Annotated in this window: 58 protein-coding genes (2 of these 58 running past the window's edge); 27 read left to right on the forward strand and 31 right to left on the reverse strand. The window is 57.7% G+C overall.

Annotation, left to right across the window (positions count from 1 at the left end; genetic code table 11):
• From IMCC20628_RS20695 to IMCC20628_RS20725, 7 genes are all read right to left on the reverse strand, one after another.
• A protein-coding gene (locus tag IMCC20628_RS20695; protein WP_343123246.1) for an ATP-binding protein crosses the window boundary here: on the reverse strand, positions 1-528 show its 5' portion. It extends 1,917 nt beyond the left edge of the window; only the first 528 of its 2,445 coding nucleotides appear in the window; its start codon is at positions 526-528; its stop codon lies off the left edge, out of view.
• A 286-nt stretch (positions 529-814) separates the two neighbouring features.
• Positions 815-2,212 carry an adenosylhomocysteinase gene (ahcY, locus tag IMCC20628_RS20700; RefSeq protein ID WP_047031773.1) on the reverse strand — a complete coding sequence of 466 codons (1,398 nt, stop codon included), beginning with the start codon at positions 2,210-2,212 and terminating at the stop codon, positions 815-817.
• A gap of 117 nt (positions 2,213-2,329) precedes the next feature.
• The gene (locus IMCC20628_RS20705) at positions 2,330-2,617 is read right to left on the reverse strand and encodes an HPr family phosphocarrier protein (protein WP_047031774.1); all 288 of its coding nucleotides are present in this window, start codon (positions 2,615-2,617) and stop codon (positions 2,330-2,332) included.
• Positions 2,614-3,015, reverse strand: a complete 402-nt coding sequence (locus IMCC20628_RS20710) for a PTS sugar transporter subunit IIA (RefSeq protein WP_047031775.1) — start codon at positions 3,013-3,015, stop codon at positions 2,614-2,616. The genes IMCC20628_RS20705 and IMCC20628_RS20710 overlap by 4 nt, the downstream gene beginning before the upstream one ends.
• Positions 3,016-3,170: 155 nt before the next feature.
• Complete coding sequence (locus IMCC20628_RS20715) at positions 3,171-3,641, reverse strand: HPr kinase/phosphatase C-terminal domain-containing protein (protein WP_047031776.1); 471 nt, start codon at positions 3,639-3,641, stop codon at positions 3,171-3,173.
• A complete protein-coding gene (locus tag IMCC20628_RS20720; RefSeq protein ID WP_245307968.1) occupies positions 3,638-5,320 on the reverse strand; it encodes a sensor histidine kinase in 1,683 nt (560 codons plus the stop codon). The genes IMCC20628_RS20715 and IMCC20628_RS20720 overlap by 4 nt, the downstream gene beginning before the upstream one ends.
• A 147-nt stretch (positions 5,321-5,467) precedes the next feature.
• Positions 5,468-6,184, reverse strand: a complete 717-nt coding sequence (locus tag IMCC20628_RS20725; protein WP_156174700.1) for a response regulator transcription factor — start codon at positions 6,182-6,184, stop codon at positions 5,468-5,470.
• A gap of 349 nt (positions 6,185-6,533) precedes the next feature.
• Between IMCC20628_RS20725 and IMCC20628_RS20730 the strand changes: the two genes are divergently transcribed.
• The 5 genes from IMCC20628_RS20730 (at position 6,534) to IMCC20628_RS20750 (ending at position 10,686) form a co-directional block, all read left to right on the forward strand.
• On the forward strand, positions 6,534-8,144 hold the full coding sequence (locus IMCC20628_RS20730) for a phosphoenolpyruvate carboxykinase (protein WP_047032833.1): 1,611 nt from the start codon (positions 6,534-6,536) through the stop codon (positions 8,142-8,144).
• 101 nt (positions 8,145-8,245) lie between these two features.
• Positions 8,246-8,923, forward strand: a complete 678-nt coding sequence (locus IMCC20628_RS20735) for a nitroreductase family protein (RefSeq protein WP_047031779.1) — start codon at positions 8,246-8,248, stop codon at positions 8,921-8,923.
• Positions 8,920-9,354 carry an alternative ribosome rescue aminoacyl-tRNA hydrolase ArfB gene (gene arfB, locus IMCC20628_RS20740; protein WP_047031780.1) on the forward strand — a complete coding sequence of 145 codons (435 nt, stop codon included), beginning with the start codon at positions 8,920-8,922 and terminating at the stop codon, positions 9,352-9,354. Before IMCC20628_RS20735 ends, arfB begins: the two co-directional genes overlap by 4 nt.
• A gap of 79 nt (positions 9,355-9,433) precedes the next feature.
• The gene (lysM, locus tag IMCC20628_RS20745) at positions 9,434-9,949 is read left to right on the forward strand and encodes a peptidoglycan-binding protein LysM (protein ID WP_047031781.1); all 516 of its coding nucleotides are present in this window, start codon (positions 9,434-9,436) and stop codon (positions 9,947-9,949) included.
• A gap of 128 nt (positions 9,950-10,077) precedes the next feature.
• On the forward strand, positions 10,078-10,686 hold the full coding sequence (locus IMCC20628_RS20750) for an alpha-ketoglutarate-dependent dioxygenase AlkB (RefSeq protein WP_047031782.1): 609 nt from the start codon (positions 10,078-10,080) through the stop codon (positions 10,684-10,686).
• On the opposite strand, the gene IMCC20628_RS24420 is transcribed toward IMCC20628_RS20750, so the two are convergent.
• The 8 genes from IMCC20628_RS24420 to hisB all read right to left on the reverse strand — a co-directional run bounded on the left by IMCC20628_RS24420 (position 10,660) and on the right by hisB (position 16,473).
• Positions 10,660-11,667 (reverse strand): phosphatase PAP2 family protein, encoded by a 1,008-nt coding sequence (locus IMCC20628_RS24420; protein WP_156174601.1) that lies wholly within the window; start codon positions 11,665-11,667, stop codon positions 10,660-10,662. The genes IMCC20628_RS20750 and IMCC20628_RS24420 overlap by 27 nt on opposite strands.
• Positions 11,668-11,789: 122 nt before the next feature.
• The gene (gene coaA, locus IMCC20628_RS20760) at positions 11,790-12,776 is read right to left on the reverse strand and encodes a type I pantothenate kinase (protein WP_047031783.1); all 987 of its coding nucleotides are present in this window, start codon (positions 12,774-12,776) and stop codon (positions 11,790-11,792) included.
• A 2-nt stretch (positions 12,777-12,778) separates the two neighbouring features.
• Entirely contained in the window at positions 12,779-13,102 is a 324-nt protein-coding gene (locus IMCC20628_RS20765) for a phosphoribosyl-ATP diphosphatase (protein WP_047031784.1), read from the reverse strand.
• A 42-nt stretch (positions 13,103-13,144) separates the two neighbouring features.
• Positions 13,145-13,921: an imidazole glycerol phosphate synthase subunit HisF gene (gene hisF / locus IMCC20628_RS20770; RefSeq protein WP_047031785.1), complete on the reverse strand. Its 777-nt coding sequence runs from the start codon at positions 13,919-13,921 to the stop codon at positions 13,145-13,147.
• Entirely contained in the window at positions 13,918-14,688 is a 771-nt protein-coding gene (gene hisA / locus IMCC20628_RS20775; protein WP_047031786.1) for a 1-(5-phosphoribosyl)-5-[(5-phosphoribosylamino)methylideneamino]imidazole-4-carboxamide isomerase, read from the reverse strand. The genes hisF and hisA overlap by 4 nt, the downstream gene beginning before the upstream one ends.
• A gap of 1 nt (position 14,689) precedes the next feature.
• Positions 14,690-15,340 (reverse strand): imidazole glycerol phosphate synthase subunit HisH, encoded by a 651-nt coding sequence (gene hisH, locus IMCC20628_RS20780; RefSeq protein ID WP_047031787.1) that lies wholly within the window; start codon positions 15,338-15,340, stop codon positions 14,690-14,692.
• Between the two features lie 5 nt (positions 15,341-15,345).
• On the reverse strand, positions 15,346-15,828 hold the full coding sequence (locus tag IMCC20628_RS20785) for a DUF2628 domain-containing protein (protein ID WP_052766576.1): 483 nt from the start codon (positions 15,826-15,828) through the stop codon (positions 15,346-15,348).
• 36 nt (positions 15,829-15,864) lie between these two features.
• Positions 15,865-16,473, reverse strand: a complete 609-nt coding sequence (gene hisB / locus IMCC20628_RS20790) for an imidazoleglycerol-phosphate dehydratase HisB (RefSeq protein ID WP_047031788.1) — start codon at positions 16,471-16,473, stop codon at positions 15,865-15,867.
• Positions 16,474-16,694: 221 nt separating this feature from the next.
• Here hisB and hslV point away from each other — a divergent pair, with 221 nt between their 5' ends.
• The 4 genes from hslV (at position 16,695) to IMCC20628_RS20810 (ending at position 20,922) form a co-directional block, all read left to right on the forward strand.
• On the forward strand, positions 16,695-17,255 hold the full coding sequence (gene hslV, locus IMCC20628_RS20795) for an ATP-dependent protease subunit HslV (protein ID WP_047031789.1): 561 nt from the start codon (positions 16,695-16,697) through the stop codon (positions 17,253-17,255).
• A gap of 116 nt (positions 17,256-17,371) precedes the next feature.
• On the forward strand, positions 17,372-18,532 hold the full coding sequence (locus tag IMCC20628_RS20800; protein ID WP_047031790.1) for a hypothetical protein: 1,161 nt from the start codon (positions 17,372-17,374) through the stop codon (positions 18,530-18,532).
• A gap of 7 nt (positions 18,533-18,539) precedes the next feature.
• Entirely contained in the window at positions 18,540-19,847 is a 1,308-nt protein-coding gene (gene hslU / locus IMCC20628_RS20805) for an ATP-dependent protease ATPase subunit HslU (protein ID WP_047031791.1), read from the forward strand.
• A 118-nt stretch (positions 19,848-19,965) separates the two neighbouring features.
• Positions 19,966-20,922, forward strand: a complete 957-nt coding sequence (locus IMCC20628_RS20810; RefSeq protein ID WP_245307969.1) for a DUF1402 family protein — start codon at positions 19,966-19,968, stop codon at positions 20,920-20,922.
• 29 nt (positions 20,923-20,951) lie between these two features.
• Here the strand turns inward: IMCC20628_RS20810 and IMCC20628_RS20815 are convergent, their stop codons facing one another.
• From IMCC20628_RS20815 to IMCC20628_RS25490, 5 genes are read right to left on the reverse strand one after another with little or no spacing between them, the layout of a single operon-like run.
• Complete coding sequence (locus IMCC20628_RS20815) at positions 20,952-21,377, reverse strand: helix-turn-helix transcriptional regulator (protein ID WP_047031792.1); 426 nt, start codon at positions 21,375-21,377, stop codon at positions 20,952-20,954.
• The gene (locus IMCC20628_RS20820) at positions 21,374-21,922 is read right to left on the reverse strand and encodes a Smr/MutS family protein (protein WP_047031793.1); all 549 of its coding nucleotides are present in this window, start codon (positions 21,920-21,922) and stop codon (positions 21,374-21,376) included. The genes IMCC20628_RS20815 and IMCC20628_RS20820 overlap by 4 nt, the downstream gene beginning before the upstream one ends.
• Positions 21,915-23,045, reverse strand: a complete 1,131-nt coding sequence (locus IMCC20628_RS20825) for an MltA domain-containing protein (protein WP_047031794.1) — start codon at positions 23,043-23,045, stop codon at positions 21,915-21,917. The genes IMCC20628_RS20820 and IMCC20628_RS20825 overlap by 8 nt, the downstream gene beginning before the upstream one ends.
• A complete protein-coding gene (locus IMCC20628_RS20830) occupies positions 23,045-23,731 on the reverse strand; it encodes a Tim44/TimA family putative adaptor protein (protein WP_047031795.1) in 687 nt (228 codons plus the stop codon). The genes IMCC20628_RS20825 and IMCC20628_RS20830 overlap by 1 nt, the downstream gene beginning before the upstream one ends.
• Positions 23,710-23,868: a hypothetical protein gene (locus tag IMCC20628_RS25490; protein WP_197078355.1), complete on the reverse strand. Its 159-nt coding sequence runs from the start codon at positions 23,866-23,868 to the stop codon at positions 23,710-23,712. Before IMCC20628_RS25490 ends, IMCC20628_RS20830 begins: the two co-directional genes overlap by 22 nt.
• Between IMCC20628_RS25490 and IMCC20628_RS20835 the strand changes: the two genes are divergently transcribed.
• The gene (locus IMCC20628_RS20835) at positions 23,867-24,424 is read left to right on the forward strand and encodes an FxsA family protein (RefSeq protein WP_047031796.1); all 558 of its coding nucleotides are present in this window, start codon (positions 23,867-23,869) and stop codon (positions 24,422-24,424) included. The genes IMCC20628_RS25490 and IMCC20628_RS20835 overlap by 2 nt on opposite strands.
• An 80-nt stretch (positions 24,425-24,504) precedes the next feature.
• Positions 24,505-25,011, forward strand: coding sequence for a protein-export chaperone SecB (secB, locus tag IMCC20628_RS20840; protein WP_082128263.1), 507 nt, complete (start codon positions 24,505-24,507; stop codon positions 25,009-25,011).
• Between the two features lie 116 nt (positions 25,012-25,127).
• Here the strand turns inward: secB and dnaQ are convergent, their stop codons facing one another.
• Genes dnaQ through IMCC20628_RS20865 form a run of 5 tightly spaced genes read right to left on the reverse strand, consistent with a single transcriptional unit; the run spans position 25,128 to position 28,722 of the window.
• Positions 25,128-25,820 carry a DNA polymerase III subunit epsilon gene (gene dnaQ, locus IMCC20628_RS20845; protein WP_047031797.1) on the reverse strand — a complete coding sequence of 231 codons (693 nt, stop codon included), beginning with the start codon at positions 25,818-25,820 and terminating at the stop codon, positions 25,128-25,130.
• A 1-nt stretch (position 25,821) separates the two neighbouring features.
• The gene (gene coaE / locus IMCC20628_RS20850; protein ID WP_047031798.1) at positions 25,822-26,421 is read right to left on the reverse strand and encodes a dephospho-CoA kinase; all 600 of its coding nucleotides are present in this window, start codon (positions 26,419-26,421) and stop codon (positions 25,822-25,824) included.
• Entirely contained in the window at positions 26,421-27,275 is an 855-nt protein-coding gene (locus IMCC20628_RS20855; RefSeq protein ID WP_047031799.1) for a shikimate dehydrogenase, read from the reverse strand. Before IMCC20628_RS20855 ends, coaE begins: the two co-directional genes overlap by 1 nt.
• The gene (locus IMCC20628_RS20860; RefSeq protein WP_047031800.1) at positions 27,268-27,861 is read right to left on the reverse strand and encodes a Maf-like protein; all 594 of its coding nucleotides are present in this window, start codon (positions 27,859-27,861) and stop codon (positions 27,268-27,270) included. Before IMCC20628_RS20860 ends, IMCC20628_RS20855 begins: the two co-directional genes overlap by 8 nt.
• Positions 27,862-27,900: 39 nt before the next feature.
• Entirely contained in the window at positions 27,901-28,722 is an 822-nt protein-coding gene (locus IMCC20628_RS20865; RefSeq protein WP_047031801.1) for a pyruvate, water dikinase regulatory protein, read from the reverse strand.
• A gap of 378 nt (positions 28,723-29,100) precedes the next feature.
• Between IMCC20628_RS20865 and hemE the strand changes: the two genes are divergently transcribed.
• The 8 genes from hemE (at position 29,101) to IMCC20628_RS20905 (ending at position 37,941) form a co-directional block, all read left to right on the forward strand.
• Positions 29,101-30,141: a uroporphyrinogen decarboxylase gene (gene hemE, locus IMCC20628_RS20870; protein WP_047031802.1), complete on the forward strand. Its 1,041-nt coding sequence runs from the start codon at positions 29,101-29,103 to the stop codon at positions 30,139-30,141.
• On the forward strand, positions 30,138-30,683 hold the full coding sequence (gene hemJ, locus IMCC20628_RS20875) for a protoporphyrinogen oxidase HemJ (protein WP_047031803.1): 546 nt from the start codon (positions 30,138-30,140) through the stop codon (positions 30,681-30,683). The genes hemE and hemJ overlap by 4 nt, the downstream gene beginning before the upstream one ends.
• A 199-nt stretch (positions 30,684-30,882) precedes the next feature.
• Positions 30,883-32,148, forward strand: coding sequence for a transcription termination factor Rho (gene rho / locus IMCC20628_RS20880; RefSeq protein WP_156174602.1), 1,266 nt, complete (start codon positions 30,883-30,885; stop codon positions 32,146-32,148).
• Positions 32,149-32,185: 37 nt separating this feature from the next.
• On the forward strand, positions 32,186-33,517 hold the full coding sequence (gene mnmE, locus IMCC20628_RS20885) for a tRNA uridine-5-carboxymethylaminomethyl(34) synthesis GTPase MnmE (RefSeq protein WP_047031804.1): 1,332 nt from the start codon (positions 32,186-32,188) through the stop codon (positions 33,515-33,517).
• Positions 33,518-33,679: 162 nt separating this feature from the next.
• A complete protein-coding gene (gene mnmG, locus IMCC20628_RS20890; RefSeq protein WP_047031805.1) occupies positions 33,680-35,551 on the forward strand; it encodes a tRNA uridine-5-carboxymethylaminomethyl(34) synthesis enzyme MnmG in 1,872 nt (623 codons plus the stop codon).
• Position 35,552: 1 nt separating this feature from the next.
• Positions 35,553-36,215 (forward strand): 16S rRNA (guanine(527)-N(7))-methyltransferase RsmG, encoded by a 663-nt coding sequence (gene rsmG / locus IMCC20628_RS20895; RefSeq protein ID WP_047031806.1) that lies wholly within the window; start codon positions 35,553-35,555, stop codon positions 36,213-36,215.
• Positions 36,215-37,009: a ParA family protein gene (locus IMCC20628_RS20900; RefSeq protein ID WP_047031807.1), complete on the forward strand. Its 795-nt coding sequence runs from the start codon at positions 36,215-36,217 to the stop codon at positions 37,007-37,009. Before rsmG ends, IMCC20628_RS20900 begins: the two co-directional genes overlap by 1 nt.
• Before the next feature lie 35 nt (positions 37,010-37,044).
• Positions 37,045-37,941 carry a ParB/RepB/Spo0J family partition protein gene (locus IMCC20628_RS20905; RefSeq protein ID WP_047031808.1) on the forward strand — a complete coding sequence of 299 codons (897 nt, stop codon included), beginning with the start codon at positions 37,045-37,047 and terminating at the stop codon, positions 37,939-37,941.
• A 21-nt stretch (positions 37,942-37,962) separates the two neighbouring features.
• Here IMCC20628_RS20905 and holA read toward each other — a convergent pair whose 3' ends face one another.
• The 3 genes from holA to leuS all read right to left on the reverse strand — a co-directional run bounded on the left by holA (position 37,963) and on the right by leuS (position 42,137).
• Entirely contained in the window at positions 37,963-38,991 is a 1,029-nt protein-coding gene (gene holA, locus IMCC20628_RS20910) for a DNA polymerase III subunit delta (protein WP_047031809.1), read from the reverse strand.
• 25 nt (positions 38,992-39,016) lie between these two features.
• The gene (locus IMCC20628_RS20915; protein ID WP_197078356.1) at positions 39,017-39,412 is read right to left on the reverse strand and encodes a hypothetical protein; all 396 of its coding nucleotides are present in this window, start codon (positions 39,410-39,412) and stop codon (positions 39,017-39,019) included.
• 94 nt (positions 39,413-39,506) lie between these two features.
• Positions 39,507-42,137, reverse strand: coding sequence for a leucine--tRNA ligase (gene leuS, locus IMCC20628_RS20920; RefSeq protein ID WP_047031811.1), 2,631 nt, complete (start codon positions 42,135-42,137; stop codon positions 39,507-39,509).
• Positions 42,138-42,344: 207 nt separating this feature from the next.
• On the opposite strand from leuS, the gene IMCC20628_RS20925 reads away from it, so the two are divergent.
• The 3 genes from IMCC20628_RS20925 (at position 42,345) to IMCC20628_RS20935 (ending at position 45,910) form a co-directional block, all read left to right on the forward strand.
• Positions 42,345-43,016, forward strand: a complete 672-nt coding sequence (locus tag IMCC20628_RS20925; RefSeq protein ID WP_047031812.1) for a YggS family pyridoxal phosphate-dependent enzyme — start codon at positions 42,345-42,347, stop codon at positions 43,014-43,016.
• Between the two features lie 144 nt (positions 43,017-43,160).
• Positions 43,161-45,071, forward strand: a complete 1,911-nt coding sequence (locus tag IMCC20628_RS20930) for a propionyl-CoA synthetase (RefSeq protein WP_047032839.1) — start codon at positions 43,161-43,163, stop codon at positions 45,069-45,071.
• Positions 45,072-45,124: 53 nt separating this feature from the next.
• A complete protein-coding gene (locus IMCC20628_RS20935) occupies positions 45,125-45,910 on the forward strand; it encodes an SDR family oxidoreductase (protein ID WP_047031813.1) in 786 nt (261 codons plus the stop codon).
• 81 nt (positions 45,911-45,991) lie between these two features.
• Here the strand turns inward: IMCC20628_RS20935 and IMCC20628_RS20940 are convergent, their stop codons facing one another.
• Complete coding sequence (locus IMCC20628_RS20940; protein WP_047031814.1) at positions 45,992-46,684, reverse strand: DUF1013 domain-containing protein; 693 nt, start codon at positions 46,682-46,684, stop codon at positions 45,992-45,994.
• A gap of 242 nt (positions 46,685-46,926) precedes the next feature.
• On the opposite strand from IMCC20628_RS20940, the gene acs reads away from it, so the two are divergent.
• Positions 46,927-48,882: an acetate--CoA ligase gene (acs, locus tag IMCC20628_RS20945; RefSeq protein ID WP_047031815.1), complete on the forward strand. Its 1,956-nt coding sequence runs from the start codon at positions 46,927-46,929 to the stop codon at positions 48,880-48,882.
• Positions 48,883-49,248: 366 nt separating this feature from the next.
• On the opposite strand, the gene IMCC20628_RS20950 is transcribed toward acs, so the two are convergent.
• Positions 49,249-49,728, reverse strand: a complete 480-nt coding sequence (locus IMCC20628_RS20950) for a thermonuclease family protein (RefSeq protein WP_047031816.1) — start codon at positions 49,726-49,728, stop codon at positions 49,249-49,251.
• 57 nt (positions 49,729-49,785) lie between these two features.
• Positions 49,786-50,037 carry a DUF1674 domain-containing protein gene (locus IMCC20628_RS20955; protein ID WP_082128370.1) on the reverse strand — a complete coding sequence of 84 codons (252 nt, stop codon included), beginning with the start codon at positions 50,035-50,037 and terminating at the stop codon, positions 49,786-49,788.
• 136 nt (positions 50,038-50,173) lie between these two features.
• Here IMCC20628_RS20955 and htpX point away from each other — a divergent pair, with 136 nt between their 5' ends.
• The 4 genes from htpX to purH all read left to right on the forward strand — a co-directional run.
• Positions 50,174-51,097: a zinc metalloprotease HtpX gene (htpX, locus tag IMCC20628_RS20960; protein WP_047032841.1), complete on the forward strand. Its 924-nt coding sequence runs from the start codon at positions 50,174-50,176 to the stop codon at positions 51,095-51,097.
• Between the two features lie 80 nt (positions 51,098-51,177).
• Positions 51,178-52,479, forward strand: a complete 1,302-nt coding sequence (locus IMCC20628_RS20965; protein ID WP_156174701.1) for an RsmB/NOP family class I SAM-dependent RNA methyltransferase — start codon at positions 51,178-51,180, stop codon at positions 52,477-52,479.
• A 144-nt stretch (positions 52,480-52,623) separates the two neighbouring features.
• Positions 52,624-54,333, forward strand: a complete 1,710-nt coding sequence (locus IMCC20628_RS20970; protein WP_156174603.1) for a heparinase II/III family protein — start codon at positions 52,624-52,626, stop codon at positions 54,331-54,333.
• 173 nt (positions 54,334-54,506) lie between these two features.
• Positions 54,507-55,979: the 5' portion of a bifunctional phosphoribosylaminoimidazolecarboxamide formyltransferase/IMP cyclohydrolase gene (gene purH, locus IMCC20628_RS20975; RefSeq protein WP_047031818.1), read on the forward strand. The gene runs 141 nt beyond the window's last position; 1,473 of the gene's 1,614 nt are visible here — the first part of the coding sequence; it begins with the start codon at positions 54,507-54,509; its stop codon lies off the right edge, out of view.

Below are 55,979 nucleotides of genomic sequence, written 5' to 3' on the forward strand. Positions count from 1 at the left end.
GGCACGACCGCCCGAAACACGGCCCTGGGCCTCGATGACGTGGCCCCGGATTGTTTCCACGACGATATCAAACCGTTCGGCCTGAGCGCGCAATCTGTCGAGTGCCTCGTCAATGGTGGCGGCGGATCTGGGCTCAAGCCAACGGCCAAACGCCAGGAAATCGCCGGGCTTCTGCGGCGCGCCTGTCTCGGCTGGCAGGTTTCCAAGTACTTCGGCAGGCAGTCCGACTCCGTCCCAGACCACAATCTGGCGATCGCGGTCGACGATCAGCGCCTGATGGCGTGACAGCTTGGCGTTGGCGTCGGCCAGGGACGCGCGCAATCTGACATTTTCAAAGTCGATCTTGCCGCGTTCGCGGATCAGCCAGATGGCCGAAATCATTGCCGCCGAGATGGCGCCAATCACCATCGCGAAATTGACCACTTCGAGGGAGGAAACAGACAGCCCGCCGGGGGTCTGCTCGCCAATCTGGGCAAATGCGGTACCTGGTGAAGCGAACAGGGAACTCAGAAGCGCCGTGCCGGTCAAGAACCGGCTCCGATACCTGTCGAGAATGCTGGCCACAGTTCCGCGTAAGCCAAAAAGCCGATCGCGCTGAAGTGAATCCGGTTTCACCGGCATGCCGCAGTCCCCTCATCGCATGTTTGACAAGACATTGCCTATCCGCTTTTCGCGCCGCCACAACGCAAAACGAATCAATGTTCAAAACATACCTGCTTCGCGAATCACGGTGAAGGGGACGAAGCGGAAAAAGAAAACGCACCCCTGTTGTCAAGGATGCGTTTTCAATATCTTGTGGGTACTGCGTTAAAAATTAGTACCTGTAGTGTTCCGGCTTGAACGGGCCTTCAACCGGCACGCCAATATAATCGGCCTGTTCGGTTTTCAGCTGGGTCAATTTGGCGCCAATCTTGTCGAGATGCAGACGCGCGACCTTTTCGTCGAGATGCTTGGGCAGCACATAGACTTCGTTCTGATATTCGTTGCCCTTGGTCCAAAGTTCGATCTGCGCCAGCACCTGGTTGGTGAACGAGGCCGACATGACGAAGCTCGGGTGACCGGTGGCATTGCCGAGATTGAGCAAGCGACCCTGGCTCAGAAGAATCATGCGATTGCCCGAAGGCATTTCGATCATGTCCACCTGGTCCTTGATGTTGGTCCATTTGTGGTTCTTCAGCGCTGCGACCTGGATCTCATTGTCAAAGTGGCCGATGTTGCCGACAATGGCCATGTCCTTCATCTCGCGCATATGCTCGAGCCGGATCACGTCCTTGTTGCCGGTCGTGGTGACGAAGATATCGGCAGACTTGACCACGTCTTCCAGAAGAACAACTTCGAAGCCGTCCATTGCGGCCTGCAATGCGCAGATCGGGTCAACTTCTGTGACTTTCACCCGTGCACCAGCGCCGCGAAGCGAAGCCGCCGAACCCTTGCCTACATCGCCGTAACCGCAGACGACGGCAACTTTGCCGGCCATCATGGTGTCGGTGGCGCGGCGGATACCGTCAACCAGGCTTTCCTTGCAGCCGTACTTGTTGTCGAACTTCGACTTGGTGACCGAATCATTGACGTTGAAGGCAGGGAAAGGCAACTGGCCCTTCTTCTGCAGATCATAAAGACGGTGCACGCCGGTGGTGGTTTCCTCGGATACACCCTTGATGGCGTCACGTACCTTGGTGAACCAACCGGGGCTGGCTTTCATGCGCTTCTTGATCTGGGCGAAAATTGCTTCTTCTTCTTCCGAGCTCGCAACGTCGAGCAGGTTGGTCTCGCCTGCTTCAACCCGTGCGCCCAGCAGGACGTAGAGCGTGGCGTCGCCGCCGTCGTCGAGGATCATGTTGGCGCCCTCGGGGAACAGGAACGAGCGATCAAGGTAATCCCAATGCTCGACAAGGGTCTGTCCCTTGACGGCAAACACCGGAACGCCGCTGGCCGCGATGGCTGCTGCAGCATGATCCTGAGTCGAATAGATGTTGCACGATGCCCAACGGACATCGGCTCCCAAAGCCACCAATGTTTCAATCAGCACGGCGGTCTGGATGGTCATGTGCAAGGAGCCGACGATGCGTGCGCCTTTCAAAGGCTGCTGTGCGCCATATTCTTCGCGCAGAGACATCAGGCCGGGCATTTCCGTTTCGGCGATATCAAGCTCCTTGCGGCCGAATCCGGCTAGCTCGATATTGGCGACGACATAATCATGGGTTTCGGACATAGAGTTTTCCAAGGGTTTTGAGATCCAGACGGGACAGACTGGATTGCATGGGCGCTGCAATAGCAGGAAACAACCATGCTGGCAATACGATATAAAGATGTCTTTATGTGGGGAAAATCAGGCTTCTTCGCCAAATCGGTTGGCGATCAGCGCCTCGAGCGCGTCGAGAACTTCATCGGCCTGACGGCCTCCGGCCTGCACAACGATGGAGCAGCCTGGACTGGCGGCAAGCATCATCAGACCCATGATTGACGTTCCGCCGACGGTAGAGCCCTCGCGGGTCACCTTGACTGCAGCGTCATAGCCTTCGACAGTCTGGACAAACCTGGCCGACGCCCGGGCATGCAGACCGCGCTTGTTGACGATTTCAAGGGTTCGCGTCTTTAGGAGAGAATCAGCTGTCATTTTCCGGTCAGCAGTCGGCTTGCAACATTGATATATTTGCGACCCGCGTCCTGTGCATCGGCAAGGGCTTTTTGCATGTCGTTGGAACCGCGGACACCGGCGAGCTTGATCAGCATCGGCAGATTGACCCCGGCAATGACATCAATGCGATCGGAGTCCATGACGGAAATGGACAGATTTGAGGGTGTCCCGCCAAACATGTCTGTCAGGATGATGACGCCATTGCCGCTTTCCACGCGCGACACCGCGCCAACAATATCCAGCCGGCGCTGGTCCATGTCGTCCTCGGGACCAATGCAAACCGTTTCCAGCGCGGTTTGCGGTCCGACCACGTGTTCAAGCGCATGCCGAAATTCCTCGGCGAGCTTGCCATGGGTGACAAGCACCAATCCGATCATTTTGCCTCCAGCAGCATGCGGTCAACCCGGTTCGTCGTCGAGCACGCTGATTGCTTGACAGTTGCGCACTGTTTGAAAAAATCATCTTGGACAGATGCAGGCGAAGTTCAAGCCAAAAAACGTCACAAATGCAGCAATTCGATCAGCTGGGTCTTTCAGCGGGCTAAAAACAGCTCCGGGCGGCGGGCAATCAGGTAATCAAGCGGATCGGTTGCGCCATCGTGCCACAGTCGCATGAGTGGCATCTTCACGTCATTACACGAAAAGGTTTCATGTTCGGGCGGCATTCGGGTCGCCGCCGAGGGCTCGGTGAGAGCCACAGCAAGATGAATCACGGCCCGGCCGAGCCGGCGAACTGCGACAATACCAGTGCCGCGCAATTCCAGAAGACCCTCAATCGGCGCCGGGCAGGACGCGATGCAGCGGCCGGAATTGACCGACAGGATCGTCTGGTCATCGGCGACAAGGGCCGCGTTCCAACCCCGCGCGATGGCCGCATTGATACAGGCGAAGGCAACGGCGCTTTTTCCAGAACCCGACGGTCCCAGAAACAATACACCGGTGACGCCGGCAACAATTGCAGTTGCATGAATGGCTTCACCGGACGTGGTTGTGAGACCGGTCATGGATTTTCGGCAGGAAGCTGGATCGTGAACCGCGCCCCGGCCCATGTGCCCTCAACATCGCCCGGGATGTTGTCGGCAACGAGGTTGCCGCCATGGGCTTCGATAATCTGACGGCTGATAGAAAGCCCGAGGCCCGAATTCTGGCCGAAATCCTCGCCATCGGGTCGATCGGTGTAGAACCGCTCAAACACCCGTTCGATCACTTCGGCGCGTATTCCGGGGCCGTTGTCTTCAATCACCACCTCGATCATTCCGCGTCGCCGGCCCAGCCGTATGTCGATGCGACCGCCGGTTTCAGGGACGAATGAGCGCGCGTTTTCAATCAGGTTGGTGATGACCTGACCCAGTCTGAGATCGTGGCCGAGCACGGTGAAAGCGGTTTTACCGGCATTTCGGTTGTTGATTTTCAATTCAATGGCGACCGACTTGCTACCGGCGCGAACCTGCCTGGCAATATTGACCATGTCGGTCAGCAAAGTCCGCATGTCGACGCTGACACCATCCTGACGCGCCAGTTCGGCATCAAGCCGGGACGCATCGGAAATGTCGCTAATGAGCCGGTCCATGCGCCGGACATCGTGCTGGATGACATCCATCAACCGCTTGCGGGACTGCTCGTTGCGTACCCGTGGCAGGGTTTCGACAGCACTGCGCAACGAGGTCAGCGGATTTTTGAGTTCGTGGCTGACGTCGGCGGCAAAACTCTCGATGGCGGCAATCCGGTCATAGAGCGCGTTGGTCATGCCGCGCAGCGCCACGGACAGATTGCCGATCTCGTCCTGACGGTCCGAAAAATCCGGGATCTCTTCGCGCGCCTTGGCGCCGCGCCGTACCCGGACCGCTGCCGCAGACAAGCGTCTGAGCGGTGTCGCGATGGTGCTGGCCAGCAGCAGGGACAGGACAATATTGACCATGGCCGCAACGCCAAACACCCGAAAAATGGCCATCCGTTCGGCGTGGACGATCTTGTCGATATCGCCAGCCTGGGTGGACAACAGCAAAACGCCCAGGACCGCGCGAAACCGCTGCACCGGAACCGCCACCGAAACAATCAGTTCGCCTTTCTCGGTGACCCGGACCACCGCGCCACGACCACCGGTCAACGCATTCATCACTTCGGGATAGATCGATCCGTCGGCGCCGGGTGGTTCACGATAGAGCGGCAGGTCGCGACGCTGGAAAAAGCGATTGAACCAGCTCGACACGGTTTCTCTCAGGCTGAAGGGTTGGGCTTCCGCCGGCGGCAGATCATAACGGAGCACCTGCCCGCTGGTGTAGAGATAGCGCGAATCCAGAATCAGGCTTGCGTCATCATCATAAATCCGCGCGCGCGTGCGGGTCGGCGAAATCAATCGCCGCAGCACCGGGGCGACCCGCTCCGGATTGATGGGAAAATCAAGGTTTTCGTTGGAATTGGTCGGCGAAATGCTTTGCCCGGCCTGCAATTCGAGAAGTTTCTCGGGATCGATGGTGATCGAATTGGTGTCGACCGACGCCGATGCCGCAACCGCACCGGCGATGATTTCGCCCTGGGTCAGAAGACTTTCAACCCGCGCGTCGATCAGCCCCTCGCGAAACTGATTGAGATACAGAATCCCTGATACCAGCACGATCAGGGCTGCGAGGTTGAGAAACAGAATACGCCGGGTCAGGCTCGAAAAAATGAGATTGCCGAACATCCGGCGCACAAGCGTTACCGGATGGATACGGCTTTTCGCCCGCCGCGGCTCGGGCGGGGCCTCATCCTCGCCACCGGCATTGTCATCAGTATCAGCCACCATGCCGTATTTGCCACATCCGGCAACCGGCAATCAGGAAGATGCCGGTCATGCCGCCTCCCTGAACCGGTAGCCAACCCCATAAAGGGTTTCGATCATATCGAAGTCATCATCGACCATTTTGAACTTCTTGCGCAGTCGCTTGATATGGCTGTCGATGGTGCGGTCGTCAACATAGACCTGTTCATCATAGGCGGCGTCCATCAGCGCATCCCGGCTCTTGACCACGCCAGGCCGTTGGGCCAGCGACTGCAGGATCAGGAATTCGGTGACGGTCAGGGTCACGGCTTCATTCTTCCAGGTGCAGGTGTGGCGTTCCTGGTCCATGACCAGATTGCCCCGCTCCAGCGATTTGGTCGGTGTGGCGGCGGCGCGGCCCGGTGCGGCGGCAGCGGCCTCACGGTTGGCGGCGCGGCGCAGCACCGCCTTGACGCGCTCGACCAGCAGACGCTGGGAAAACGGTTTGGTGATAAAATCATCCGCACCCATTTTGAGACCGAACAGTTCATCGATCTCTTCATCCTTGGATGTCAGGAAGATCACCGGAATATCGGATTTCTGACGCAGACGGCGCAGAAGCTCCATTCCGTCCATGCGCGGCATCTTGATGTCAAAGATCGCCAGTTGGGGAGGACGCGCCAGCAAGCCGTCCAGTGCGGAGGCGCCATCGGTGTAGGTTTCAACACGATACCCTTCTGTTTCGAGTGCAATCGAAACCGAGGTAAGGATGTTGCGGTCGTCGTCGACGAGCGCGATTGTCTGCATGTCTGTCGTCTCCATCATGGTCAAGCACGCCTCCAGGAAGTGCCCCCCGGCTTTCCGGGTCAGCCGCGTTATCGCGTCATCGCCAGGTCCCGCTGTCACGTCCATGAGGATAAAGTGAGAACAAAATGTGGCACAGATCCCCGTCGGTGTCATTCTCTCATTACCGGCTTGTCCCGCAACAAAGCTTCACTGAACCGATTAAAACGAATACTAGGTTTTTTAAATCGATTAATACTTTGATTTCATTAAGTATTCAAAGAACCACGTGTTGTTTTTTGAAATCCTCGCCCCTATGGTCCGGCGAAAATTGAACTTGACCCGCGTTTGAGCAAAAAGGGAATCCGGGATGATTGAGGATTTGGGAGTGCGTAACCCGTCGGCCGGAATTGGCCTCTGCGGCCTGACCACCACTGGCCTGGTGCGCTATAACACTGGTGAAGCCGAACTGGTTGAACTGGCCCTGGCAAGGGGTGAAGCCACGTTGACAGCGCATGGAGCGCTCCGGGCGCTGACAGGTCAGCACACCGGACGTTCAGCCAAGGACAAATTTGTGGTCCGTGATGCCACAACCGAAAATCAGATCTGGTGGGACAACAACAAACCGATGTCGCCCGAGGCTTTTGACATCCTTCATGCCGACATGGTTACACATGCCAAAGACCGCGAGCTGTTTGTTCAGGATCTGATTGGTGGAGCAGACGAGGAGAACGCGCTCAATTCGCGCATCGTCACCGAATATGCATGGCATGCGCTGTTCATCCGCAATTTGCTGATCCGCCCGGACAGCGCGGCTGTGGCAAAGTTCATGCCGCAGCTGACAATAATCAACCTGCCCTCGTTCCAAGCTGATCCGGCGCGTCACGGCTGCCGTTCCGAGACCGTGATTGCGGTCAATCTGGACAAGGGACTGGTTCTGATCGGCGGCACCTCCTATGCCGGCGAGATGAAGAAGTCGGTGTTCACGGTACTCAATTACCTGCTGCCGGCCAAAGACGTGATGCCAATGCATTGCTCTGCCAATGTCGGCCCCAACGACGACACTGCCGTATTTTTCGGTCTCTCGGGAACCGGCAAGACGACCCTTTCCGCCGACCCGAAACGTACCCTGATCGGCGACGACGAGCATGGCTGGGGCGAACATGGCGTGTTCAATTTCGAAGGTGGCTGTTACGCCAAGACCATCCGCCTGTCGCGCGAAGCCGAGCCTGAAATCTTCGGCACCACCGAGCGATTCGGAACGGTTCTTGAAAATGTGGTTCTGGATGAAAACCGGGTCCCGGATTTCGATGACGGCTCACTGACCGAAAACACCCGCTGCGCCTATCCGCTGCATTTCATCCCCAATGCCAGCGACACGGGTCGCTCGGGCCATCCCCGCAACATCATCATGCTGACTGCTGATGCATTCGGCGTGATGCCGCCGATCGCCAGGCTGACGCCGGAACAGGCGATGTATCATTTCCTCTCGGGCTACACCGCCAAGGTCGCCGGGACTGAGAAAGGCGTGACCGAACCCGAAGCGACGTTTTCAACCTGCTTTGGCGCACCATTCATGCCGCGCCATCCGTCAGAATACGGAGATCTACTGCGCCGGCTGATCCATGACCACAACGTCAACTGCTGGCTGGTCAACACCGGCTGGACCGGCGGTGCCTATGGCGTGGGCCAACGCATGCCGATCAAGGCAACCCGGGCGCTGTTGTCGTCAGCACTCGACGGCTCTCTGGAAAAATCTGATTTCCGCGTCGACGCCAATTTCGGCTTTGCGGTGCCGGTTGCCGTTGATGGCGTCGATGGAGGGATCCTCGATCCGCGGTCGACCTGGTCAGACAAGGCCGGCTATGACGCCTCCGCGGACCGTCTGGTGCGCATGTTCATCGACAATTTTGCCAAATTCGAAGCCCATGTCGATGGGGCGGTCCTGGATGCCGCACCCGGCTTCAAGGCTGCGGCGGAGTAAACCTTCCGCTTTCGAGCACTGATTTTGACAGGCCCCGTTGACCAGACGGGGCCTGTCGCGCATTTTCGGCTGGTTCAAATCCGCTGCAGGAGACAGCCGCCATGGCCAAAACGGCCGACACAGTCGAACTTTCGCCCTTGCGGTTTACCAAGCCAGAGATGCAGGCACATTCGGAAGAATTCTTTGAGCTGATGAATAGGCGCCGCACAGTGCGGGATTTCTCATCGGAACCAGTTGATCCGGAGATCATCCGGCTTGCGGTTCGCGCCGCAGCAACCGCACCCTCCGGCGCCAATCAGCAACCGTGGAGTTTCGTCGCCATTGGCGATCCGGACACCAAGCGCGCGATCAGACTTGCGGCGGAAGAGGAAGAGCGGACCTTTTATGCGGGCCGGGCCGGTGAGGAGTGGCTTGAAGCCTTGTCACATCTGGGCACCGATTCGGACAAGCCGTTCCTGGAGACCGCGCCCTGGCTTATCGCCATTTTCGCGCAACGCTGGGGGACTGATGCCGAAGGCCGAAAGGTCAAGCACTATTATGTTCCCGAATCAGTCTCCATCGCCATCGGCATTCTGATCACCAGCCTGCATATGGCCGGGCTGGCGACGCTGACCCATACGCCATCGCCGATGGGGTTTCTCAATCAGATCTGCGGCCGGCCGGACAATGAAAAACCGCTGGTGCTGCTTGTCGTGGGCCATCCGGCCGAAGGTGCCAGAGTGCCGGCGATCAGCCGCAAGCCGGAAGACGAAGTGCTTTTCTGGAAGACCACGCCATGAGCGCAGACCCTCTGCATGCGGCGCGCGGAATCATCATAGCCGGCTGGGAGCTCAGCGAGAGCTTTATTCGCGCCTCCGGTCCCGGCGGCCAGAACGTCAACAAGGTCGCCACGGCGGTCCAGCTCCGGTTTGATATCCGCAAATCGCCTTCCCTTTTCGAGCGGGTGAAGAAAAACGCCATAAAACTTGGCGGCAGCCGTGTTTCCAAGGATGGCGTCATCATCATAGAGGCAAACCGGTTCCGGACGCAGGAACGCAACCGGGCTGATGCGCGGGCACGGCTTGTCGAACTGATCGACCAGGCTTCGGAACCACCGCCACCGCCCAGACGCAAGACAAGGCCAACACGAGGATCGGTGGAGCGCCGTCTGGCCGCAAAATCCGGCAGAGCAGTCGTCAAAAAGGCACGGGGCAAGGTTACCGACGAGTAATCGACGTCAGCTTTTTGTTGGCAGTCGGGCACCCGCATGCTTATGTGATGACGGCAATCACTTAAGGAGATGAGGATTTATGGGCATTTTTGATTTCATCAAGTCGGCAGGAAAGAAACTCGGTATTGGCGGCGATGAAGATTCGCCAGAGGCCGATGCTGTGAAGAAGGAACTTGATTCGCATGGTCTTGGCACCGACAAGGTCGATGTCAAAGTCGATGGCGACAAGATCGTTCTGTCCGGCGTGGTTGAAGATCAGTCGATCTTCGAAAAAGCCATCGTCGCGGTGGGCAACACCTTGGGCATATCCAAGGTCGAGGCCGGCGAACTCAAGGTGATTGTACCGGATTCCGGCCTGTCGCTCGGATCTGCCGACATGACCGCACTGGTCAAGGCCTCTACACCTGCCAAGACACCGCGTTTCCACACCGTGGAAAAGGGTGACAATCTCTGGAAGGTTGCGGAAGCCGCCTATGGCAAGGGCAAAGGCTCCAAATACACCGTGATCTTTGAAGCCAACAAGCCGATGCTGTCGGATCCCGACAAGATCTATCCGGGCCAGGTGCTGCGCATCCCCGATATCGAAACTGCCTGAGACGGTGATCTGGCATAGAGCATTTCCGGGCAAACCAGAGCCTTGGAAATGCTCTATGTATTTCTGAGGACCGTTTCCGGACCGGAAACCGTTTCAACGTTTCCTCGAAACACAAGGGAAGGCCGGTGATGTTTGTCCTGCCCAAGGGGGTGCGTCACATCCCCGGCCATCTCGATCGTTCCGAGCAGGAAGCCTTGCTCGATGAAATCCGCGACGTGGTGCGCCAGGCACCGCTCTACCGGCCGGAAATGCCGCGAACCGGCAAACCCTTTAGCGTGCGGATGACCAATTGCGGCGATCTCGGCTGGGTCGCTGACAAGAATGGCTATCGCTATCAGGACCGCCACCCGGTCACCGGCACGCCGTGGCCGTCGATTCCCTCCCGCTTGCTCAAGCTCTGGGCTGACCTGACCGGGGAAACCAGCCCTCCACAAGCCTGTCTGGTCAATTTTTACGGCACTGATGCGCGTATGGGCCTCCACCAGGACCGTGACGAGCAGGATTTCGCCGCGCCTGTATTGTCGGTTTCGCTGGGCGATGCCTGCCTGTTCCGCATCGGAGGGACCGAACGCGGCCAGCCGACCAAATCATTCCGGCTGGAAAGCGGCGATATTGTCATTTTGGGCGGTGAGGGACGGTTGGCCTTCCATGGTGTTGACCGGATTTACCCGACAACATCGACACTTCTCAAGGATGGCGGACGCATCAACCTAACACTGAGACGGGTTGGCGCCTGATCCAGCCCCGAGAATTTTCGGATCGGCTGGACGCATGCTGCCCGGCAGTTGTGCAAGCTCAGCGTCGCTCGCTTTATCGAATGTGCCGCCTAGCCTGAAGATCTGCTTGACCATCACCACGCACAGAATCGCAAGCGGAATGCTCGCCACTATATCGATGAAATAGTGGTTTGCGTTCACCACAGCCGCAATCGCCATGGTCACGTTGATGAGCAGGAATGGATATCGGAGCCAGACACTTGTCCAAGTGGCCCAAATCAGCAGATAGGCCACACCGGCATGAACCGATGGAAATGTCAGGATCCCGGACATGGCCTGTGACGATACGTGGAAAGTCTCGCTGCTGCGCACCGCTTCAAAGTGCTGGATAAACTCGTAGCCGAAGTAGTTGTTGATGTTGGCAAGCTGCCCCTCGGCATATCCATAATGGGTATAGGTGCCATAGGCCGGGAACCAGATCGCCACCACAGCAGCCAATAGGGCGAGCAGACCGTAGGCGATCATGAAAGCATGGGCGCGACGTGTATAGCCCAACAGCGTCAGCAGCACAGGAACAAGCGCAACCTGGATCAAAAATGACTGATAGGCCTGGCCGAACGCTTCGGCGAGCCAGGGCTGTGCATCGACAAAGGCGATGAAGCTATGCCAGTCAAACCCGATTGCCGTGTCCATTTTGACCAGAAGATCGTCAGCCAGTGGCATGTTAAATGACATCGCCATATAGTTGGCGGCCACCATCGGCAGCATGATCAGGAACAGGCCGGCGATCAGGCCAGATATAGCTCTGAACAGTGCAAACCCAAGCCGGCCAAGGCCGTAGCCGGCGCATGCAATCAGCAAAATCATCAAGATGCTGACCGAGAATTCCTGGTAGTTGATCGTTACTTTGGTGAAAGGTCGGGCAACGAGAACGGCAATCCAGATTGCGCCCAGAGACAGGAAAAATCGCTTTTGGATATCGTCTAGATCCGGATTATGCATGGTCCAAGCCCCGAAAACCAAGGTGGGTCTGACCTAGCAGGCGAACTCTAATTTCCAGTTAACCAGCCGGCTTTTGCCCTCATTTCATGGCTTGCGGACCGATCTGAAACACCGGTTGGTTGCTACAACTTCCTAAGCGCCACCTGTTCAATCAGGTGGTTTGGAGATTTGCGCAGGATCAGGTCGGCGCGCGGGCGGGTTGGCAGGATATTTTCCTTCAGATTCTTCAAATTGATGTTCTCCCAGAGGTTTTCCGCAATGGCGCGGGCAGCCTCCTCCTTGATCGCGGCATAGCGGTGAAAGAAGGATTCGGGATTGCGGAAAGCCGTTTGTCTCAAATTCATGAAACGGTCGACATACCAGCGATGAATGTCAGCCTCCTCGGCGTCAATATAGATCGAGAAATCAAAGAAGTCGGAGACGAAGGGGACAATCTTGCCGTCCGCTGGCAGATCCCGCACCTGCAGCACGTTGATCCCCTCGAAAATCAGAATGTCGGGCCGGTCGATATAGGTGTTTTCGCCAGGCAGCACATCATAGGTCAGGTGCGAATAGCACGGCGCCCGCACATTGTGCTGGCCGGCCTTGATCTCGGAGAGGAACCGCAGCACCGCTCCGACATCATAGCTGTCGGGAAATCCCTTGCGGTCCATCAGATTGTCGCGCCTGAGCACCTCGTTCGGATAGAGAAATCCATCCGTGGTCACCAGATCGACTTTCGGACTGGAAGGCCAACGCCCCAAAAGCTCGGCCAGCACGCGGGCGGTGGTGGATTTCCCCACCGCCACCGATCCGGCAATGCCGATGATGAACGGCGTCTTGGTCACATTCGAGAGATTGAGGAAACGCTTGCGCTGCTCAAACAGCAATTGCGACGATTCCACATGCGCCGACAACAGCCGTGACAGCGACAGGTAAATCCGCCGGATTTCATCGAGATCGACCGGGTCATTCAACGACCGAAGCCGGCGAACCTCGTCTTCGGTCAGGGTCAGCGGCGTATCGGCGCGAAATTCGGCCCATTTGTCAGCGGTGAAAAACCGGTAGGGGGAAAACTCGTCGCCGGTGAAGTGATCAAGCGTCCGCGGCTGGATATCCATCTGGTCCATGATCACTCCACCGCGCGTCCGGCTTTTTCGGAAAGGCCCGATTGGGTTGTCCGTCTCTCCAGCTCCGCCATCACCTCAGCCAGCGGGATATCTGCGATCTTCAGCACCACCAGCAGGTGATAGAGCAGATCAGCCGATTCACCGACCAGTTCGCCGCGGCTCTGTGACAGCGAGGCGATAACCGTTTCAACCGCCTCTTCGCCGAGTTTCTTCGCTGCTTTAGGCATCCCGGCTGCGACCAGCTTAGCCGTCCAGGACTGCCCCGGATCTGCCAAGGCGCGGTCGGCGACGATCCGTTCAAGATCGGCAAGATCAAAGCTGGTCATGATGGGCGTTTCCCTTCGGGGCATTTGCTCAAGAAAGTTGGCTCAAACCATGCGCATGTCGAGACCAGCGCTGGCCATATGCTGTTTGGCTTCATGGATCGTATAGGTTCCAAAATGGAAAATCGAGGCTGCGAGCACCGCGGTGGCATGACCGTCGCGAATTCCCTCAACCAGATGGTCAAGCGTTCCGACCCCGCCCGAGGCGATCACCGGCACCCTCACGGCATCGGCGATGGTCCGGGTCAGCCCGATGTCATAGCCGGATTTGGTGCCGTCCTTGTCCATCGAGGTCAGGAGCAACTCGCCCGCACCGCGCTCCACCATCTGAATGGCGAAGTCCACCGCATCGATGCCGGTGGGGGTGCGGCCGCCATGAGTGAAAATCTCCCAACGGTCTGATTCGCCCGGTGCCGAGACCTTCTTGGAATCAATCGAGACCACAATGCACTGGTTGCCGAACTTGTCAGCGGCTTCCGCCACGAAGTCAGGATTGTTGACCGCCGCCGAGTTGATCGAGACCTTGTCGGCGCCCGAGAGCAGCAGCTTGCGGATATCGGCCACCGTGCGGACGCCGCCGCCAACGGTGAGCGGCATGAAGCAATGCTCTGCGGTCTGAGCGACGACATCGAAAATGGTTTCGCGGTTGTCAGATGAGGCGGTGATGTCAAGAAAGCACAACTCGTCGGCGCCTGCCGCATCATAGGCCTTGGCAGCCTCCACCGGGTCGCCGGCATCGATCAGATCGACAAAATTGACGCCCTTGACGACGCGGCCGTCCTTTACGTCCAAACACGGGATGACGCGGGATTTCAGGGTCATGAGCGGTCAGCTTCCTCGAATTTGGCGGCTTCAACCGCCAGCGTACCGTTGAGAATGCCCAACGCTTCCGATGGATCGATCCGGCCGTCATAGAGCGCGCGTCCGGATATGGCGCCTTCAAGGCCGGCGGCATCCGGCATTTTCATCCGCACGATGTCGGCAATCGAAGCCAGGCCACCCGAAGCAATAACCGGGATCGACACGGATTCTGCCAGTTCGATGGTCGACTCCCAATTGATGCCCGTCAGCACGCCATCGCGATCAATGTCGGTGTAGATGATGGCCGCGACGCCGGCGCCTTCAAAGCGTCGGGCCAGTTCGATCACGCCGAGTTCGGAAGCCTCGGCCCAGCCTTCGACCGCCACTTTGCCGCCTTTGGCATCGATGCCGACAGCGACCCTTCCCGGAAACAGTTTGCAGGCTTCTCGCACAAGATCGGGATCGCGCACCGCGATGGTGCCGAGAATCACCCGGGCCAGACCCTTGTCGAGCCAGGCTTCGATATGCGCCAATGTGCGGATGCCACCGCCCAGCTGCACCGGGTTCTTCGTCGCCTTGAGGATCGCCTCGACTGCTGCGCCATTGACCGACTGGCCTTCGAACGCCCCATTGAGATCAACCACATGCAGCCATTCAAAGCCCTGCTCTTCAAAAGCGCGGGCCTGTGCTGCCGGGTCTTCATTGTAGACCGTGGCCGAATCCATTTCGCCCAGCTTGAGCCGGACGCACTGGCCGTCCTTGAGATCGATGGCGGGAAACAGGATCATGTCAGGGCTTCCATTTGAGGAAATTGGCGATCAGCGCCAGGCCGAGCGTCTGGCTTTTTTCCGGGTGAAACTGGGTACCGGCCTTGTTGCCATGGGCAACGGCTGCGGTAACCGGCCCGCCGTAATCCGTCATGGCAATCACGTCAGCAGGATTGTTTGCCGCCAAATGATAGGAGTGGACGAAATAGGCATGCAGACCGTCAGGGCCGGTCGGAATGCCGTCAAACAGCGGGTGGTCAGCCACCTGATCAAGCGTGTTCCAGCCGATCTGGGGAATTTTCAAAGCCGGATTCAAAGGCTTGATCTCGACCACATCGCCGGAAATCCAGTCGAAGCCATTGGTCACGGATTTTTCCAGCCCGCGCGTCGACATCAGCTGCATGCCGACGCAGATGCCGAGAAAGGGGCGCGCCTTATCCTCGACCGCATAACGAAGCGCCGCGTCCATGCCGTCTATGGCATCAAGCCCTGCTCGGCAATCGGCATAGGCGCCAACTCCTGGCAGCACCACGCGATCGGCGCCGGCGACATGATCAGCGTCCGCGCTCAGAACGATATCGGCCGACACGCCTGCTTCCCGCGCTGCGCGCTCGAATGCCTTCAATGCCGAGCGAAGATTGCCCGATCCGTAATCAACAATGACAACCTGCATGCGATCTAATTCCTTTCAACCGGCACCATGCCGATGGAACTCGCCTCACCGCCGCCGGATCGGCCAAGCTTCAGTGGACGCATAATCGGTCGGCCCTGCACAGGCGCGAGTGGCTTTGCCGGGCTCAAGGCACGGGCCGTATGGATGTCAAACGCCGTATCGGGATCATCGGTTTCAACAACATCGACAAGACGCCAGCCCCGACGCTGCAATGCCGAGGCGCGCCAGTTGCGGCCTTCCAGCGCCGTAATCAGCGACAGGGCCAGGCTGATCGCCATGCCGAGGACCAGCTGACCGGCATCGCCCGTCAACAGGATTGCCGAGATCAGAACCAGGGCTGCTGCGATAGCTTCGAGCCACAGCCGGTTGAACAGCAGCCATATCACCGGCGCAAAGAAAGCCCACGGCGCAAAGCTGTCGGCGATCACCTCGGAACGCTCGTCAGGTGCCTCCGCCCCAGGGCTGGCCAAAACAAGATAGGCGGTCATGACAATTTTCTCCGATCAATCCTTGCCGGGACAGAGTCAGGCAAGCGATCCCTTGGTCGAGGGAATCCGGTCTTTCTGCCGTGGATCAACTTCACATGCAGTGCGCATCACCCGCGCAACCGCCTTGAAGCAGGTCTCGGCGATATGGTGACTGTTGGCACCATAGAGATTGGCCACATGCAGGGTGATGCCGGCATGCTGGGACAGAGCCTGGAAAAACTCGCGGACGAGCTCGGTGTCAAAGGTTCCGATTTTCGGCGACGTGAAGGTCACATCCCAAACCAGAAACGGCCGGCCCGAAATATCGATCGCGGCCCGTGTCAGTGTCTCGTCCATCGCCAGATCCAGCGATGCATAGCGGCAGATGCCTCTGCGATCTCCGAGTGCCTTGGCCAGCGCCTGACCGATGGCGATGCCGGTGTCTTCGACCGTATGGTGGTCATCGATGTGCAAATCGCCCTTGGCCTTGATGTCCATGTCGATCAGCGAATGGCGGGCCAATTGTTCCAGCATGTGGTCGAAAAAGCCAATTCCGGTCGAAATTGATCCGGCTCCGGTGCCGTCTACCGACAGCGCCACGGAAATATCGGTTTCATTGGTCTTGCGTGCGACAGCCGCCGCGCGCGCATTTTCAGGGGTGGCCATCAGAGGTCTCCGAACTGTGCTTTGGCGCTCAATATCAGTCCGCAAAGCAAATATCCAGAACGGCTTTGGTACGACGTCACAGTTCGGTCTCCGCTTTGCCGCGCAAGTTTGATGCCGGGTGCGGATAACTGGGTTGGATTTGCAATCGGGCGCGGTGCGCTTACATAGAGCAAACACGTCGTAACGCGGCCCTTCATGCCGCTGGAAGGAAAGGATGCGCCATGGGCGAGCACAATCCCTTTGGAGCAATGCATGCAACCACCATCATCACGGTGCGCAAGGGCAACCAGGTGGTCATGGCCGGCGATGGCCAGGTCAGCCTGGGACAGACCGTGATGAAAGGTAATGCACGCAAGGTCCGCCGCATCGGCAAGGACAATTCGGTGATTGCCGGATTTGCCGGCGCCACCGCAGATGCGTTCACGCTGCTGGAACGGCTGGAAGCCAAGCTCGAACAATACCCCGATCAGTTGACCCGGGCCGCCGTCGAGCTGGCCAAGGACTGGCGCACCGACCGGTATCTCAGACGGCTGGAAGCCATGATGCTGGTTGCGGACAAGACCGTGACGCTGGCGATCACCGGCAATGGTGATGTGCTCGAGCCCGAACATGGCACCATGGCCATCGGGTCGGGTGGCAATTATGCCTATGCCGCTGCCCGCGCGTTGATGGACACTGACAAGACCGCCGAGGAAATAGCCCGGCGCGCCATGGAAATTGCCGGCGACATTTGCGTCTACACCAATGGCAATATCGTGATCGAAACCCTTGATCTTGACTGAAGCCGCTTGCATCGGCTTCCGGCGGTCGAGTGTTTCACGTGAATCGTTCGGCGAGGATGCCGAACCGGTCATGACTTCGCCTCACTCTGGCAAAAAACCGATAGCGAGACCATTGCATGATTGACGATTTGACGCTCGATCGCGCGGTCAACGCCGGCATTCTCAACGCTACGCAACGCGACGCGCTTTTGGCGCTGGCCGGGGAAGACCGGGCTGCGCTTATGTCTGAGGAACCCATCGATCTTTCCGTCGATGAACAGATGCGGCTGGTCGGTGGCGGCAATGATATCTTCGTTACCGTCGGCATTGTCCTGCTGTTTTCCGGAGCACTGTTTGCACTGCAGGCTGTGTTATCACCCAGCAGCATGCTGCTTGCCGCAATCCTGGCCATGGCAAGCTGGATTGTCGCAGAAATCGTCACCCGGCAAAAACGCATGCGCCTGTCGAGCACGCTGCTGGCGCTGATTTTCTGTGGTGCAATCCTGTCGCTGCTTGTCGATTTCATTGTCGAACGGTTTGATCTTCCCGAAACGGTCAATGCATTTTCGCTGTTTGCACTGCGCGCTGACGCCTGGCCCATCGGCCTGACGCTCAGTGGTGGCCTGATAGCCGCAGCGGTGGTTTATTTCGTGCGTTTCAAGGTTCCTGTGCTGGCGGCGGTCACGGCGATTGCCGCGACCGGTCTGGCATTCTTGGCGACAGTCCTGATCTATCATGACCAGGTGGTCAGCGGTGCTGCGGCGGCTCCCGCGCCCGATCAACTGGCGGATGTGCTGTCCAGCGCCTTGGTGATGCCGCTGGTTTGCGGCCTGATCATCTTCGCAGTGGCGGTGCTGCTGGATCTGCGGGACCGCGAGCGCCAGACGGTATGGTCGGACTGCGCCTTCTGGCTGCATGTGGTTTCAGCGCCGCTTCTGGTGCATCCGCTGTTCATTCTGGCAACCGGTCAGGAGGTCCTGTCGGGTCGTATCGAGCCAGGCGTTACCGCCAGTGTCCTGTTGGGACTGATGATGACGATGTTTGTGCTGGTGGCGTTGGCCATCGACCGTCGCTCGCTTCTGGCACCAACGCTGGCCTATTTCGGGTCGGTGGGGATTTATTATCTGATCAATGGCGCCGCAAACACCACTGGCATTCCACCTTTTGCCCTGATCCTGATCGCCATCGGAGCCGTGGTAATCCTGTTTGGCGCCGGCTGGCAACGGATCCGACGCTTGATAATCCGCCCGCTTCTTCCCACATCGATGCTCGACAGACTCCCCCCGATAAAGGCATGATCCCGACATGAGCAATTTTTCTCCCCGCGAAACAGTAACCGAGCTCGACCGGTTCATCATCGGCCAGAACGACGCCAAGCGCGCAGTTGCGATTGCGTTGAGGAATCGCTGGCGGCGGCAGCAGCTCGACGGTCCATTGCGCGAAGAAGTAATGCCGAAGAACATTTTGATGATCGGACCGACCGGCGTCGGCAAGACCGAGATTTCCCGACGTCTGGCGCGGCTGGCAGGTGCGCCGTTCATCAAGGTCGAGGCAACCAAGTTCACCGAAGTCGGCTATGTCGGCCGCGACGTTGAACAGATCATCCGCGATCTGGTGGAAGTGGGCATCACGATTGTGCGCGAGCGCAAACGTGGAGAAGTCGAAGCCAAGGCGCGACTCAATGCCGAAGAACGAGTACTCGACGCGCTGGTTGGCACCACGGCATCGCCGGCGACCCGGGATTCGTTTCGCAAAAAGCTGCGCGACGGACAGCTTGACGACAAGGAAATCGAGATCGAGGTGGCCGAGACTTCTGCCGGCATGCCGCAATTCGAGCTTCCGGGTATGCAGGGCGCCAATGTCGGTGTTCTCAATCTTGGCGACTTGTTCGGCAAGGCGATGGGCGGACGCACCCGCAAGATCAAGACAACGGTGAAGGAATCCTATGATTCGCTGATCAATGATGAATCCGACAAGCTTCTCGATATGGAGCAGATCCACCAGGAAGCAGTGAAATCCGCGCAGGATGATGGAATTGTCTTTATCGACGAGATCGACAAGATCGCCTCCCGCGAAGGCGGCATGGGTGCTGGCGTTTCCCGCGAGGGCGTGCAGCGCGATTTGCTGCCACTGGTCGAAGGCACGACGGTGGCGACAAAATACGGACCGGTGAAAACCGATCACATTCTGTTTATCGCGTCTGGCGCGTTCCACATCTCCAAACCATCGGACCTGTTGCCCGAATTGCAGGGCCGTTTGCCGATCCGGGTTGAATTGCGCGCGCTGGGCAAAGATGATTTCCGCCGTATCCTGACCGAAACCGAAGCCAGTCTGATCAAGCAATATGTGGCCTTGATGGCCACCGAAGATCTGACGCTGGACTTCACTGAAGACGCAATCGACGCTTTGGCGGAAGTTGCAGTGCATCTGAATTCGAGCATTGAAAATATCGGAGCGCGGCGTTTGCAGACGGTGATGGAACGCGTTCTCGACGAGATTTCTTTCACTGCGCCGGACAAGCCGGGCTCGACAATCACGATAGATTCGGACTATGTCCGGGAGCATGTTGGCGACCTTGCGCAGAATACCGACCTGTCGCGGTTTATCCTGTAAACGGCAATTTCGAGGTGGTGCGTCACACGGAAACAGGCTGCGCTCCCTATCGGGCCCTGGATCCGCTGACGCAATGGAGAAGATCATGATTGTGGCCTGCAGCAAGCTCAAAACCGTGATGGCGATCTCGATCGCGCTCACCATGAGCTTGACGCAGGTTCCCGACAGCCTTTCTGCCGAACTGGTGCCTGCAGGAAATCGCAGCGCCACGCAGCCCGATATTCCGGGCGCATCGAAGCGGCGCACCAAGGCGACAAAATCCAGCTTCGACGAAAAATACGAAAAGATCCGCGACCTGATTGCTGATGACAGCAAGCTGAGGCGAAAGATCGTCAGTGTCTCGAAACTCTACAAGATCGATCCGATCCACATCGTCGGCGCACTCGTCGGCGAACATACCTACAATGTCGATGCCTATGACCGGCTGCAAACCTATTATATCAAGGCGATCTCCTATGCCGGTGAGAGCTTCCGTTTTGAGCATGACGGCGAAAGCGTGGTCGACTTCGTCAAGCGGCCGGAATTTGACGATTGCGATGAAAATTCGGATTCGGCGAAGCTTTGGACCTGCCGTGAAGACGTCTGGGAGACAGTCTTCCGCGGCAAGAAGGTGGCGGGCGTTGCCTTCCCCAATGACAGATTTGGTGCTGTGTTCTTCCAGCCATTCTACGCTGGACAGACTTTCGGGCTTGGCCAGCTCAATCCCCTCACCGCTCTGATCCATACCGACCGGGTCAGCAAGGTTTCAAGACTGAGAAAGCTCAGCGCCGGCAACGCCTCGAAGGTGTACAACGCCATTATGGAGCCGGATTCGACATTGGCCTACATGGCCGCGTCGATTGCCGAATCAATTGATAATTACCGCGACATCGCCGGCTTCGATATTTCCGGCAATCCCGGACTGACAGCGACCTTGTACAATGTCGGCAACCCTGCACGCCGGGCGCGGGAACTGGCCGAGGAAAACGCGAAACGCAAAAAGCGCGGTCTGAAACCGGTGCTGCCGCGTGAAAATTACTATGGCTGGCTGGTCAATGACCATGAAGACGAGCTCCGCGCCATCATAAAGCGCTGATCGCAACCGCATTGCTGGTCACCCAGTCATCAATTTTGCTGTGACTGTCTTTCTTTAGGCCGCCGAACCTTCTTTTTTGCCGGCTGGGAGCTGGCGGCAAGTTTTGCTTGATCTATCAGATTGCCGATTCCCTCAAGCGTCGGCTCGTCCAGACGGGCGATGACGGTAGCCAGCCTGTTGGCAATTTCAGTGGCCTTGGGCGTCAGTCCGGACGTGTCGATTGTGACCTTTGGCCGTGACAGACTGCCGAGCATCTGCAATTCCTCGGCTTCGTCCCAGATAATGTTGAAATAGCCGATGGCGCGCTGGATAAACTCCCAGCTTGGTTCGGAGCGGTTGCCATGTTCAAGCGCTGACAGATAGGCGGGCGAGACACCCATGGCTGTGGCCATCTGGCGTTGGGTCACGCCGCGCTCGGCGCGCAGGCGCCGCAGCGCTTCCCCGAACGGTGTCATCCTGGCCTCCCCTTCTCACGGCGTAACCTTATATACAGCGCGCCTTCGCCGCCATGGCCGCGCGCTGCATCTTCATACCCCGAAATGAGAAACCGGAACTCGGGCTTTGTCAGCCAATCCGGCACCACGCGCTTGAGAACCCCCTCGCCGCCTCGCGAAGTGCCCTTGCCAGTAATGACAAGAACATGCCTGAGACCACGCTCATGGGCGCGGGCAAGAAACCCGAACAGCAAATTATGGGCTTCGCTCTGGGTGAGGCCATGAAGATCGATACGCCCATCGATCGGCAGCTTTCCGCGCGCCAGTTTGCGCACCACAGGCTTTTCAATCGGATGCGGCTTGGGTTTGGCGGGCGGATTGGGGCCGGGGATTGATTGCGGGCGCTTGACCGGCTTGTCCGGCGCAGGCTGCGGTGTTGCTGGTGTATCCAGCGTAAACCAGTCATCGACTTCCACTTGCTTGCCTGGAAAAGCTTCAACCGTACGGGCCACCTGCGCCCAGATGATCCGGTCTTCATGGCTGAGTTTGGCTTTGCCGTTACTCATGACCTGCCCGCCGTGCAATCTCCGATCCCACTGGAGCAAGAACCACAAATTCCGCTTTGGCTTTTATTGATCCGGCGGTGGCACCAGCGACAGGACCGGAGCCGGCAAACAAATCTCCACGGACCGGCCCGACGATAGCGGTTCCGGTATCCTGGGCAATCATCAGACGCGCAAAAGGCCGCGGTTCATCAAAGTCTTTCAACTCAGGCGCGGATACAAATATCGGGGTCCCGAAGCTGTGGATATGACGGTCCACTGCAAGCGAACGGCCGGGCTCCAGCGGAACTTTGGCAGCTGCCACCGGTCCCAGGCGATCATCATCAACGGCTGCTTCGTGAAAAAAAATGTAGGACCGGTTTTCCTGCATCAAGCGGTCTGCCCGTTCCGGATCGGCGGCAAGCCAATCCCTTATGGCGGCCATGGATATTTTGTCGGCGGCAACCTCGCCGCGCTCGACCAAAAGCTGACCTATGCCGGTAAAGGGATGCCCGCTTTTGCCGGCATAGGTAATCCGACTGACCTGCCCATCGGGAAACTGAAGCCGGGCGCAGCCTTGCACATGGGCGAAGAAGACATCGACCCGGCTTTCCGCCCAGGCGATCTCGAGATTCTGATCATCAAATGCACCGTTCTCAATGGCTGCCCGATCCGGACAGCACCTTGGTCCGCCATCATCCTTGATCATGAAAGCATATCCAGCCGGGATCCCCGGCGGTGGATTTTCCGGATCGGCAACCTTGTTGAGATTTCCCGGTTTGCGCAGAAACGGATATCTGTAGCCGGATTCAGCCTGGTACCCGACCCTGACCTCAGGCTCATAATAGCCGGTTACGAATCCCTCTTCATCGGCGTGACAGATGGCCACCGGGCGGAACCAGGTTTCAAAGAAAGCTCGCGCTTCCGAATCCGATAGATAGCCGGATTCAACTAGCTCCCGAGCCAGGGCCGCAGCATAGGACGGCAGAAAATCGGCATGACTGAGACCGAGTGACCCGGTGCGATAGGGCCCACGGCGCATGGCATGGTCTGCCGAGCGCCGGAAAGCCGTAAAAGCTGGGCCGGGCGCATCATCCGCCCAGCCGGGAAGTGTGGAGAAATCCTCTCGCCGAAGCGACAACCCCATTACTGATCGGCTTCCGTCGCAATCAGACGCCAGTTAGGGTCGCGCGAGCGCGTATCGCGGGAAAATGTCCAGACATCATTGACGTCCGTCACTTCAACCAGATCACCTTCTATGACCTCGCCATCCTTGTCCAAAGTTGCCGATATCAGCTGACTCATGATCCGAAGCGTGATGTTGGCTTCCGTACCTTTCATCTCGGCCTGGATAATACTGGATTTTTCAATGCCGACGAAATTCGATCGAACCGTTTCGCCATTGGCCTCGCGCTCATCGATTGCGGCAACGAAGCCGTCATAGACGTCACGAGACAACAATCCCTTCAGGGTTTTCCGGTCACCATCGGCATAGGCTGACACGATCATCTCATAGGCCATGGTGGCACCGCCAACAAACTCCTTGGGATCAAAGGACGAATCAGCCGAAACCACCTCGCGCAAACCCTTGTTGAGTTCGCTGCCTGGTTCGGCATAGGCGTCAACCGCCACAAACATGTCCGGCTCGGCGCTTTCCCGGCCGCGGCGCGGAAGCGTGACAACCTTGGGGTCGTCCAGACCCTCGACCGCCGGCGCCTGGTCACGCGGCGGGGCTTCGTGCCCTGTCCGCTTGCCAAGCACCGACCGAAGCTGAATGAATATGATCACCGCCGCCACAAAAAAGAAGAACGTCACAAAATCAAAGGAACCCATTCCCGCCTTCTTTCGGTTACATCATCAATCAGGATGCATATAATGCCCTTGGGCCGATCAATCAAAGGGTCAGGCCATTCTATTTCCTGCTTCCTGCTAAATGCAGGCGCTTTTTCACCGCGGACAGTCTTCACCATGCGCTTTTCCCTGATTCCTTTTCTATTGCTCGCCATACCGCTGGCCGAAATCGCGGCCTTTGTCGTGATCGGCGGCCAGATCGGCGTCTGGGCAACGCTGGGCATGGTTCTTCTGACTGCGATCATCGGCAGCTTTCTGCTTCGGTGGCAGGGAGTGGGGCTGTTCAACAGGATCAACGCGGAGGTTCGCGCCAATCGCGTTCCAGGTCGCGAACTGGTTCATGGCGTGATGATCCTGGTTGCGGGTGTGTTGTTGCTGACGCCGGGATTCGTCACCGATTCTCTGGGGTTCCTGCTGTTCGTCCCCTCAATTCGGGATATCGTGTGGCGCCTGGTTAAAGATCGGGTGGTGGTGCAAACCATGGGCGGGTCAACCGCCGGCCCAGGCAATCCGGGCGCGGGTGCTCATTCAGGTGGCGCTAGCAGGGACGGTGTGGTCGACCTCAATGAGGATGAATTCAAGCGCACAAACGATCCGGCATCGCCGTGGTCTGGGGATCGCAGCAGCCTGCCCAAGGCCGATCGCAAAGACGGTGGCAGCGCAAACGGGTTGTAAGCCCGGTGGCGAAATGCTAGCCCATGCCCGAACAATTTTCAGGATAACCGCCTCGGCGGATGAAAACAGGGAAGAGCCACATGGCAAAAGATACGACCCCAAAAGGTGATGCGGCAGCGACTGACGTCAAAGGCAACGGCGAAGCGCCTTCGCTGAATGTTCTGGCCCAGTACATCAAGGATTTGTCATTCGAAAATCCAGGCGCGCCCAAGTCACTTGGCCCGCGTGAAAAAGCACCGGAAATCAGCATCAACGTCAACGTCAACGCCAATCCGTTGAGCGAGTCAGAGTTTGACGTCCTGCTGACGATGAATGCCACTGCCAAAACCGGTGATGCGGTCGTTTTCAACGTCGAGCTGGTCTATGGCGGTGTCTTCCGGGTTGCCAATTTTCCGCAGGAGCACATGTTGCCGCTGCTGTTTATCGAATGCCCGCGGATGCTTTTCCCGTTTGCCCGTCAGATCATCGCCGATGCGACCCGCAATGGCGGCTTCCCGCCGCTGTTGATCGACCCGATCGATTTTGCACAGATGTTCCAGCAGCGCATGGCTGAAGAAAACACCAAGGCACAGGTTGCCACCAATTAGGTCAACTGAGACCGGCACTGTCGATAATTTGTGAAAGGCCGCCCACGGGCGGCTTTTTGCATTTCAGGGATTAGACGCTGCTGATCCGGTGAAGCGCAGATCGTGCTGTTGCCGTGTCAGGCCTTGTTCCACAGGGCGTCGCCGCCGATCCGGGCAATCAGTTTTGCATGCGCTTCAAGCTCGACGGCACTCAGGCGCGGTGGCAACGGTCGCAACCGCTCGCCGATTTCGACAACCTCTTCATCAGCGTCCCGTTCGACAGAGACAACCTCATCAGTCGACAGTCCGAGTGCTGCCTGGCGGCCGCCATTCATCTCGATATAGACATCGGTCAGCAATTCCGCATCGAGAAGCGCCCCGTGCTTGTTGCGATGGGAATTGTCGATGCCGTAGCGCCGGCACAGGGCATCAAGGCTGTTGGGCCCCATCGGATGGCGCCTGCGGGCAAGTGAAAGGGTATCGATCACCAGATCTGGCGAGATAGCGGGGCGGCCAATCCGGGTGTATTCGGCGTTGAGAAATCCCATGTCGAAACTGGCGTTGTGCGCAACATAGTGCGCGCCCTCAAAAAATTCGGCGATTTGCTGCGCCACGGCGCTGAACACCGGTTTGTCGGCGAGAAACGCATCGGTAATGCCGTGTATCGCGAGCGCATCGGGATGAACCTTGCAGCCATCGGGATTGATGAACAGATGCAATGTCCGTCCGGTGGGAAACTGGTTTTCGAGCTCGATGCAGCCGATTTCGATGATTCGGTCGGTCTGGTTGCTCAGTCCGGTGGTTTCCGTATCGAAGACAATCTCGCGCATTCTATAGGCCCTTCTTCGAGGATTCGGTCAGCTTTGCGACGATCTCGGCGACCTGCTGGCGTGCCGCCTCCAGTCCGCCACCGGTATCAATCACATGATCGGCGCGTGCGCGTTTTTCAGCATCAGGAACCTGCCGCGCCAGGATAGCTTCGAATTTCTCCAACGTCATCCCCGGACGGTCCAGTACCCGCTGGCGCTGGATCTCCGGCGCGCAGCTGACAACGACGATGACATCAACCCGGTTTTCGGCTCCGGTTTCAAACAGCAGAGGAATATCCACCAGCACCATCGGTTCACCGTCGGCGCGCGCCTCTTCGATGAAGCTTTTCTCACGCGCCCGCACCAGCGGATGAATGATCGCCTCCAGGCGGGTGAAATCAGCGGGGGCGGCCATCAGTTTTTTCGACAGGATTTCCCGGTTGACGACGCCGTCGGACGCGGTCCCAGGAAATGCCTGATCGATCAAGGGCGCTGCCTCGCCGCGATAGAGCTCATGCACAATCTCGTCGGCGCTGATCACCGGCACGCCAAGTGCTCGGAACATCTCCGAGGTGGTAGATTTTCCCATGCCGATAGAGCCTGTCAGGCCGATGACGATCATCAGTGCGCTTCCATGTCTGAAATTATCAACTGCCGCAATTCGGGCGTAACCACCGGTTTGACCCCGAACCATTTCTGAAATCCGGGCGCTGCCTGATGCAACAGCATGCCAAGACCGTCAGTTGTAGCCACGCCCTGATGCTTGGCCATTGCCAATATTGGCGTTTCCAAGGGGATATAGACAATATCGGTGACCAGCGCATCCGATGCCATGGTGGTGAAATCGATTGGTGGAACCTCGGTCCCTGCCATCCCGAGCGTCGTGGTGTTGACGAAGAGATTCGCGCCTTTGATCACGTCTGCAAGATTTTCCAAGCCATGCGCTGAGACGCACGGGCCAAAGCGTTCAGCCAAAGTGCTGGCGCGGGATGCCGTGCGATTGACAACGCTGACCTCATCAAAGCCGCGCGCCAGCAAGGCATGGACAACCGCGCGACTGGCGCCGCCGGCTCCAAGAACAATCGCCCTTTTGCCGTGATCCCAACCTGCTGCTGTTTCGTCCAGATTGGCGGCAAAGCCGAGAGAATCGGTGTTTGTCGCCATCAACCGACCATCCTCGAGCCACACCGTATTGGCAGCGCCGATCAGCCGAGCGGTTTCATCAATCTCGTCAACGAGAGTAATGATGGCTTCCTTGTGCGGAACAGTGACATTGCCGCCGGTAAACCCGGAAGATCTGTCTTTCAGCGCACGGAAAAACGTCGGCAGATCTTCCGGCGCAACGTCTACCGGGTCGTAACTGCCGGTCAGGCCAGCCTGGTTGAGCCAATAGCGATGAATCATCGGTGACCGGGAATGGCCAATCGGATGACCGATGACAAAAGCGCGCGACGAATTCTGGATGTCTTTATCCATCAATGGCCTGCAACTCCCGGAGTTTGGCCAACAGCGGCAGCATCGGCAATCCGATTATGGTGAAGTAGTCACCCTCAAACCGCTGAAACAGCTGAATACCTTCGCCTTCAAACTGGTAAGCACCAACCGAGGAAAGAGCCCGATCGCCGACATTGGACAAATGCCGGCCAATGAAACCCGGATCGAGATTCCGCATGGTCATGCCCGCCACGGAAACATGCCGCCATATGGTCTCGCCATCCTGGGCCAGGACAATGGCACTGTTTAGATGGTGGGTTCGGCCTGACAACTGCAACAGCCGCCGTCGTGCTTCCTCCATGGTACCGGTCTTGTGAAAGATTTCTCCATCAAGCGACAGGGTCTGATCCGAGCCGATGACAAGTGCGCCAGAATTGCGCCCCGAAACGTCCTGCGCCTTGGCCTCGGCAAGCACAGAGGCGACATCTTCAGCGGTCAAACCATCGAGCGTCTGTTCAATAACGCGCTCATCGATCTGAGCCGGCTCGATCTCAAATGTCAGGCCGGCATTTTCAAGCAAAGCTCTGCGGAAAGGGCTGGCGGATGCAAGCACAAGGCGCGGCGGCATGGGCATCTCCTTAAACAAGGGGGCTGGCTTTCGACCGGGTTAGCGCCACTTGGGACGCAAGGCAAGGATTGCCGCTGAGGTCTCTTCGATGGAACGGCGGGTTACGTCAATTACCGGCCAACCGTGGCGTTCGCAAAGCGACCGGGCATATTTCAGCTCTTCGCTGATCAGCGCGCGATCAGTGTAATGCTCCCCCTGGTAACCGGTGGTCGAACCCAAAACCCGGTTGCGGCGAACCTGGGCGATTCGATCTACAGAGGCAATGAGGCCCACCACAAGGGGTTTTGTTGCTGTAACCAGGCCATCGGGAAGCGGCACTCCATGCACGATCGGTATATTCGCGGTCTTGATGCCGCGATTGGCAATGTAGATGCTTGTCGGGGTTTTCGATGTGCGGCTGATGCCGAGGATTACCAGATCGGCTTCGTCAAAATCTGCGGGCAACTGGCCGTCGTCGTGATCAAGCGTAAAATTCAGCGCGTCGATTCGCTTGAAATACTCTTCGCCCATGGCGTGTTGCGCCCCGACGCGGCGACGTGACGGAGCGCCGAGATAGGACTGGAACACATTGATGACCGGCTCGAGCACCGAGACGCTTGGAAGTCCCATGTCGCGGCATTTCAGTTCGATGATCGAGGAGAGCTCGGCGTCGACTATGGTGTAGAGCACAATCCCCGGCGCACCATCTATGGCGTCGAGTACTGCAAACAACTGCTTGCGGGTGCGAATCAGTGGATAGACATGCTCAAGTGCCTGCGCGCCCTGGAACTGCGCGGCCGCAGCACGACCGGCGGCCATCAGAGTCTCTCCCGTAGAGTCCGATATCAGATGCAGATGGAAGTAATTTTTGCTCTGCTCCACATTATTCTCCGAGGGGTGTTGATAACCGGGGACAGGCTCGAGGTAAGGGTCCCGACCTCCAGATTGCAAGGGATAACCTCGGGGTTTGTCCACAATGGCCAAACGCGGGACAGAATTCGGGAATGATTTTGGCATATAGGGGATAACCATCTTACGGAGAAATCCGATTGGCCATTAACATTCTCCGACAACGCCTGAATCAATTGGATTTAATTGGGGCGACCCGGAGAAGCGATGAAATCCGATTGGCCTTCCGGAATGGCACAGTTTATAGGATCAACCTGTGGATAGACTGTGGACAGAGTCCAATCCCCGTAAAACACAGACTCATAGAATCAGAATCCTTTTCAAATAGGATTTGTTTTAAGGAAGTGGTGGATGACAAATCCGAGTGATCGTAAGGTGATGAAGGTACTGGCTGGGGAGACAGTGTTTCCGCCACCTCTCTGGCTGATGCGACAGGCAGGGAGATATTTGCCCGAGTACCGGGCCACACGTGCCACAGCCAAGGGATTTCTCGATGTGTGCTACACACCGGATCTGGCTGTCGAGGTGACGATGCAGCCGATCCGCCGGTTTGGCTTTGATGCGGCAATCCTGTTTTCAGACATCCTCGTCATTCCCGATGCGCTTGACCGCAATGTGCGCTTTGTCGAGGGAACCGGGCCATTGATGGATCCGATTTCGCCTGAAGCGATTGCCTCGCTTGATGCGTCCGGGATGCACGCCCATCTGGCTCCGGTCTACGAAACGGTGCGGCGGTTGCGCGCGGAACTTCCGCCTGAAACCACGCTGCTGGGTTTTTGCGGCGCGCCCTGGACTGTGGCGACCTACATGATCGCCGGGCGCGGAACACCTGATCAGGCGCCGGCGCGGCTATTTGCCATGCAGCATCCCGAAGAATTCATGATGCTGCTCAATCTGCTGTCGGAAATTTCAGCTGACTATCTGATCGCCCAGATCGATGCGGGTGCCGATGCAGTGCAGATTTTCGATTCCTGGGCCGGCGTGCTGGGCGAGCGGGACTTTGCAGATTTCGCTGTTGGTCCGATGAAGCGGATGGTCGACAGGATTCGTGCGGAAAGACCCGGTGTTCCAATTATCGGTTTTGCCAAGGGCGCTGGTGCCATGCTGCAAAACTATCGGGCTTTGACCGGGATTGACTGCGTTGGCCTTGACTGGACGGTCCCGTCCGGTCTGGCGCGTGAGATCCAGAAGGGCGGGGCTGTCCAAGGCAATCTCGACCCGTTGTTGATGGTCGCAGGCGGTGAAGCGCTCGACCGGGGCGTTGACGAGGTTCTTGAAACACTGGGGAATGGACCGCTGATTTTCAATCTGGGACACGGAATCACGCCGCAGGCGGATCCGGAAAATGTCACGCGTTTGATGAACCGGGTCAGGGGCGCTGAGAAGCTGTGACACACGACAGCGCAACAAGTGCCGTTGAAGGCAGCAAAGCCAGTGCCAAGGCCTATCTGTCGATTTCCATCGTGGTGGCTCTGGCGGGGGCGGCCTGGTGGTTTGATCCGGATTGGCTATATGGCTGGATCAAGGTGTTGCATGTCGTTGCAGTGATTTCCTGGATGGTTGGTTTGTTCTATCTGCCGCGTCTGTTCGTCTATCATGCGGATGCGGCTACCGGGAGCGAGCCAGCAGTCACCTTCGAGGTGATGGAGCAGCGTCTGGTCAAGGTGATCATGACACCCGCAATGATGGTTTCCTGGGTGACGGGTCTTTGGCTGGCCTGGAGCGGTTTCGGATTTCTTGGGATCTGGCTGTGGGTGAAACTGGCCGCGGTGGTTGGACTGACCGTGTTTCACGTTCTTCTCAGCCGGTCTGCGCGGCGCTTTGCCAAAGGCGAAAACGCCTGGACAGCTCGGCAATGGCGGATGGCCAATGAGATCCCGACCGTGCTGATGATCGTCGTGGTGATCATGGTGATTATCAAGCCATTCGCCTGATCTGACCGATATTTATCGAGACTTAGCCTGATTGGGCCCATTTTGCTGCATAACGGGGCTTGCGGCGTTTCACGTGAATCGCTATCTAACAAACAACGTCTTCAAGGCGGGCGCCAGTATCAGTCTGGCCGGCTTCCCAAGCCGGATCCCATAATGCCCGCCGCTTCCCATACTATTAAATACAGAATTTGGATTTCCCATGCAGGAAATGAAGCTTCAAGAGCTCAAGAACAAGTCCGCTACCGATCTGTTGGCGTTTGCCGAATCAGTCGAAGTCGAGAACGCCAGTGTCTTGCGCAAGCAGGAACTGATGTTTGCGATCCTCAAACAGCTCGCGGCACAGGATGTCGAGATTATTGGTGAGGGTGTCGTCGAACTGCTGCAGGATGGTTTTGGCTTCATGCGGTCAGCCAATGCCAACTATCTGCCTGGCCCGGATGATATCTACATTTCGCCATCGCAAATCCGTCGCTTCTCGTTGAAGACCGGCGATACCGTCGAAGGTCCGATTCGCGGACCCAAGGAAGGCGAGCGCTATTTCGCTCTGCTCAAGGTCAATACGATCAATTTCGAGGATCCTGAAAAGATCCGCCACAAGGTGCATTTCGACAATCTGACACCGCTATATCCAGATGAGCGGTTCAAGATGGAGGTCGAGAATCCGACGACCAAGGACATATCCGCACGGGTGATCGATCTGGTAGCGCCGATCGGCAAGGGCCAGCGTGGCCTGATTGTTGCGCCGCCCCGCACCGGTAAAACCGTGCTGTTGCAGAATATCGCCCACTCGATCACCGCAAATCATCCCGATTGCTATCTGATCGTGCTGTTGATTGATGAACGGCCTGAGGAAGTCACCGACATGCAGCGCTCGGTCAAGGGCGAAGTGGTGGCATCGACCTTCGATGAACCCGCTGTTCGTCACGTCCAGGTAGCCGAGATGGTGATCGAGAAGGCAAAGCGTCTGGTTGAACACGGTCGGGATGTGGTCATTCTGCTCGATTCAATCACCCGTCTTGGCCGTGCCTACAACACCGTCGTGCCGTCATCAGGCAAGGTTTTGACCGGTGGTGTGGATGCCAACGCCCTGCAGCGTCCGAAGCGCTTTTTTGGTGCTGCGCGTAACATCGAGGAAGGTGGCTCGCTGACTATCATCGCCACCGCCTTGATTGATACCGGATCGCGGATGGATGAAGTGATCTTTGAGGAGTTCAAGGGCACCGGTAACTCGGAAATCGTTCTTGACCGCAAAGTTGCAGACAAGAGAATTTTCCCGTCAATGGATATTCTCAAGTCCGGCACCCGCAAGGAAGACCTTCTGGTTCCAAAGCAGGATCTGCAGAAGATCTTTGTTCTGCGCCGTATTCTGGCACCGATGGGAACAACCGATGCGATCGAGTTCCTGATCGACAAACTCAAGCAGACCAAGACCAACAGCGACTTTTTCGATTCAATGAATACCTGAGGAAGCTTAGAATCATCGGATTCGATTCGACACCGGTATGAATATGCGGGATACCATCTTCGCTCTTTCGACAGGACACCCACCATCGGGTGTTGCTGTCATCCGGATATCTGGCCCTGGTGTTCGATTCGGACTCGAAACGTTAACAGGTTCACTTCCGCCTCCGCGTAGCGCACAGTTGAGCGTGATACGGGACAGCAATGGTTTGGTCCTTGATCGCGGTATAATTCTCTATTTTCCAGGTCCAGGTTCCTTTACGGGCGAGGATGTCGCAGAATTGCAGATCCATGGCAGCCGCGCATCTATCGCGGCTGTGCTTGGGGCCCTGTCGGGGCTTGAGGGCTTTCGTCCAGCCGAGGCTGGTGAGTACACTCGAAGGGCTTTCGAGAACGGCCGTATGGATCTGACGGCGGTTGAAGGTCTGTCAGACTTGATCCGCGCCGAAACCGAGAGCCAGCGCCGACAAGCACTCAGTCAGACCGATGGTTCCCTGCAGATCATGTATGACGGTTGGGCCAAACGTTTGACCCATGCTCGCGCCATGATAGAGGCGGAACTCGATTTTTCCGATGAAGAAGATATTCCTGGTTCAGTGGCAGACAAAATCTGGCCGGATATGGTTTTGGTCGCGCATGAAATATCTCAACACCTCGAGAAAGCGCGCCATGGTGAGATCGTCCGTGAAGGATTCCGAATTGCGCTCGTCGGCCCACCAAATGTCGGTAAATCTTCACTGCTGAATGCTTTGGCTGGACGTGACGTTGCAATTGTGTCCGAATCGCCGGGTACGACCCGGGATGTCATAGAAGTCCGGCTGGATATTGGTGGTCACCTCGTCGTGCTTCAGGACACCGCAGGTCTGCGCGAAACTGAAAATTCAGTTGAACTTGAAGGCATACGTCGCAGCAGGATGACAGCTGAGAATGCTGACCTGGTTCTGGACATTCACGACCTTAGCTGTATCGATACTGAAAACCCATTCCCTGTGGGTGTGAACGACAAAACAGTGCCTGTCTTTTCCAAGCTGGATTTGGTGGGAGATGATATGCTCCCTACAATAGATGCGGGTTTAGCTATTTCCAGCAAATCCGGGATGGGCCTGGATGAGCTCGTGGCCAAAATTTCCGGGCGGCTCTCCATTCTCGACCTGGATTCCGGGGAGGGCCTACCCAGCCGGGAACGTCATGTTTCGCTTTTGCAAAGATGCAGGAAGGAACTAGGTCTTGCGCTCGACGATGCAGCAGCTCCGATTGAAGTCCGCTCTGAACATCTGCGATTTGCTGCGACAGCGCTTGGCAGAATCACAGGCAGGATAGATGTGGAAGATCTGCTCGGTGTAATTTTTTCAGAGTTCTGCGTAGGCAAATGATTCACGTGGAACATTTGGACTGCAAGTAGGCTCGTGATTCACGTGAAACATCTTTTGTCTCGAATGCGGTGTGATTCCTGCGGTCTTGTTGTTTCACGTGAAACGTATTCCCTTGACATCGATGGGCATATGCCCAAAACAGGCTCCTTCCGGAGATAGCTCATGATTTATGATGTCGTTGTGATCGGCGGTGGACACGCAGGCAGTGAAGCTGCTTCCGCTTCAGCACGCCTTGGCGCCAGAACCGCACTGGTGACCCACAAGTTTGATACCATCGGAACTATGTCCTGCAATCCAGCGATTGGTGGCTTGGGCAAGGGGCACCTTGTACGTGAAATAGATGCAATGGACGGATTGATGGGCGTTGCCGCCGACCTGTCCGGAATTCAATTCCGTATGCTCAATCGCCGTAAAGGGCCAGCCGTGTGGGGTCCACGCACCCAGGCGGACCGAAAACTCTACAGGCAGGCGATACAGAAGCTTCTGACGGAAACGCCCAACCTGGATATTATCGAAGGCGAAGTGGATGATCTCGAACTGACCGGAGAGGTTTTGTCCGGAGTTCGCTTGAAAGATGGACGCGTGGTCACCTGCTCTGCAGCGGTCTTGACAACAGGCACTTTTCTTCGCGGCCTCATTCATATTGGAGATCATAAAATTCCGGCCGGGAGGATGAATGAAGATCCTTCGCTGGGATTGTCGGGCACATTGGAGCGGGCGGGCTTTAAGCTCGGGCGATTGAAAACTGGAACCCCGGCGCGGCTTGACGGTGATACCATTGATTGGTCACTGGTCGAATGGCAAGAAGCTGATGCTGAACCGGTCCCGTTCTCTTTCATGACAGACAAGATCGAGGTTCGGCAAGTTCGGTGCGGCATTACCCGTACGACCCAGGCCACCCACAAGATTATTCAGGACAATATTCACCGCTCGGCGATGTATTCCGGTCAAATTGAAGGTGTCGGACCGCGTTATTGCCCTTCAATCGAGGACAAGATTGTCCGGTTCGGTGAGAGAGATGGTCATCAGATTTTTCTGGAGCCGGAAGGGCTCGATGATTCAACCGTTTACCCCAATGGTATCTCCACCTCCCTGCCGGAGGATGTTCAGGAAGCTTTCATTCGTACCATCCCGGGTCTGGCTTCGGTGAAAATCGTTCAGCCTGGCTATGCGATCGAATACGATCATGTGGATCCGCGGGAACTGAGCCAAGCCCTGGAGACTCGCCGGATCAGCGGTCTTTATCTGGCCGGCCAGATCAATGGGACAACCGGCTATGAAGAGGCTGCTGCCCAGGGGCTGGTTGCCGGTTTGAATGCGGCCTTGAAGGTTCAATCCCGACCAGTCTGTCTGTTCAGCCGGACAGACTCCTATATTGGTGTGATGGTAGATGATCTTACGACCAAGGGGGTCAGTGAACCCTACCGGATGTTTACCTCCAGGGCTGAATACCGTCTCTCACTTCGGGCCGACAATGCAGAGCTGCGCCTCACTCCGAAGGCAATCGCGCTTGGATGTGCATCTGATTTGCGCATTGCCAGGTACGAGGCGTATTTTGATTCGTTAGCGGAATGTTTGGATGATCTGAAAACCCGAAACCTGTCACCAAACGAGGCCAAGGCACATGGTCTGGCTTTGAACCAGGATGGAATTCGCCGTTCTGCCTTCCAATTGTTGTCTTATCCCAATGTGGGCGTGGCTGATCTGATCAGCATATGGCCAGATCTCGGCAGGCATAATCGTCAGATCCTGACTGCAGCGGCGATCGATGCGATCTATGCGGTTTACATGACCCGTCAGAAACAGGATATCGATAATCAGAAACGAGATGAGACCCGCTTGATACCGGATTGGTTTCAATATGATAATCTATCCGGCCTATCGAAGGAACTACGGCAAAAGCTGGATTCGGTTCGACCACCGTCAATCGGGCACGCAGAACGGATCGAAGGAATGACCCCGGCTGCTGTCGCTTTGATTCTTGCGCATCTGCGTAAAGGTCAGAATGGGCCGGCAGCGAGAGAGATTGCTTGATATGCCTAAGAGTTTGCCTGTTGAAGGCTTTTTTCCGAATTCCGAATTTGTTTCACGTGAAACATGGGATCGGTTGCAGGACTATGCAGATCTCGTGCGCAAATGGCAGGGATCGTTCAATCTGATCTCACCCCACACACTGCCGGTGCTGTGGCAGCGGCACGTTCTTGACAGTCTACAACTCTATCGGCTTCAGCCAAAACCGCTGACCTGGGTCGATATGGGCAGCGGTGCTGGCTTTCCGGGCCTGGTCACCGCTATTTGCCTGGCAGAGCAGAATGCGGGATGGGTCCATCTGGTGGAGAGCAACAACAAAAAGGCGGCTTTTCTTCGTCAGGTGATTCTGAAAACCGGCGCAAGAGCCAGCGTTCATCCGATGCGCGTGGAAGCGAAGGCTCCGGAACTTGATAATGTGGACGCCATTTCAGCACGGGCGCTCGCATCTCTGCCGGATTTGTTGACCTATGCCTGGCCGATTGCGCTGGACAACCCGAATGTCGAGATGTGGTTCCATAAAGGACTGGATTACCCTGAAGAAGTGCGATCAGCGCGTGACCTTTGGGCTTTTGATCTGATAGAACATCATAGTCTGGCGCAGGATGGATCGGCGATCCTGCAAATCAGCAATCTTTCCAAGCAAAATCAGGCCGTGGACCCTTCTTGATGCAACTTTCAAAGAACCGGATCATCACCATTGCCAATCAAAAGGGTGGTGTAGGCAAAACCACCACCGCCATTAATCTCGCCACAGCATTGGCAGCGATAGGCGAAGAGGTGTTGATCGTCGATATCGACCCGCAGGGCAATGCCAGCACAGGTTTGGGCATCGACCGCAAGGACCGCGGAGTGTCAGCTTATGATTTGCTGACCCATAACGCCTCGGTCAGCGAAACAGTAATGCAGACATCTGTACCGCATCTGAGCATCATTCCCTCGACCATGGATTTGCTCGGTGTGGAGATGGAGATTGCCGGCATGTCGGACAGGGTTTTCCGGCTGCGAAAAGCGCTTCAGGCAGAAGATGCCCGCCGCTATAATTACGTGCTGATAGATTGCCCACCATCACTCAATCTTTTGACGATGAACGCGATGGCCGCCGCCCATTCGATTCTGGTTCCTCTGCAGTGCGAATTCTTTGCGCTCGAGGGTTTGAGCCAGTTGCTTGAGACGGTCGAGCAGGTCCGCGATTCGCTCAATCCAACCCTGGATATTCAGGGCATCGTGATGACCATGTATGATCCACGCAATAATCTTGCGCATCAGGTGGTGGCCGATGTCCGGGCGCATCTTGGCGACAAGGTTTACAGGACGCTGATTCCGAGAAATGTCCGGGTTTCCGAAGCGCCATCCTATGGCAAACCGGCAATCCTCTATGATTTGAAGTGCTCCGGAAGCCAGGCCTATCTTCAATTGGCTTCCGAAGTCATCCAGCGCGAACGTAACCGCAAGGCCGCCTGATTCACCGGGGAACAGGCGCAAGAATGGAAAACACTATGGCAGAAGATGTTTCGAAAAAGCGTCTTGGACGCGGCTTGGCAGCGCTGATCGGCGAAATTGATCAGCCCTCTGCTGCCCAGACAACACCCACAATTTCTGCGGACCGGTTCGTGCCAATTGAACATGTCAGCCGCAACCCGCGCAATCCCCGGCGGACATTTGATCCTGCGGATCTCGAGGATCTGGCGCGCTCGATCCGTCAACATGGCATTGTGCAGCCGGTTATGGTGCGCACCGCCGAAGCGGGCCGCTTTGAAATCATTGCCGGTGAACGCCGTTGGCGGGCAGCGCAGATGGCCGGACTGGTGGAAATCCCGGTCATCGTGCGCGATGTGGATGACAAGACGGCGCTTGAAATTGCCATTGTCGAGAATGTGCAGCGCGCTGACCTGAATGCGCTGGAAGAAGCCCAGGGCTATGAGCAACTCATCGCTCTGTATGGTTATACCCAGAATGATTTGGGCGAGGTCATCGGCAAGAGCCGCAGTCATGTGGCCAATTCGCTTCGGTTGCTCAAACTCCCCGATGAAGTTCGCGCCATGTTGGCTGAAGGCGCATTGTCGGCCGGCCATGCCCGCGCCATTGTCTCGACCACCGATCCGATCGGCTTGGCAAAATTGATCGCTGACCGTGGGTTGTCGGTGCGTGACGCTGAACGTCTCGCCCAGAAGGATGCGGATCAGGCAGGCAAACCCGCTGGCCTGGAAACCAAGTCGTCCGGCCACGCAGATGCAAAAGACGCAGATACTGTCGCTCTTGAGAAAAGTCTGTCCGACGTTTTGGGACTGAAGATTGAATTGATCCACAAAGGCCAGGGTGGCCAGATGCGGATCGATTACAAATCACTTGATCAACTTGATGAACTTTGCCGGTTATTGGGCGAGAAACAGTAGATATATCAACAGGATGCGGCTTTAACGGCTGAGCAGGCAGGTTCGCAGCAGAGCCTGCCGGGCGATGGCTGATTCCAGATGCGGCCGGCGACGTGTTTCCAGAACTGCGTCATAGAGACGCCGCATCTCGCGATTGATCGCTTTCAAGTGCCAGTGACGCAGGGCGCGTTCGACGACAGGCTTGCGCTTGAAGTGAATGCCACGGCCCTTTTCGGCAATTGCTTGGGCGGGCTGTTTATGATGGTTTTCAACCAGAGACCGCATGGCGTCGAGTTGCTCGAACTGGACTATACAGCCGCGCAGTACCAGGAACACCGAGGTTTTCGAGGACAGTATCCGCTCTAGAGCGGCCTCCAGGCGCAATTTGTCGCCTGAAAACACCGCATCAATTGCATCATCGACGGAAAGCGCTGCGACGTCACCCATTGCGTCGATCACGTCTTCCTCGGTAACTGTCCCCGTGCCGTGACAGTAAAGTGCGAGCTTTTTCAATTCGTTGCGGCTGGCCAACCGGTCCCCGCCCAAAAGCTGCGTCAGTCTCCGGCGTGCATCGCCTTGGACAACCAGACCACTGCCGCCGAGTTCTTCGTCGATGAGGGTCTGAAACCCGCTGGCATCATCGGAATAGCAGGGGATCGCAAGGGTTGAACGTGCGTTCTCGATCAGTTTGCGCAGGCCGCTGCCCTTTTTCAGGTCTCCGGCTTCTACAAGCAGGTGGGACGAGCCGGGATCCGTCTCGGCCAGAGCGGTCAACGAGTCGATGAGAGCACGTTCATTGCCGGCGTTCTTTATCCAGACAAGCCGATCGCCGCCGAACAGGCTTATGGCGCCGAATTCATCCGCCAGACGTCCCGGATCTCCGGAAAGGTCCGAGGCCTCGAGCTTCAGAACAGCGAAATCATCCTTGAGATCAACACCGGTCTTGGCAGCAACCTGGGCGGCGCGTTCAGACACAAGCCCACGATCCGGCCCATAGACAAGGATTATCCGGTAAGGTGTGCCTTCGCGGCGCAGGAAGCTCGAATATTCGTGGGATTTGAGTTGAGCCATGCGGCAGCCGCGACCAATCTACGACTTATCGGGCAAGCGCTGACGCGACATCAGCCCGGACAAGAACTGCCACTGCGTGGGCCGCGCGGTCTTCTGCTTCACGTTTGGCTCGTACTTGCGCGAAATGCTGCGAGGGAAGATCCAGTTGTGCATCGGCGAAGCGGGAACCGGATTTGACGGTTTCTCCGGTTGCGACATTCTCGAGCACGTATTTCGCCGTTACCGTCGCGCGCGCGGCCGAGAATTCATTGTCCACTCCGCCAGGCAAGACGCCGGCAACGGTGGAGGACACAGTCAGGTCGAGGCGATAGGCACCGTCGGGTTGCTCGCCGCCGAAACCAAGCACAAGTTCATTGCGCACGGTTTGTTCAACGCGGGAATCGGCCACCGAAACCGAGACGGACTGTTTTTGGCCGGACATCGTTCCATAAAGTGGCTGCGCCTGACAACCGGCCAACAATGACAAAGCCACAGCGGCCGCCGAAATCCTTGATTTCCAGCCTGATCCGGGATTTTCAGATGACGACATTGACGATCCTCTGGGGCACGATGATGAGTTTACGCGGCGGATTGCCTCCGGTCGCGGCCTGAACGAAATCGAGAGCCAAAACCGCCTGTTCCACAGCAGCTTGATCGGCATTGCGGTCAATTGTCAAATCGCCGCGCTTTTTGCCATTGATCTGAACCGGCAGGGTGACTTGTTCGTCGGTTACCAGGGCAGATTCAAATTCCGGCCAGGCTGTAGTGGCCACCATGCCGTCATTTCCGAGCAATTTCCAGCATTCCTCAGCGAGATGCGGCATCATCGGTGCAATCAACAGCACGACCATGTCAGAAGCCTGCTTGCAGGCAGCTTTGAGATCCGCATCGGCCTTGCCAGAAGCAACGTCGGCCAAGGGTGCCGAAAGTGTGTTTACCAGCTCATAAAGCCGTGCCACAGCCTTGTTGAAGGCGAGCTTGTCAATGTCTTCGCCAATCGCCTTCACGGTCTTGTGGGCGCTGCGTGAGACAGCCAGAGCCCGGTCTGATGTTCCGGTGCGGCCTTCTACAGTGCTCAGGACGTCGGCGGCTTCACCCAGTAGACGCCAGATCCGCTGAACAAAGCGATGTGCGCCTTCAACACCGGCCTCGGTCCAGATCACATCACGGTCGGGTGGAGAGTCAGAGAGCATAAAAAAGCGCGCAGTATCAGCACCATAGCTGTCTATGATGTCATCGGGATCGACAACATTCTTCTTCGACTTCGACATTTTCTCGATGGAGCCAATGGCGAGCGGCGCGCCGGACTTGGCATGGCGAGCTTGCCTGACACCGTCGATTTCCTCGATCACCACCTCGGCCGGCGGGACCCACTCTCCCTTGCCGCCATTGTCGGCGCGATAGGTTTCATGGACGACCATGCCCTGGGTAAACAGACCGCGGAACGGCTCCTTGAGGTCGATGTGGCCGGTCTGCTGCATGGCGCGCGTGAAGAAACGGGAATAGAGCAGATGCAGGATCGCATGCTCGATGCCACCGATATACTGATCCACCGGAAGCCAGGCGCTGGCGACAGCCGGATTGGTCGGCGTGTCGTGGCGCGGCGCGGTGAAGCGGGCGAAATACCAGGACGAATCGACGAAAGTGTCCATCGTGTCGGTCTCACGCCGCGCAGGCTTGCTGCAGGTCGGGCAGGAGACATGTTTCCAGGTCGGATGATGGTCGAGCGGATTGCCCGGTTTGTCGAGCGTGACATCATCGGGCAGCTGAACCGGCAGGTCGTTAGCCGGCACAGGAACCACGCCGCAATCATCGCAATGGATTACCGGAATCGGCGCGCCCCAATAGCGTTGGCGTGAAAGCCCCCAGTCGCGCAACCTGTAGTTGGTTTTGCGCGCGGCTTGCGGGGTATCACCGAGGTTTTTGGTTTCCAGAAGTCCCGCAACCACGTCAAAGGCCTTGTCAGGCGTCATACCGTCAAGATCACGCGAGTTGATCATGACGCCGTCGCCGACGTAAGCGGTGTCGGTGATGACGAAGCTTGCAGCATCCGCATCCGCCGGCATGACTACAGGCGTGACCGGCAGATTGTATTTGCGGGCGAAATCGAGGTCACGTTGGTCACCGGACGGGCAGCCGAAAATGGCGCCGGTACCGTAATCCATCAGCACAAAATTGGCGATGTAGACCGGAACAGACCATTCCGGGTCAAATGGATGAACCACGTTGATGGGCGTCTTCAGGCCGGTTTTCTCAGCTGTCTCGAGTGCAGCCAGCGATGTTCCTGCACGGCGGCATTCGTCGCAGAATGCGGCGACCGCCGGATCATTGGCAGCCAGCTCCTTGGCCAGCGGATGATCTGCAGCTATTGCCAGGAACGACGCGCCGAACAAGGTGTCCGGGCGTGTTGTGTAGACTTCTATATCAGTGGCGCCGCCAGCCTGAGCCGGGTCGGCAATTTCCCAACGCAGGGAGAGGCCTTCGGATTTGCCGATCCAGTTTTTCTGCATCAGCCGGACCTTTTCCGGCCACTGATTTAGTTCGTCGAGCGAAACCAGCAGATCCTCAGCGAAATCGGTAATCCGGAAGAACCATTGGGTCAGTTCACGCTGTTCAACCAGCGCACCCGAACGCCAGCCCCGGCCATCAATAACCTGCTCATTGGCAAGCACCGTCATGTCGACCGGATCCCAGTTTACCTTGGAATTGCGGCGGTAGATCAGTCCTGCAGCGAGAAAATCCAGAAACAGCGCCTGCTGCTGTTTATAGTATTCCACGTCACAGGTGGCGAATTCGCGGCTCCAGTCGAGCGACAACCCCATGGATTTGAGCTGTTTGCGCATGGCGTCGATATTGGCATAGGTCCAGTCGCGCGGGTGGACTTTGTTCTGGATAGCGGCGTTTTCGGCCGGCATACCGAAAGCATCCCAGCCCATCGGGTGCAACACGTTGAAGCCGCGGGCGCGCTTGTAGCGCGCCACCACATCGCCCATGGCATAGTTGCGGACATGGCCCATGTGAATCCGGCCGGACGGATAGGGAAACATCTCGAGCACGTAGTATTTCGGATCGGGACTGTTGTCGTCCGTTTCGAAAATCCGTGCCTCTTCCCACATGCGCTGCCAGCGGATTTCCGCCTGTTTGGGATTGTATCGTTCAATTGCCATAAAAGATCACCAGAAAACCTGTCAGATTTTGTCGCGACCTTCACCATGAAACCCGCCAAGCGTCAACCATTGAGAGGTTTTAGAACCAGTTTCAGGAGTGATTGCAGCCGTCAGGAGAACCCTGCAGCGACACAATGCCAAACCCCAGCCAATTGGCAAGGCGTACGGGCTGCGGTAACACCAGTTGGCTGAGTTGATAGCAATCGAATGGAGCACAGTGTGAGCGCACCTGAAAACCTGGAAACGGTGCGAGCGGCCATTGCCGCCGCAGAATCCGAAGCTCAAAGACCGGAAGGCTCTGTGCGGCTGGTGGCGGTCTCCAAGACCAGAACCGCCGAAGAGATCACCCCGGTGATTGAAGCCGGACAGCGGATTTTTGGCGAGAACCGCGTGCAGGAAGCGCAGTCCAAATGGCCCGGGCTGAAAGCCGAGACCACCGGCATCGAATTGCACCTCATCGGGCCGCTGCAATCCAACAAGACCGCCGATGCCGTGGCGCTGTTTGACGTGATCCAGACTGTCGACCGGGAAAAGCTTGCCAGGGAAATGGCACGCGAAATCAAGAAGCAGGGCAAAAGCCCGCGGCTCTATGTCCAGATCAACACCGGCTCCGAGCCGCAAAAAGCCGGCATCGAGCCGGTCGAGGCGGGCAGTTTCATCAAACTCTGCCGTGATGATCTGGGGCTGAGCATCTCAGGCCTGATGTGCATTCCACCGGTGGATGAAAATCCCGGTCCGCATTTTGCCCTGCTGGCCAAGATTGCCGGCGAAAACGGAATTGAAATCCTGTCGATGGGCATGTCGGATGATTTTGAAACAGCAATAGCCTTTGGTGCAACGGAGGTCAGGGTCGGATCGGCAATATTTGGAGCGCGCTAATCGATTTGATGTGATTTTCTAGTCAAAGGTCTAGTTTCCGAGCCGTCGTGATAGGCATAGGGTGCCGCCAGTTTGGGACACAGCGGACCGGCGCGGTTATATTTTTAGGCGCCACGCTGAGGATATTTGTCGGAGGAGACGATGATGTCGAGCAGTTATGGTGAAGTCTACAAGAGCTGGCGTGACAATCCGGAAGGTTTCTGGATGGAGCAGGCGGCGGCGATTGACTGGTTTACCAAGCCCAAGACCGCGTTCGATGCTGATCTCGGAGTCTATGGCAAATGGTACCCCGATGGCGTCACCAACACCTGCCACAACTGCCTTGACCGCCATGTGACAGCGGGACGCGGCGAGCAGGCAGCCATCATCTATGACAGCCCGATCACCGGGGCGAAGCGAACCATCAGCTATGCCGCCATGCTGGCCGAGGTCGAAGCCTTTGCCGGCGCGCTCTCCGACAAGGGGGTCGGCAAGGGCGACCGGGTGGTCATCTACATGCCGATGGTGCCTGAAGCTGTGGTGGCGATGCTGGCCTGCGCACGGTTGGGCGCGATTCATTCGGTGGTGTTTGGCGGCTTTGCCGCGACGGAGCTCGCCACCCGCATCGAGGACAGCCATGCCAAACTCATTGTCACTGCGTCCTGCGGCATCGAGCCCGGCCGGATCATCGGCTACAAGCCGTTGCTGGACGCAGCCATCGAGCATTCGCACCACAAACCGGAAGCGACGATCGTGTTGCAGCGGCAGGAGCATCGCTGCGAGCTGATCGAGGGCCGTGATTTCGACTATGCGGCGCTGATTGCAGCCAATGCCGGCCGAAAGACGCCCTGTACCCCGGTTCTGGCGACGGATCCGCTCTATGTGCTCTACACATCGGGAACCACCGGTCAGCCCAAGGGTGTGGTGCGCGACAATGGCGGGCATATGGCCGCATTGTTCTGGTCGATGCATGCAATCTACGACGTCAAGCCGGGCGAAGTGTTCTGGGCGGCATCCGATATCGGCTGGGTGGTTGGTCATTCCTACATCGTTTACGCGCCGCTGCTTCACGGCAACACCACCATCCTGTTTGAAGGCAAGCCGGTAGGAACGCCGGACGCCGGCACATTCTGGCGGGTGATTTCCGAACACAAAGTTGCGGCGCTTTTCACCGCGCCAACGGCGTTTCGCGCCATTCGCAAGGAAGACCCGCAGGGCAGCCTGGTCAAGGATTATGATATGTCCGGATTTCGGGCGCTGTTTCTGGCTGGCGAACGGGCTGATCCCGATACCATCCATTGGGCAGAGCGGATTCTCAATGTGCCGGTCATTGACCATTGGTGGCAGACTGAAACCGGCTGGACCATTGCCGGTAACCCGATGGGGCTGGGACTGTTGCCGGTCAAATATGGCTCGCCGGCGGTTCCGATGCCGGGATATGACGTGCAGGTGCTTGATGATGCAGGTCATCCGGTTTCATCCGGAACTTTGGGCAATATCGTCGTCAAACTGCCACTGCCGCCCGGATGCCTGCCGACCCTGTGGAACGCTGAAGACCGGTTCCGGGACGCCTATCTGATGGAATTTCCCGGATACTACAAAACCGCCGATGCAGGCTTCATCGATGAGGACGGATATCTGTTCATCATGGCGCGCACCGATGACATCATCAATGTCGCCGGTCACCGCTTGTCGACCGGCGGTATGGAGGAAGCCGTCTCGGGCCATCCGGATGTGGTGGAATGCGCGGTCATCGGCATTGCCGACGCCATGAAGGGGCAGATCCCGGCTGGCTTTATCGTCATCAACAATGGTCATGGCCGCAGCGACGATGATGTGGAGAAGGAAGTGGTCAAGCTGGTCCGCGATCAGATCGGGCCGGTAGCGGCGTTCAAGACCGTGATGGTGGTCAAGCGGCTGCCCAAGACCCGGTCGGGCAAGATCCTGCGGGCGACCATGCAGAAAATTGCCGATGGCGAGATCTGGAAAATGCCGGCGACGATCGATGATCCCGGTGTTCTGGATGAAATCGCCGAAGTGCTGGCAAAGCGCGGCATCAAAAAGAAAGTCGATTGACCTTGGTGACCGGCCGCCCCAGTTATCGCTGCTTTGGCTGAGAAGGAAAAACCATGAGACTGGATGGACGAACCGCGATTGTCACCGGCGGCGCCAATGGGATCGGGCTGGCGATTGTCCGCCGGCTGGTGGCTGACGGCGCCCGGGTGATGATCGCCGACATCGACGAGGCCGCAGGTGCCGCTGCAGTGGAAACGATCTCGGGCGATGGCGAAGTGCGGTTTACCGCAGCAGATGTCTCCGAGCGGCTTGATGTTCACAATCTGGTGGCCAGGACGATTGATGCCTTCGGCTCGATCAATGCACTGGTCAACAATGCCGGTATTGTCCATGCGGCCGATTTTCTCGATCTGGAAGAGGCCGATTTCGACCGGGTGCTGAACGTCAATCTCAAGAGCGTTTTCTTGTGCGGACAGGCGGTCGCGCGCCACATGGTGGAGCGGATCAGTGAGGGCGAAGAGCCCGGCTCGATCGTCAACATGTCCTCGATCAATGATACCTTCGCGATCGCCAACCAGGTTCCCTATTCCGTGTCCAAGGGCGGGGTCAGCCAGTTGACGAAAGTCATGGCGTTGTCGCTTGCGGAGTATGGAATACGGGTGAACGCAGTAGGTCCCGGCTCGATCATGACCGATATGCTGGCTTCCGTGGCCGACAATCCGGAGGTTCGCACCCGGATCCTGTCGCGCACTCCGCTCGGCCGCATCGGCGATCCGTCCGAGATTGCCGCCGTGACAGCTTTTCTGCTGTCATCGGATGCGAGCTACGTGACCGGACAGACGATCTATGCCGATGGTGGGCGGATGCCGCTCAACTACACGGTTCCGGTCAAGGAATAGCACACAGGCAACGCCGCTGATCATATGAAAAAGGCCCGGAAATCCGGGCCTTTTTCATAATTATGTAGCTGGTAACAGGTCTCAGACGTCTTCGTCTTCTTCCGGTTCGGTGCGCTTCATCGATGTCAGTTTTGCAAACACTGCATCTGCATCGATTTCCTTCTCGCCATCATCATCCACCGGAGTTGCGACTTCGGTTTCACGCGCAGAAACCAGAACGCTTCCATGTTCGGATGCAGGCACGGCGCCACGAGTCTTGGCGGCACGTTCGACTTCAAGGTCGAGATCGATCTGCGTGCAAAGACCAAGGGTGACGGGATCCATTGGCGTCAGATTGGCTGCGTTCCAGTGGGTTCGTCCGCGGATCTGTTCAATGGTCGACTTGGTGGTGCCAACCAGACGAGAGACCTGCGCGTCCTTGAGTTCGGGATGATTGCGAACCAGCCACAAAATCGCGTTGGGCCGATCCTGACGCTTGGAGACCGGCGTGTAGCGCGGGCCCTTGCGTTTGGTTTCCGGGACGCGAACCTTGGGCTCGGAGAGTTTCAGTTTCACTTCAGGATTGGCTTCGGCTGCGGAAATTTCTTCCCGCGAAAGCTGTCCGGTGTTGATAGGGTCAAGACCCTTGATGCCTTGCGAGGCTTCGCCATCAGCGATCGCCTTCACCTCAAGCGGGTGAAGTTTGCAAAATAGTGCGATCTGATCGAAGCTCAACGCGGTGTTGTCGACAAGCCAGACGGCGGTCGCCTTCGGCATGAGAAGCTGCTGTGCCATGAATACAATCCTCCTGTCCGTCCGCTCCGGGGGCGCGGGCCGTGGATGAAACCACCATTTCCGGGAAATCGGCGTCGTTATAACCGCAAGCCCGGTCAATTGCAATTGTCGCGTCATGCTTTCGCAAACCGGTCCAATGTCTAATTGCAGTGGCGGTTTGCGCTGCTAATAATGGTCACTATAAAAGCCGTGCTGCGCTTAACATGATAATGTGGTGCATACCTGTTTGTGAGGAGGTCCGAATGCCGCAGAAAACCTACAAAGTCCTGAAAGATGCCAAATCCCGGGCGCTGATTGATGATGAAACCTACCAGAAATGGTACACCCAAAGTATCGAGGATCCGGACACATTCTGGGGCGAGCATGGCAAGCGGATCGACTGGTTCAAACCCTACACAAAGGTCAAGAACACCAGCTTTACCGGCAATGTGGCGATCAAGTGGTTCGAAGACGGCCTGACCAATGTGTCCTATAACTGCATTGACCGTCATCTGGAAAAGCGCGGCGATCAGGTGGCGATCATCTGGGAAGGCGACAATCCCTACGATGACAAGAAGATCACCTACCGTGAACTTTATGACCAGGTCTGCCGTCTCGCCAATGTGATGAAATCCAAGGGCGTGAAGAAGGGTGACCGGGTCACCATCTACATGCCGATGATTCCCGAAGCCGCCTATGCGATGCTTGCCTGCACCCGAATCGGCGCGGTTCATTCGATCGTGTTTGGTGGATTTTCACCCGATGCGCTGGCTGGCCGAATCAGTGACTGCGAATCAACCTTCGTGATTACGGCTGATGAAGGGCTTCGCGGCGGCAAGACAGTCCCGCTCAAGCACAACACCGACCTCGCGGTCGATATCGCCGGGCGCGCCGGTGTCGTCGTCAAGGACGTGCTGGTTGTTCGCCGCACTGCAGGTAAGATCAACTGGTTCGACGGGCGCGACACCTGGTATCACGAGGCTGTCAATGCGGCGAAACCGGATTGCCCGCCGGCCAAGATGAAGGCCGAGGATCCGCTGTTCATCCTCTACACATCGGGCTCGACCGGAAAACCCAAGGGTGTGCTGCACACCACCGCCGGGTATCTGGTCTATGCGTCGATGACCCATGAATATGTCTTCGATTATCATGAGGGCGATATCTACTGGTGCACCGCCGATGTCGGCTGGGTCACCGGGCATTCCTACATTGTCTACGGTCCGCTCGCCAACGGCGCGACCACGCTGATGTTTGAGGGCGTGCCGAACTACCCCTCCCCGAGCCGGTTCTGGGATGTGGTCGACAAGCACCAGGTTAACATCTTCTACACGGCACCAACCGCAATCCGCGCGCTGATGGGTGCGGGCGATGATCACGTCAAGAAATCCTCGCGCAAATCACTGCGTACGCTTGGATCGGTGGGCGAGCCGATCAACCCCGAAGCCTGGGTCTGGTATCACGATGTCGTCGGCGACAAGCGCTGCCCGATTGTCGACACCTGGTGGCAGACCGAAACCGGCGGCATCATGATTTCGCCGCTGCCCGGCGCCACAGACCTCAAGCCCGGATCGGCGACGCGGCCGTTCTTCGGCGTGCAGCCTCAGTTGGTCGACGGTGACGGCGATGTGCTGGAAGGCACTGCGGAAGGCAATCTGTGCATCACCGATTCCTGGCCGGGTCAGATGCGGACGGTCTATGGCGACCATGAGCGCTTCATCCAGACCTATTTCTCCACCTACAAGGGGAAATATTTTACCGGTGATGGCTGCCGGCGCGATGAGGACGGCTATTACTGGATCACCGGCCGGGTCGATGACGTGATCAATGTGTCGGGTCACCGCATGGGCACGGCCGAAGTGGAAAGCGCGCTGGTGTCGCATGATTCGGTCTCGGAGGCGGCGGTGGTCGGCTATCCGCACGACATCAAGGGCCAGGGCATCTATTGCTACATCACGCTGATGGAAGGCCAGGAGGGAGGCGACGCGTTGCGCAAGGCGCTCGTCGCTCATGTGCGCCATGAAATCGGTCCGATCGCCTCGCCGGACAAAATCCAGTTTTCGCCCGGTCTGCCCAAGACCCGTTCTGGCAAGATCATGCGCCGAATCCTGCGCAAGATCGCCGAAGACGAGTTTGGCGCGCTGGGTGATACCTCGACACTGTCCGATCCGGGCGTTGTCGATGATCTGATCGCCAACCGGCAAAACAAGAAGAAGGACTGATCAACCCCGCATGTGTTTGCGGCGTGTTCCCTGTCTCGATAAAGGCCCGTACGGACACTCACCGTGCGGGCTTTTTTGTGCCAGCACCATGGTGATCAAAAAAACTTGCCATTGGTCTTGGCAAGGCGGGAAGACTGGCCCACATTGTTGGTGTCTTCAACAATTGAAAAGGAGGTGATCTGATGTCGAGTGATTCCCAAAAGCCGGTTCGTACGATTCGGATTGCCGGACTTCGGAGCAGCCTCTGAAGCGCTGGTAAAGCTGGCAAGTCCTGATCCATCGCTGATGTGTTCGGGCAGGCGTCCAACCGGCGCTGGAATTCACGAAGGCCACCCGCAAGGGTGGCCTTTTTGCATTGTTGGAGGCCTATTTGCCGGAAGTGCCGCAGACGGCTTTTAGCCGCTTGCCGCCCTGATAGGGCCTGGCCAGTCCGCTCTCCAGCATGGCGGCGGCAACGTCACGGGTTCCGGCCTTGAGGTCGGCCAGCACGCGGCCATAATATTTGCCACCGGACACATTGATCAATTCGACGGTTGGAAACCCTGATACCAGCCGCTCAAGCTCGTTGCGTGCATGATCGGCTGCCAGCCGCTCGGTCGAACAGCGCGAACGGCGTTCCGGCGTGTCGATGCCACGCAACCTGACCGAAACGCGCACGGCGTGTCCCGGCCAGGGATGGGCGTCGACTTCGAGCGTGTCGCCGTCAATGATGCGGATGACTTGCACCGAAACCGGACCCGGGATGCTGCGCCATTGATTTTCGACCGCCCATGCCGTGTTCGACGCGGCGAGGGTATGGCCAATCGAGGCAACAACCGCAAACAGGATGGGTGAAGGAAATCGCATAACAAAGATAATATCGCGAATATATTCCTTTGCTGCATGCAGATCAACAGGGCCAGTCTAAAAATCGATGGCGCGGCCGTTGATCTCCCAGTCGCCATAGCGCGCCGGATCGGCGCCGCCGCGGCCACCAATTTCCCTCTTGGCCGCCGTCTCTTCTGCATCGCGCGCCTGCCGCCGCGCTTCTGCTTCGTCCAGAGCGCGTTGGGCGGCTGGGCTGAGCTTGCGCGCTCGCTGTTCCAGCGGTTCACCATTGACCTTGGCATCCGGCTGCGTGGCGGATGAGGATTCCGTTTTTGGGGTCGTGGTCATGGTCTGATCTGCCGGATTGGGGGTTGGATTGAAGATTCGCTTGAAACACCCCATGTTTAACGCCACAAGCGACGAAAACCAAACCCTCGCGCAAACCCGGAACACCGGACAAAAGGTCGCTGGAAAGGAAACTGGCATGAATCTGGTTCGCACTGCCATGCTGATCGCATTGATGACCGCCTTGTTCATGGGCGTGGGCTATCTGATTGGCGGGGCCGGAGGCATGATGATCGCCTTTGTGATTGCCGCCGCAATGAACCTGTTTTCCTACTGGAATTCGGACAAGATGGTGCTGCGCATGCATCATGCGGTGGAGGTGGACGCGCAAACTGCGCCCGAATTTTACCAGATTGTCGCCGACCTGGCACAAAATGCCGGGCTGCCGATGCCGAAGGTATATGTGATCCGCAATGCGCAGCCCAATGCGTTCGCCACCGGCCGAAATCCGCAAAATGCCGCCGTTGCAGCCTCCACCGGCCTGCTTGAAGCGCTCAGTGACGAGGAAGTCGCCGCCGTTATGGCCCATGAGCTGGCGCATGTGCAAAACCGCGACACGCTGACCATGACGATCACCGCGACGCTGGCCGGCGCGATTTCCATGCTCGGTAATTTCGCCTTCTTCTTTGGCGGGAACCGCAACAACAATCCGCTCGGCTTTATCGGTGTGCTGGTGGCGATGATTGTCGCGCCGTTTGCCGCAATGATGGTGCAGATGACCATCAGCCGCACCCGCGAATACGCCGCCGACAGGCGTGGCGCGGAAATTTGCGGCAATCCACTGTGGCTGGCCTCGGCATTGAAGAAGATTGCCATGGGCGCCAGTCGTGTGGTCAACGAGGATGCCGAACGCAATCCTGCGACGGCGCATATGTTTATTATCAACCCTTTGAACGGTCAGCGCATGGACAGTCTGTTTTCCACCCATCCGGCGACCGAGAACCGCATAGCGGCGCTCGAAGCCATGGTCGCTGAATTTGCGCCCGCCCCCGCTCCGTCGCGCCCGGCCCAACCCGGTCCCTGGGGTCGTGACGGAACCGTTTCGAAGGGGCCGTGGTCTTGACCGGCGCCCGGCCTGTTCGCGCCCGCACAAGATCTGACAATCATAGCAACCGCAGCGGCCCGACCGATTCAAAGCCCGGCCTGGCCGCACGGCAGGCCGCAGCCCGGTTGCTGTCGGCGGTCACCGAAAGCAAGGCATCGCTGGACGGGCTGCTCGATCCGACAGGCGGCAATCCGGCTTTCACCGGACTTGGCGATCAGGACCGGTTGCTGGTGCGGGCGATCCTGCTGTCAGCGCTCAGGCATTTGCGGGTGATAGACGCCTTCATCGACAGGCTGGTCGACAATCCCTTGCCCGAAGGCGCGCGCGCGCTCAGGCAGGTGCTGCGGGTCGGTGCTGCGCAGATCCTTTATCTCGATGTTCCTGATCGCGCCGCGGTGGATCTGGCTGTCAGCCAGGCCGACGGAGATCCGCGCAACCGGCGCTTTGCCGGGCTGGTGAATGCGCTGTTGCGGCGCATGGCGCGGGAAAAGGACCAGTTGTTGCCGGAAATCTCGGCTGCAACGCCGGATTTTCCGGACTGGTTTGAGAGCCGGCTGACCCAATTCTATTCAGATGATGCCGAGGCGATCCTTGCGATCCTGTCCGAACCGCCTGCCATCGATCTGACGGTCAAGGCGGATGCTGCAGGCTGGGCTGAAAAGCTCGGCGGCGTGGTGTTGCCAACGGGTTCGGTTCGGATCGCCCGGCCGGAAGGTCCGGTGTCGGGACTGGCCGGTTATGACGAGGGCGCCTGGTGGGTACAGGATGCGGCAGCCAGCCTGCCGGTACAGATGTTCTCAAAGCTCGACGGGCTGGAGATCGTTGATCTGTGCGCGGCCCCTGGCGGCAAGACCGCGCAACTGGCACTGGCCGGCGCGCGGGTGACGGCTTGCGACCAGTCCGGTAACCGGCTCGAGCGGTTGCGCGGTAATCTGGAGCGGCTTGGCCTGGATGTGAAAACCCAGTTGTGCAGGGCACAGGACCTGATCGCGCCCGAAGGCTTTGACGGGGTTCTGCTCGACGCGCCGTGTTCGTCGACCGGAACCGTGCGCCGTCATCCCGATATTCCCTATACAAAAGGCCCTGACGACATCCGGCACCTGGCGCGGGTGCAGCGTGATCTGCTGGATCATTCGGCCGGTCTGGTGCGCCCCGGCGGCGAACTGGTGTTTTCCAATTGCTCGCTCGATCCTGAGGAAGGCGAGGCCATGGTGGCTGGATTTCTGGCCGATCATCCCGCGTGGTGCATCAAGCCGATCGATCCGGACAAGTGGCCGGGACTGGAAATGGCGGTCACCAGTACCGGCGCGGTCAGGACGCATCCTGCCATGCTTGGGCATGAAGATCCCAGGCTTGCAGGTCTGGATGGATTTTATGCTGTTGTGCTGACGCGGCGGTGAAATCCGGGTTGCGTCATTGAAGGCGCGCCAAAAGACGTTGCACCCCTTTGGGGCCCAAAATACCAGCGGTAGTTGAACAATCAACCGACTGTGCTACGATTCCGGTCCGGTGGAGGGCCGGGACCGGATTTCAGGAATTCCCGATTGACTTTTTCGATACTCGATTCACAACGCTCGGCATATTTGTACGGGGCGGAGATCTGGCGACGGTTTGCCAGGCGCATGGCATTGGGGCGGATCAACGCCATGCGATTTGCCGGTGGTGTGCCGGACCGGCTTGTGGTTGCTCCAATTGATCTGCGTATCGCCGACTCGCATATTGCCGAGGAAATCTATTCCGGACGTTTCGCCATCGGCGGCACGATGGTCGACACCGGTGGCGGCAGCCCGTTTCAGATGAAAATTGCGAACCAGGCCTTTGTGCGCAGTTTGAATGGATTTGGCTGGCTCAGACATATGCGTGCTGCCGATCATGATCTGGCTTTTGCCAATGCGCGGGCGCTGGTAGATGACTGGATCACGGTGCAGGGCCGCGATCTGGGAGGACTGGCCTATGATCCCGATGTTCTTTCGAACCGTCTCATTGCCTGGTTTTCGCATTCGCCTATCGTGCTGCGCGGCGCCGATCACGGTTTTTACCGGCGGTTTCTAAAGAGCATCGCCTTGCAAGCCCGCTATCTGCGCCATGTGACTTTGGCGCTGCCCGGCGATGCGACCCGCTTCAGGGCTCGCATAGCGCTGGCGATGGCGAGCCTGTGCCTTCCTTCCAGTGCCGGGGCGGTCCGCTCCGCCTCACGGCATCTTTCCACCGAATTCGATTTGCAGATATTGCCCGATGGCGGTCATATCTCGCGCAATCCGATGATCCTGATCAGTCTGCTGACGGATCTGCTGCCATTAAGGCAAACCTATATCAATCTTGGACAAAAACCGCCGGCCAACATGATTGCCGGCATGGACCGAATGTTTTCGGCTCTGCGTTTCTTTCGCCATTCCAATGGTGAACTGGCGCTGTTCAACGGCGCATCTGCGGTATCGGCAGACCGGCTTCTGGCCGTGTTGCGCTATGATGAAACCTCTGGCGCAGCGTTCCGCGAGATGCCGCATTCGCACTATCAGAGACTGACTACGGGCAACGTGGTGCTGATTGCTGATACCGGGTCGCCACCAAAGGGAAATGCATCGGCAACAATCCATGCCGGATGTCTCTCCTTCGAGCTGTCTTCAGGTCTCAACCGCTTTGTTGTCAATGCCGGAGCACCGGTGTTCTTTCACCCGCACCATGCCGAGTTCAGCCGGTTAACAGCTGCGCACAGCACTGTTACGCTCAATGACTCCTCGTCCTTGAAGATCTCACATTCATCCTTCCTTGGGCCGATCGTGACAGGAGGCGTGCGCCGGGTGACGGTTCAATCCCGGGACCAGGAAGGTTCGCATCTTGGATTCAGTGCCACCCAGGACGGCTATCTCAGCAGTTTGAGACTCCTGCACCGCCGCGAGGTCAAGCTGCTGGCTTCGGGACATGAGGTCCACGGCAGCGATCAGTTTCTCAGACCCGATGAGAGTGCGCCCGTATCTTCTGACAGCACGGTCGGCATTGCCCGGTTTCACATCCATCCGAAAATAGCGGTCACGCAGGATGAGTCAGGTGTGGTCCATCTCACCGCGAGCGATGGCGAATCCTGGGCTTTCATCGCCAATGACCTCAACGCAGAAATCGAAGACGATGTGCATTTTGCAGATCTCGCCGGAGCGCGAACCAGCAAACAGATTACCCTGACGTTTACGGTTGGTGAGCACCCGCAGATCGAATGGCAACTGATCCGCACCACATTGCCCCGCTCCGGCGCCTGACACTCTGGATCTCCAAGGGACGCGCGACCCAAGCCTCGCCAAACACATATTCTGCCGGTCGTTTGGGCTGATGCGGTGTGCCGTCTGAGCTGACAGCGCTCCACAGATAAGGCTGATTGCGTGTTTTATCACGGCGCCGCCTGTGCTAACGCAGCTTTTTGCGAGGGATATTCATGGCTGTTGTTTCCAAAAATCACCCGGCGCCGGATCTGGTGCGGGTCCGCCGGGCTTTGCTTTCGGTCTCTGACAAGACCGGTCTGGTCGATTTTGCCCGCGGGCTTGCAGGCGCCGGGGTTGAACTGGTTTCGACGGGCGGAACGCGGGCCGCTCTGGAGGCTGCCGGCCTTGCAGTGCGGGATGTTTCCGAACTGACACAATTTCCCGAAATCATGGATGGCCGGGTCAAGACCCTGCATCCGGGCGTGCATGGCGGGTTGCTCGGCATTCGGGATGATGCCGATCACCGGTCAGCCATGCAAGAGTATGGGATCGTCGACATCGACATGGCAGTGGTCAATCTCTACCCGTTCGAACAGACCGTTGCCAGCGGCGCTGATCCGGCGACGATTGTCGAGAACATCGATATCGGCGGCCCGGCAATGATCCGTGCCTCGGCGAAAAACCATGCCTATGTGACTGTGGTCACTGACCCGGAAGACTATGCCCGGGTTCTTGGTGCGCTTGAAAGCCAGGATGGGTCGATTTCACTGGCGTTGCGGCGCGAACTCGCTGCTTTGGCCTTTGCCCGGACTGCAGCCTATGACGCGGCGGTATCGGGTTGGTTCGCGCAGGAACTTTCATTGCAAGCGCCGCGCCACCGGGCCTTTGGTGGCAAATTGCTGGATGTCATGCGCTACGGTGAAAATCCGCACCAGGCAGCGGCGTTCTACGCAACCGGTGAAAATCGTCCCGGCGTGGCAACAGCCACACTGCTGCAGGGCAAGCAACTGTCCTACAACAACATCAATGACACCGATGCGGCTTTCGAGCTGGTCAGCGAGTTCGATCAGGACCGTGCGGCGTGTGCGATTATCAAGCACGCCAACCCGTGTGGTGTTGCCGTTGGCGGCAGCCTGGTGGACGCCTATCGCCGGGCGCTCGAGTGTGACCAGACGTCCGCCTTTGGCGGCATCGTTGCGCTTAACCGCCCCCTCGATGCCGAAACGGCAGCCGAAATCGTCAAGATCTTCACGGAAGTGATCATTGCCCCTGATGCGAGCGACGAGGCGCGGGAGATCCTTTCAGCCAAGAAAAACCTGCGGCTGATGACCACCGGGGCGCTTGTCGATCCGCGTCAGCCGGGAATCATGGTCAAGACCGTGGCCGGCGGGTTGCTGGTGCAGGGCCGTGACAATGGCATCGTGCTGCCGGAAGATTTCAAGGTGGTGACCAAGCGGGCGCCCGATGCCCGCGAACTTTCGGATATGGATTTCGCCTTCTGTGTCGCCAAGCACGTCAAATCCAATGCCATCGTCTACGCGCTCAATGGCGCCACCGTTGGCATCGGGGCCGGACAGATGAGCCGGGTCGATTCGGCGCGGATAGCAGCCCGCAAGGCGGTTGATGCAGCCGAAGTGCTCGGCCTGGCAACGCCACTTACCAAAGGCAGTGTTGTCGCCTCCGATGCGTTCTTCCCGTTCGCCGAC

The sequence above is a fragment of the Hoeflea sp. IMCC20628 genome, from assembly GCF_001011155.1.
GTDB lineage: Bacteria > Pseudomonadota > Alphaproteobacteria > Rhizobiales > Rhizobiaceae > Hoeflea.

Coding starts and splice junctions, on each gene's coding strand:
- IMCC20628_RS20940 (WP_047031814.1), bottom strand. CDS start 46,684: ATGGCACAGCAGCTTCTCATGCCGAAGGCGACCGCCGTCTGGCTTGTC.
- IMCC20628_RS20735 (WP_047031779.1), top strand. CDS start 8,246: ATGGCCAAAACGGCCGACACAGTCGAACTTTCGCCCTTGCGGTTTACC.
- IMCC20628_RS20820 (WP_047031793.1), bottom strand. CDS start 21,922: ATGAGTAACGGCAAAGCCAAACTCAGCCATGAAGACCGGATCATCTGG.
- arfB (WP_047031780.1), top strand. CDS start 8,920: ATGAGCGCAGACCCTCTGCATGCGGCGCGCGGAATCATCATAGCCGGC.
- IMCC20628_RS20725 (WP_156174700.1), bottom strand. CDS start 6,184: ATGCAGACAATCGCGCTCGTCGACGACGACCGCAACATCCTTACCTCG.
- IMCC20628_RS20705 (WP_047031774.1), bottom strand. CDS start 2,617: ATGACAGCTGATTCTCTCCTAAAGACGCGAACCCTTGAAATCGTCAAC.
- htpX (WP_047032841.1), top strand. CDS start 50,174: ATGAATCTGGTTCGCACTGCCATGCTGATCGCATTGATGACCGCCTTG.
- IMCC20628_RS20765 (WP_047031784.1), bottom strand. CDS start 13,102: ATGACCAGCTTTGATCTTGCCGATCTTGAACGGATCGTCGCCGACCGC.
- hisF (WP_047031785.1), bottom strand. CDS start 13,921: ATGACCCTGAAATCCCGCGTCATCCCGTGTTTGGACGTAAAGGACGGC.
- IMCC20628_RS20825 (WP_047031794.1), bottom strand. CDS start 23,045: ATGGGGTTGTCGCTTCGGCGAGAGGATTTCTCCACACTTCCCGGCTGG.
- holA (WP_047031809.1), bottom strand. CDS start 38,991: ATGGCTCAACTCAAATCCCACGAATATTCGAGCTTCCTGCGCCGCGAA.
- IMCC20628_RS20925 (WP_047031812.1), top strand. CDS start 42,345: ATGGAGCACAGTGTGAGCGCACCTGAAAACCTGGAAACGGTGCGAGCG.
- IMCC20628_RS20915 (WP_197078356.1), bottom strand. CDS start 39,412: ATGTCCGGCCAAAAACAGTCCGTCTCGGTTTCGGTGGCCGATTCCCGC.
- rho (WP_156174602.1), top strand. CDS start 30,883: ATGCAGGAAATGAAGCTTCAAGAGCTCAAGAACAAGTCCGCTACCGAT.
- IMCC20628_RS24420 (WP_156174601.1), bottom strand. CDS start 11,667: ATGCATAATCCGGATCTAGACGATATCCAAAAGCGATTTTTCCTGTCT.
- IMCC20628_RS20785 (WP_052766576.1), bottom strand. CDS start 15,828: ATGACCGCCTATCTTGTTTTGGCCAGCCCTGGGGCGGAGGCACCTGAC.
- hisH (WP_047031787.1), bottom strand. CDS start 15,340: ATGCAGGTTGTCATTGTTGATTACGGATCGGGCAATCTTCGCTCGGCA.
- hslU (WP_047031791.1), top strand. CDS start 18,540: ATGAGCAATTTTTCTCCCCGCGAAACAGTAACCGAGCTCGACCGGTTC.
- hemE (WP_047031802.1), top strand. CDS start 29,101: ATGACAAATCCGAGTGATCGTAAGGTGATGAAGGTACTGGCTGGGGAG.
- rsmG (WP_047031806.1), top strand. CDS start 35,553: ATGCCTAAGAGTTTGCCTGTTGAAGGCTTTTTTCCGAATTCCGAATTT.
- IMCC20628_RS20800 (WP_047031790.1), top strand. CDS start 17,372: ATGATTGACGATTTGACGCTCGATCGCGCGGTCAACGCCGGCATTCTC.
- IMCC20628_RS20815 (WP_047031792.1), bottom strand. CDS start 21,377: ATGACACCGTTCGGGGAAGCGCTGCGGCGCCTGCGCGCCGAGCGCGGC.
- leuS (WP_047031811.1), bottom strand. CDS start 42,137: ATGGCAATTGAACGATACAATCCCAAACAGGCGGAAATCCGCTGGCAG.
- IMCC20628_RS20860 (WP_047031800.1), bottom strand. CDS start 27,861: ATGCCGCCGCGCCTTGTGCTTGCATCCGCCAGCCCTTTCCGCAGAGCT.
- IMCC20628_RS20855 (WP_047031799.1), bottom strand. CDS start 27,275: ATGGATAAAGACATCCAGAATTCGTCGCGCGCTTTTGTCATCGGTCAT.
- IMCC20628_RS20905 (WP_047031808.1), top strand. CDS start 37,045: ATGGCAGAAGATGTTTCGAAAAAGCGTCTTGGACGCGGCTTGGCAGCG.
- IMCC20628_RS20950 (WP_047031816.1), bottom strand. CDS start 49,728: ATGCGATTTCCTTCACCCATCCTGTTTGCGGTTGTTGCCTCGATTGGC.
- IMCC20628_RS20710 (WP_047031775.1), bottom strand. CDS start 3,015: ATGATCGGATTGGTGCTTGTCACCCATGGCAAGCTCGCCGAGGAATTT.
- IMCC20628_RS20955 (WP_082128370.1), bottom strand. CDS start 50,037: ATGACCACGACCCCAAAAACGGAATCCTCATCCGCCACGCAGCCGGAT.
- dnaQ (WP_047031797.1), bottom strand. CDS start 25,820: ATGCGCGAGATTGTCTTCGATACGGAAACCACCGGACTGAGCAACCAG.
- IMCC20628_RS20900 (WP_047031807.1), top strand. CDS start 36,215: ATGCAACTTTCAAAGAACCGGATCATCACCATTGCCAATCAAAAGGGT.
- IMCC20628_RS20930 (WP_047032839.1), top strand. CDS start 43,161: ATGTCGAGCAGTTATGGTGAAGTCTACAAGAGCTGGCGTGACAATCCG.
- ahcY (WP_047031773.1), bottom strand. CDS start 2,212: ATGTCCGAAACCCATGATTATGTCGTCGCCAATATCGAGCTAGCCGGA.
- IMCC20628_RS20935 (WP_047031813.1), top strand. CDS start 45,125: ATGAGACTGGATGGACGAACCGCGATTGTCACCGGCGGCGCCAATGGG.
- IMCC20628_RS20715 (WP_047031776.1), bottom strand. CDS start 3,641: ATGACCGGTCTCACAACCACGTCCGGTGAAGCCATTCATGCAACTGCA.
- mnmE (WP_047031804.1), top strand. CDS start 32,186: ATGAATATGCGGGATACCATCTTCGCTCTTTCGACAGGACACCCACCA.
- hisA (WP_047031786.1), bottom strand. CDS start 14,688: ATGATCCTGTTTCCCGCCATCGATCTCAAGGACGGCCAGTGCGTCCGG.
- mnmG (WP_047031805.1), top strand. CDS start 33,680: ATGATTTATGATGTCGTTGTGATCGGCGGTGGACACGCAGGCAGTGAA.
- hslV (WP_047031789.1), top strand. CDS start 16,695: ATGGGCGAGCACAATCCCTTTGGAGCAATGCATGCAACCACCATCATC.
- lysM (WP_047031781.1), top strand. CDS start 9,434: ATGGGCATTTTTGATTTCATCAAGTCGGCAGGAAAGAAACTCGGTATT.
- IMCC20628_RS20835 (WP_047031796.1), top strand. CDS start 23,867: ATGCGCTTTTCCCTGATTCCTTTTCTATTGCTCGCCATACCGCTGGCC.
- acs (WP_047031815.1), top strand. CDS start 46,927: ATGCCGCAGAAAACCTACAAAGTCCTGAAAGATGCCAAATCCCGGGCG.
- coaA (WP_047031783.1), bottom strand. CDS start 12,776: ATGGACCAGATGGATATCCAGCCGCGGACGCTTGATCACTTCACCGGC.
- coaE (WP_047031798.1), bottom strand. CDS start 26,421: ATGATCGTCATCGGCCTGACAGGCTCTATCGGCATGGGAAAATCTACC.
- hisB (WP_047031788.1), bottom strand. CDS start 16,473: ATGGCCACCCCTGAAAATGCGCGCGCGGCGGCTGTCGCACGCAAGACC.
- secB (WP_082128263.1), top strand. CDS start 24,505: ATGGCAAAAGATACGACCCCAAAAGGTGATGCGGCAGCGACTGACGTC.
- IMCC20628_RS20750 (WP_047031782.1), top strand. CDS start 10,078: ATGTTTGTCCTGCCCAAGGGGGTGCGTCACATCCCCGGCCATCTCGAT.
- IMCC20628_RS20720 (WP_245307968.1), bottom strand. CDS start 5,320: ATGTTCGGCAATCTCATTTTTTCGAGCCTGACCCGGCGTATTCTGTTT.
- IMCC20628_RS20810 (WP_245307969.1), top strand. CDS start 19,966: ATGGCGATCTCGATCGCGCTCACCATGAGCTTGACGCAGGTTCCCGAC.
- IMCC20628_RS25490 (WP_197078355.1), bottom strand. CDS start 23,868: ATGGTGAAGACTGTCCGCGGTGAAAAAGCGCCTGCATTTAGCAGGAAG.
- IMCC20628_RS20830 (WP_047031795.1), bottom strand. CDS start 23,731: ATGGGTTCCTTTGATTTTGTGACGTTCTTCTTTTTTGTGGCGGCGGTG.